Genomic DNA, 57,671 nt, shown 5'->3' with positions numbered 1-57,671 from the left:
CGACGCATAATTTGATGATTGATAATGATGCCATCAGTTTCTCTGCACGCTTTGGTGGCGTCTCACAAGAGCTGTGGATACCGATGCAGGCGGTGATGGGTATTTATGCCAAAGAAGACCCTGAGCATGGGGCATTTTTTGACCCAGCAGAATATGACGGCTATCAAGCCGAGCAAGCAGATAGTGCATCTGATGACGATACCGACAACAAGCCATCAAGCAAAGGTACAACCTTACGCATTTTGGATTAGATTATTCTTATTGTCTGTATTGAAATTTTATTTAAGTGGTGAGAGTTATGCGGCTTTATGCACAATTTATCGGCGTCCTAATTGGCATTGCAAGCCTATCGACAACAGCGTACAGTTATAGCTTTGAGCAGGCTGAATCCGACCTGCTCACACAGTCAAATCGTGTACAAGCATCGGCATTGCTTAGCCAAGCTAGCGAACAAGAAGTCAAAGCCGTGCAGGGTTTGGGCAGGCCGACGGTATCGCTTAATATGCGAGCGCTTAGCTATCATCAGACCGCTGATATCTCAACGCAAGCACTCAAAAATCAGCTTGCTCAAGATGTTGGTCAACAGCTTGATCACCAAAGTGCCAATCTTGGCAATCTGGGTCTGGACGCCATTAGCGCAGAAATTGTCAATACCACAACACATACCCTACTAAATCGCGCTATCTCTCGCCTACCAAACGAAGTACATCTTGATGCAAAAGACAGCTCATTTAAACCAAGCATCGCTGTGACCATGCCAATCTATGCAGGTGGTGCGATTCGTAGCAGTCAGCAAATTGCCAAACTTGGTGCGCAGCGTCAATCATTGTCTGAACTTGAGCAGATTTCTCTTGAGCGACTCAATCTGATTCGTTTATATTTTGGTGCAAAATTACAACAAGCATTACAGCACAGCGCAAAAGCACAATATGATGCGATGCAACTTCATGTCAATAATGCACATCAACTTGAGCGAGTGGGCTTTATCAGTCGTGGTCAGCGGATGCAGTTTGAAGTGGCACGCAATCACGCTCAGCAGCTATATCAAAATAGCATGCTAACTTATGAACAAAGCCTGTTTCAATTACAAAGCTTATTAAACAGTCAGCACATCAGCACACTTACAACGCCATTATTTATCAATCACACCCTACAGCCAAATTGGGATAGCTTGGTAAATAAGCTCAACACCAATGCACCCACCAGTCAAAAACTTGCCAAAGATATCGAGCTTGCCAATGAGCGTGTCGGTTTGGCAAAATCCGCCAAAAAACCCAAAGTATTCGCCCTAGGTGAATACACACCTGATGACGGTGACTGGTTCGTCGGTATTGCTGCCAATTATACGCTATACTCTGGACTTGATCGTGATGCCAAAATTCAAGCAGCCAACCTGCAAGCACAAGCCGCTGCCTTAAGCGCCACACAAGCAACAACCGACTTAACAAGTGCCATGCATCTATCTTATCTAGAGCTACAACATGCGCAGCGCACACAGTCGCTACTTGCACAAAATAAAGCAGCAGCCATCGAAAATCTACGCATCCAAAGACTTGCTTTTAAAGAAGGATTTGGTACTGTCGCTGATGTCGTCGATGCCGAGACTCGATTACAACAAGTTGAAAGCGAGATGGCGACGAATGCTTATCGCTATGTGATGGCATTAGCAAATTTACTTCATCACACAGGCGAGCTTGATCAGTTTAGCCGCTATCTACATCAGGCCGATGTCATCACCTTATAATTATCATACACTATATAATTATCATACACTATCGCCATGACCAAAACACTCAAACCTTCAAAGCAGACAGACGAAACCCAAATCACCGAGCATAGCGAACCGCAAGCAGCTGATGCCACTTATAAAAAACGAAACAAAAAACCCATCGTGATTTTATTGGTGGCAGTCTTGATCGCATCGCTACTACTGCTCATCGCTTATGGACTGCTAAAAAGCTATGAAGATACTAGCACTGCACCACGCCCAGCCAATGAATCTAATGGGTTTATCGCCAAAACCAAAAACAAACTCGTGGGTGATGACATCATCACCTTGCAAGGGGAAGTTGATGGTGAAACCGTAAACCTAAGCACCAAACTACCAAGTCGCATCGATACCATCTATGTCAAAGAAGGACAAATGGTGAAAAAAGGCGAAATACTAGCCAAGCTCATTAGTCCAGAAATCGAAGCCAAAAAACAACAGGCTGATGCCGCCTTGCAATCTGCACTCGCAGCACAGCAAGCAACCATGCGTGGCACTCGCCAAGAAAATACCGATAGTTTATATGCCAATTGGCAAAGTCTGCAAGCCCAAGCCAAGCTCGCTCACGAAACTGCCAATCGGGGAGAATATCTATATCAAGAAGGTGTCATCAGTCGTCAGCGTCGTGACGAGATGATGGCAGCCAAAACATCATCGGCTGAGATGAGTGAAGCTGCACACCAGCAGTATCTCAAGGCAAAACATGGTCGTAGCGATGAAGCCAAATCCAGCGCTGATGCTCAAGTGCAAATCGCCAAGGCCGCCGTCGCCGAAGCACAAGCGCTCGATGCAGAGACAACGCTCATCGCCCCAATTGATGGTACGATCAATAAAATCTACGCCAAACCAAGCGAGCTTGTCGCCATCGCCGTCCCTGTGATTAGCATGATTCACCCAAGCGAACATGTGCTGCTAAGCGTGCGTGAAGACTACCTACCAAGCATCCGTAGTGCAGACACTCTGACGGGATATATCCCTGCGCTGGATAAAAAAGTCGATTTTCGCATCAGTCATATCGGCGCTGAAGGAGAGTTTGCCACCATCAAAAGCAACAAACAAACCGGCGGTTATGACATCAGAAGTTTTGAAGTGACACTCACACCAACCACGCCAATCGATGGACTGATCACAGGCATGAGCGTCATTTTTGATATTCGACTAAATCGTTAGAATCAAGTACATCAACATCATGGTCGCCATTTAGCTTTTTTTATGAGATACTCACCCAAGCCATCCGCATTTTCTCGATTTATGACAGGATTTTGTGACAGCTTTTTTCGTGAAGTGCGCAAAGTCTCTGATAGCCGTTGGGATTTGTTTGCGCTATTTGGCATACCACTATTGGTGATTGTGCTGTTTGGAAGTATGTTCATCCATACCAAAGCCGAACATCTACCCATCATGGTCGTCGATCGAGATCAAAGTGAGCTAAGCCATCATATCATCCGCCATATCAGCCATCATCAATCGCTGGATGCCGTCGCAGTCAGCCAAAATCCACAAGATGCCGAGCGTGCCATCAACACACTTGACATCGGCGGCTATCTATATATCCCAAAAAATGCCGAAACTCGTTTGGTCAATGCCGAAGATCCTGGACTGCTTTTGGTGTACAATCAAGCCTTATACAGCATGGGCAGTGGTAGCGCATCAGCGATGTCATCCGCAGCATTATCAGGTGTAGAGTCGTTTTTAAGTGAGTCGTATTTGGTAAACACCCTACCATCGTTGCACTTAGCATTACCTACTATCAAGGTGACAATTTTATTCAACCCCACGCTAAGTTATGAGCTATTTTTATCGCCGTTTGTGGTGGCAGCAGTATTGCATCTACTCTTAAGCTGTTTGGTGGCGTATGCCATAGGCACTGAATTTGCCGATGGCACAGCTAGCGATTGGCTCAAGGATTCACCCATTGCCGCTTTGCTTGGTAAAGTAAGTCTTTACACGCTAGTGATAATCCTGTGGGCGGCAATTTGGCTTACTTGGATGATTTGGGTGCGCCAATATGCCATCGCAGGTAGCGCACTGTGGTTGATGATGGCGCAGGTGCTATTTTATGGTGCTTATGCACTGTTTGGTGCTATGGTTGCTCTAGTTGTTCGTGATGCGAACAAAAGCTTTGGGCTGCTCGCGGTCTATGGCGGCTCATCGATGAGCTTTGCCGGTGTGTCATTACCGCTCAATAATGCGCCGACATTTACGCAGTTTTGGTCAAATATCATTCCATTTACTAGCTTTGCCAAGCTCCAAACCCAAAGTTGGATTATCGGTAGTCCTTGGCAGTCTATGTTGCCAAATTTACTCATCTTACTGCTATTTGTCATTCTCTTTGGCAGTATCTGCTTGATGTTGGTGCGCAAAATTGCCCACAATCTAGTCACCGATACAGGTGCATCATCATGAAGCAAGCATTTTTGACACTATTTCAAGACTGTATTGCAACTTTTCTTGCAATACTAAAAAATCGCTCTATTTTATTGACGATGGTGCTTTCAATCGGCTTTTATGGCATTTTTTATCCCACCGCTTATCATGCTCAGCATGCACAGGCACTCCCCCTAATCATCGTCGATGAAGAACAAAGCGCACTGAGCCACACCATCATCCGCACCACATCACACAGCCCAAATGTTGAAGTCATTGACATCACAAACAGCTTGCCCCAAGCGCTAAAACAAGTACGAAGTATGCAAGCAGAAGGGATACTATACCTGCCAAAGACACTCAGCCAAAGCATTCATCATGGCGAAACTGGTGGTATCGGACTGTATCTGAGTGGGGCTTATTTACTTAGAACACAGACGGTGAGCACAGGTCTGATCAGCTCGCTTGAACAGGTGCTTATTGATGAAATGGCTAAATTTACTCAAATCAGCCATCTACAACTACCGACACTTATACACAAACAGCCACTATTTAATACCACAAGCGGGTATGGCAGTTATGTTTTTCCCGCCATAGCTCCTTTGATTGTCCATCAGACGCTGCTACTTGGTGTCGGTATGCTTATTTGCGGTTTTCAACAAACACATCGAAGGCTACGCATCAGCCAACTCATCTCTGTATATCTCGTTGCGGGGTTGATTGGCACTTTATCAAGCTGGTATCTGTATGGCTTTGTGTTTTGGCAGCAGGACTATCCCCGTGGTGGCAATTTTTGGGGTATGGTGCTTGCGACACCGATTTTTGTCGGTGCTGTCATTGCCATCGCATCAGCACTGTCATCATTTTTTGATCGCTCTGAGCGAGTTGGGCAGTTGTTGATTTTTTCATCTGTGCCACTGTTTTTGTTATCAGGGCTTGCCTATCCTTTTGTTGGCATGCCAAAGTGGCTTGTCAATTTTGCCGAGCTTCTGCCAAGCACACAAGGTATTCAGATGTTTGTACAGCTTAATCAAATGGGCGTCCCTACCCAGCTCATCGCACCCAAGCTGTTTTATTTATTTGCCGTCATGCTCATCATGAGCCTGCTTGCTCTATGGCGACTGTGTCTTAAACCAAATGATTAACAACCAACCATACCAACGAATTTTAGATGATTTTTCTACCGATTTACGGTATGATAGACAGATTTTCATTCGAATAATTTTTGGGGTAAATTCATGAGCGCCAATCGCAAAATTCTTGTTACCAGTGCCTTGCCTTATGCCAATGGCCCGATTCACTTAGGGCATTTGGTGGAATACATCCAAACCGACATTTGGGTGCGAGCCATGAAAGCCATGGGTCATACCGTCACCTATGTCTGCGCAGATGATGCGCACGGCACTGCTATCATGTTAAAAGCTGAAGCCAACGGCATCACCCCCGAAGAACAAATCGCCACTGTCAAAGCATCGCACGAAAAGGACTTTGCAGGCTTTTATATCGGTTTTGATAATTATTACTCGACACACAGCCCAGAAAATGAGCAATTTTCCCAAGAGATTTACACCAAGCTTGAGCAAGGCGGCTATATCTTTACCAAAGATGTTGAGCAATTATTCGACACCGAAAAAGGCCTATTCCTAGCCGACCGCTTTGTCAAAGGCGAATGTCCTGAATGCGGCGCCAAAGACCAATACGGCGATAACTGCGAAGTCTGCTCAAGCACCTATAACGCCACCGAGCTGAAGAACCCGTATTCGACATTGAGCAATTCAACGCCTGTGGTCAAATCATCCAAGCACTATTTCTTTGATTTGCCAAAGTTTGAAGACTTTTTAAAATCATGGACAAAAGGCGACAACCGCTTGCAATCAGCGATTTATAATAAGCTGTCTGAATGGTTTGATGCAGGTCTTGCACCATGGGACATCAGCCGTGATGCGCCGTATTTCGGCTTTAAGATTCCAAATACGCCAGCTGGCGAGCCTGATAAATATTTTTATGTGTGGCTAGATGCGCCTGTGGGCTATATGGCAAGCTTTAAGAATCTGTGCGAGCGTACAGGGCTTGATTTTGATGAATATTGGAAAAAAGACAGCACCACCGAGCTATATCATTTCATCGGCAAAGACATCGTCTATTTCCATGCGCTGTTTTGGCCGGCGATGCTTGAAGGTGCTGGCCTGCGTACACCGACAGTGGTGAATGCGCACGGCTTTTTGACCGTCAATGGCGAGAAAATGAGTAAATCTCGTGGCACTTTCATTAAAGCCGAAACCTATCTGAATCATCTAAATCCCGAATATCTGCGCTATTATTTTGCCAGCAAACTGTCCGCCAGCGTCGAAGACATTAACCTTGACCTTGAAGACTTTATGCAAAAAGTCAATTCGGACTTGGTTGGTAAAGTCGTCAATATCGCCTCTCGCTGTGCAGGCTTTATTCATAAGAATAATGATGGCAAATTGGCGGATACTTTGGCAGAACCTGCCCTAGTCCAAGAAATCATCGATGCAGGCAGCGATATCGCCACCGCCTATGAAGCCCGTGAATTTGGCCGTGCCACTCGTCTAATCATGGCGTGCGCAGATAAGGCAAATGAATACATCGACACGCACAAGCCATGGGCATTAAATAAAGAAGGTAAAACCGAAGAAGTGCAAGCTGTCTGCACCGTTGCGCTGAACATTTTCCATAAGCTTGTGATTTATCTTGCGCCGATTTTACCGGTATTGTCTGACAATGCTCGTACCTTCTTGAATGTCGAGACGCTAGACTTTGACAGCCGTCAGCAGCATTTGCTTGGTCATAGCATCAATGCCTTTAGCCCGCTGATGAGCCGTGTCGAAAAAGACAAAGTCGATGCAATGGTGAATGATTCTAAAGAAAATCTAGAATCCAAACCTGCCCAAAAAGCAGATGGTAAATCAGATCACAAAGCCAAGAGCGCTGACAAAGCTGCTCAAGCAGGTAGCGAGTTCATCGGTATTGATGACTTTGCCAAAGTGACCATGAAAGTTGCTCATGTCATTGAGTGTAACAGTGTCGAAGGGGCAGATAAGCTACTTCAGTTCACCCTAGATGTCGGCGAAGAGCATACCCGCAATGTGTTTAGCGGTATTGCCAAGTTCTATAAGCCTGAAGAGCTGACCGGCAAAAAAGTCGTCTGCGTAACGAACCTTGCGCCACGCAAGATGAAGTTTGGCATCTCTGAAGGTATGATTTTATCCGCCGAAAAAGACGGTCAATTAACCGTCATCACCTTGCCTGACACCATGCCAGTTGGTGCGACTTTGGCATAACTGGTCAAATTTTCCCTAGCCTGCCCTGTCGTTGATGGGGCACTTTTTGAGTGTTATTTATGAAAAAAATCGCAATTGCTACTGCACTACTTGTCGCAAGCACAGCACACGCTGACACCCTGTACGGTCTATATGCCGATGCCAACTACTGGCACACCTCTGCTGATGTTACCAACAATGGCGTAAAACAAAACTATGACGACCAAGGCAACTATATGCTATCTGCAAGCCTTGAGCACGGTGTCCCGCTAATCCCAAATGTGCGTGTGCGTCATGCAGACATCAACCACAGCCAAAGCACCGCCATCGCCAAAGACGAAGTGGCATTCACCAGCACCGATGCCATTGCGTATTACGAAATCCTAGACAATGTCGTGAGTGTTGATTTGGGCTTGGGTGCTAAGCGCATCTCTGGCGATGTCAAATACACAGGCGGCAAAACGCTGGATTTGAACAAAACCCTACCAATGGCATACGCATCTGTCGGCGCAAAACTGCCATTCACCGGCCTATCAGCCAAAGCTGAGCTTGGTGTGGGTGTCGGCACAAATGTCAAAGCCACAGATGCACAAGCAGAGCTAAAATACGACTTCGTCAAGACCGCTGCTGTCGATTTGGGCATCAAAGGCGGTTATCGCATCCTATCGCTGGATTATGACGAGATGAATGTCAAGTATCTAGGCACTGTCTTTGGTAAGCAAACACCGTATAAGGCTGATTTTAAAGGCCCTTATGTCGGTTTAGAAGTGCACTTCTAATCGCAGAATACCGCCAAAAGCGTATCACCATCGTGATGCGCTTTTTGTTTATGCACAGGTACGGTATAATAAGCCATGCGTAAAATCATTCACATCGACATGGATGCTTTCTTTGCCAGTGTCGAACAGCGAGATAACCCCGCCTTGCGTGGCAAACCGCTCATCGTCGGTGGCGACCCCAATGGGCGTGGTGTCGTCTCCACCGCAAGCTATGAAGCTCGTCAATATGGCATTCGCTCGGCGATGAGCTGTTATGAAGCCAAAAAACGCTGTCCGCACGCCATCTTTGTCCGCCCACGCTTTGATGCGTATCGTACTGTGAGCGCACAAGTACAGGCAATCATGCGTACGCTGACGCCGATTGTTGAGCCATTATCGCTGGATGAAGCCTATCTTGATGTCACTGACACCCATCTATATCAAGGCTCGGCAACACTGATGGCAAATCACCTACGCCAAGCGATTTTTGATACCACAAGGCTGACCGCATCCGCTGGCGTATCGTACAATAAAATGCTTGCCAAAATCGCATCCGACATCAACAAACCCAATGGCATCACCGTCATCGTGCCCGAGTACGCCCAAGCACTGATTGATAGCCTGCCGATTGAGCGATTTCACGGGATTGGCAAATCCAGCAGTGCCAAACTGCACGATTTAGGCATTCATACTGGCTTACAACTGCGTAAAACCGAACTTAGCACGCTCGTGAATCTCTTTGGGCAAAAACGGGGTCAATATTATCACGATATCGCCCACGGCATCGACCATCGCCCTGTGCAGGCTGAGCGTATTCGCAAATCCATCGGCACTGAGATTACCTTTGGTGAGAATATCAGCCAAGATGAGATTATCCTAGCCAAAATCCATGAACAGACACTCGATGCCTATGATGCGCTAAAAGCACGTTCGCTGACTGCACACACCATCACACTAAAGGTCAAATATGCCGACTTTAGCCAAATCACTCGCAGTCATACACATAAGCTGCCTTTTGAAAGTGCCGAACAAGCCTATCAATGGGCGGTGCAATTATTCCAGCAAATCGATCGTACGCTTGCTATTCGCTTAGTTGGTGTGACTTTTTCGAATTTTGGGACGGGTGATGATTTGTCACAGCCATCATTATTTTAAACAGCCACCCGCCACAATGACAATTTCTGAAACACCTGAACTCCCCCACTTTTTCCCACATTTTTTTATTAATTTGTGTTTACAAAATGAACAAATCATGTAGAATGATATATCATTACTTTAGCATAAAGGATGGATGTATGCTATGCTCTGTAAGCATTCGCTTGCAGGCATTTTTTGCAGGCGAATTTTACACGCAATAAGGAGATCTGTGTATGTCGCAAACGATCAATGTCAATGATGTCATTGACAATGCAAAGTTCCAAAAATTCCATTGGCAGGTGCTGTTTTGGTGCTTATTGGTCATCATTTTTGATGGTTATGATTTGGTCATCTATGGCGTTGCCCTGCCACTTCTAATGGAGCAATGGTCACTGACTTCTGTTGAAGCAGGGATGCTGGCTAGTTCCGCACTCGTTGGTATGATGTTTGGCGCGATGATTTTTGGCTCTTTGGCCGATAAATTTGGTCGCAAAAAAATCATCATGACCTGTACAGCCTTCTTTAGCGGCTTTACATTTTTGGGTGCATTCGCTCCGTCACCGACAGAATTTGCCATTTTACGATTTTTGGCAGGCTTGGGCATTGGCGGCGTGATGCCAAATCTAGTCGCTCTCACTTCAGAATACGCACCCAAAAAATCTCGTGCAACGATGGTATCCATCATGTTTAGTGGTTATGCCGTCGGCGGAATTATTTCTGCGCTACTTGGATCATTTTTGGTCAAGGATTACGGTTGGGAAATCATGTTTTATTTGGCAGGCATCCCCCTTGCAGGCTTTCCGATGATTTGGAAATTCCTACCAGAATCATTAACTTATCTAGTCAAAGACAATAAACAAAGTCTAGCTCGACACATCATCAAAAAAGTTGAACCAAGCCTAACCATCAATGAAAACACGCAACTTGTGCTAGCAGAAGTCGCAGCGCCGCCAAGCAGCCAATGCAAGCTTGCATTCAGACAGCTATTTACCGAAGGTCGTGCTTTTGGGACATTGATGTTTTGGACGGCATTTTTTATGTGTCTATTGATGACTTATACGCTATCTAGCTGGCTACCAAAATTGATGCTATCGGCCGGCTATTCATTGGGTGCTAGTATTTTATTCCTACTTGCGCTCAATGTCGGTGCGATGGTTGGTGCGATCTTGGGCGGTATCTTAGCTGATAAATTCCACCTTAAGCCTGTAATCGTGACTATGTGCGCACTTGCTGCCGTTTCGATTTCAGCACTAGCATTCAACTCACCACCAATCATTCTGTATAGCTTGGTCGCTGTCGCAGGCGCAACCACCATCGGCACATCAATTTTATTATACAGCTATTTGGCGCAGTTTTATCCACTACATATCCGTACAACGGGTATCGGTAGTGCTTCAGCGGTCAGTCGCATCGGTGCAATTGTCGGTCCAATCATCACAAGTTTCTTGTTATCATTAAATCTACCCCATGCTTGGAACTTCTGGTCAATCGCCATCCCTGCACTCATCGCCACTGTTGCTATGGCAGTGCTTCGCCGAGCATGATTTGAATAATAATCAATGCACAGCCAAATGGTTGTGCATTTTATTGCCATTCACCAATCAATCTCATGCTTAATCCATTAACAATCTTTTAATAATCTTTGGTAATTTCATTACAAACTCCTTGGTGTAAATTTGGGGGAATTTGAATAAAAGTTAAAAACTTAACCGTCCATTCATACCCCAAGCTAAATCCCAAAAAAACAAAACCCCCAAAGCTATACACTTTAGGGGCTTGTCTTAAATAATCTTAATGATTATTCTTCGTCTGCATCAGCTTGTGGTGCGTCTTCTGACAGAATTGTCACAAGGATGTCAGCTGAGATGTCGTGATGTAGTTGGATGGTAACTTTGTACTCACCCACTTGACGGAATGCGCCTTCAGGCATCTTCACTTCAGCACGATCTACTTCTAGACCAGACTTAGTCAAGGCATCAGCGATGTCACGAGTACCGATAGAACCAAATAGTTTGCCTTCGTCACCAGCTTTAGCACGCATGATAACATTAACATCAGCCAATGCAGCAGCGCGTTGGTTAGCAACTTCTAGTTCTTTTGCTTCGATAGCTTCTAGCTCAGCACGACGAGCTTCAAACTTAGCGATGTTCGCTTCAGTTGCAGGTAGTGCTTTGCCTTGTGGGATTAGGTAGTTACGACCGTAACCAGCTTTTACATCAACCGTTTCACCAAGTTTACCAAGATTAACGACACGCTGTAATAGAATAACTTGCATGATTTATCTCCGTTAATTACTTGTGGTTGTCAGTGTATGGCAATAGAGCCAAATAGCGAGCTTGCTTAATCGCAACTGCTAGCTGACGCTGATACTTGTTAGAAGTACCAGTGATACGGCTAGGAACGATTTTGCCATTTTCGCTGATGTATTGCTTTAGAAGTTCTACATCTTTGTAATCGATGTGTGAGATGCCTTCAGCGGTAAAGCGGCAGAACTTACGACGACGATAAAAACGTGCCATGATAATATCTCCTTAATTAGTTATCGCTGTCAGCGTCGCTCTCACCTTGTTCGGTGCGAACGTCGTTACGACGGTTAGCTTTGCGAGTGCGCTTATCTTCTGCTTCTTTCGCTAGTGGCGATTGTTCAGTGATAGCAGCGTCACGGCGGATAACTAGGCTACGGATGATGGCATCGTTGTACTTGAATAGTTCTTCTAGCTGAGCTAGAGTCTCATCGTTACATTCGATGTTTAGTAGCACATAGTGCGCTTTGTGGATTTTGTTGATTGGGTAAGCCAATTGACGACGGCCCCAGTCTTCTAGACGATGGTTTGCACCGCCATTTTCTTCAACAATAGTACGGTACTTAGTTACCATGTCGGCAACTTGGTTGCTTTGGTCTGGATGAACCAATAGCACCACTTCATAATGTCTCATAAGGACTCCCTACGGATTAAAACAGCCACCATCAGACCACATCTGACAGTAGCAAGGAGATTGAAAAGTAGGTTTGATAAGCCAAACCCATTTAACAAAGCGCATATTATACGCTGATTTATCTGCAATAGCAAGGTTTATTTGCTATTGCATAAAGTTATTTCGAATACAAACTTATCTCAAACACTGTTAAGACTGCGGATTTTGGGTATTCATCTGCGCCATTTGGCGTTTTTGTTCTTGGATACGAGCGGTTTCGGCTTGTTTTTCGGCATCGCCGGCAATCACACTACGCAGCATCTGCCAGATTGCACCCACCACAAGCAGAGCAGCAAACACCGCCAAAATCGGTAAAAAAGCCACCACAGCACCGGCAAAATCTTTCATCAAAATTGAATGAAACACACCAAGCATCGCAGGTGCAACTTCACCCGTACCGCCTGCCGCTTGACCCGGTGCAAACAAAATCGATGCCACCGCCACCCAGCTAATCCCCTTAAACGGTCTAGGAATCAGGCGCATCACAAGCAGCCAAAGCAATAGCACAAGCACACAGCCAATCACATAGACGGTCAATGGCAATTGCGCAGCAGGAATACCTTCAGTGATTTGAGCCCACCAAACAAAAAATTGAGCCAAGCTTTCACTGATTTTTTCAAGCGGTAAGTCTTTTAACCAATTCATCGTAACAACCAACAATAAAATTATCGCTATTTTAACACGCTTTTTACCAAAAACTGTTAAAAATTCGTAAAACTTAAAATCTTACAATAAATCAGTCAGTTATCAATCATATTTTTTGTCTTGGGCGTCTTTTGCTTTGGCAAGTGCTTGTGCTGCCAAAATATCAGCAGGTGGCGCTTGGACATAATAGCCCTGCTCGGCAAGCTTGGCACGCACATCATCGATATTGGCTCGCGCCAATTTATCTCGGCTTGACAAATCTAGGTGCATCACAAACTGACCCATACCAAGCTTGGCTCGTAGTGCCGTTGGCAACACGCCCAGCCAATCGGTCAAAGTCTCGGTGTCATTTGGGTAATTTGGGCGTGCGATATATACATACCAGTCTTCGTTTTTTGGGAATTTATAAACATCACAATGCATAGCTAGTCCTACTCTCATTTTTATCAAATAATTCAACGGGTTATATGAATAATCATCCGCATATTCATCAATTATTTGATATAAATTATTGATTAAAATTTGTAAAAAGCACTTGTCAAGACAAATATTTTACAAAAGTTCATAATTTTACTTGTAAATTGTAGCATTATTTTTCATAATAAGGGTGTTTGATTTTCAGGAGAGTGTGTTTTTTGCTTTTTTTGACAGGAAGGATAAAACAGCAAAGCCATGTCAATACATGGTAAAAACACCACCGAAGGCGTAAACTGTGCTCGCACAATCCCCATAATCGCTCAGGTAAACGGACTGAAAATCTCGATAAATCAACAGCTTAGATTTATCAACACAATCTGGAGAGCGGTATTGCCAATTACCCGATTTTGCTTGGCATTATCCACCGAAGGGAAGAAAACCATTTTTGGTTGAAAATCTCAGGTCAAAGGACAGATGGGGTGCTTATTTTTATTGAGCTTTTGCCCGATAGGTTGTCATATCTGTGTGATATGATGAACCAGTGAATTTTTGCACCAACATCTTTAAAAAGGATACGACCATGACCGCACCACAACGCACCCCCCTATATGATTCTCATGTCGCTTTCAATGGCAAATTGATTGACTTTGGCGGTTGGGAATTACCTGTCAATTATGGCTCACAAATCGTCGAACACGAAGCCGTGCGTACCGATGCAGGGATGTTTGATGTCTCACATATGCTAGTCACTGATGTGACTGGCGACAATGCCAAAGCATTTTTCCGTAAGCTTATCGCCAATGATGTCAATAAACTTGGCTTTGTCGGTAAAGCACTGTATTCAGCCATGCTAAACGACAATGGCGGCGTGATTGATGATCTAATCGTTTATCGTACTAGCGAAGATGAAACCACTTATCGCATCGTCTCAAACGGCGCAACTCGTGAAAAAGACTCAGCGCAATTTGCCAAAGTCGGTAGCGAATTTGGCGTGACACTAAATCCACGCTACGATGTGGCAATGCTTGCTATTCAAGGTCCAAAAGCGATTGAAAAACTACTCACCGTCAAGCCTGAATGGGCGGAAAAAGTCAACGCACTTAAGCCATTTGTTGGTGTCGATCTGGGTGATGATTGGTTCGTTGCTCGCACAGGCTACACTGGCGAAGATGGCGTCGAAGTGATCCTACCTGCCGATAAAGCAGGAGAATTTTTTAAAGCGCTAGCAGATGCAGGCGTACAGCCATGCGGTCTGGGCGCTCGTGACACCCTGCGTATGGAAGCAGGCATGAACCTATACGGCAACGATATGGACGATGATGTCAGCCCACTAGAAGCAGGCATGGCATGGACAGTGGATCTAAAAGATGAAAGCCGTGATTTTGTCGGTAAAGACAAACTTGTCGCCCTAAAAGCCGATGGTGTCAAAGTCAAGCAAGTCGGTCTATTATTGACCGGTAAAGGTGGCGTACTGCGTGACCATATGGAAGTCGTGACCGATGCAGGTAATGGCATCACCACAAGCGGTGTCTTTAGCCCAAGCCTAAAACAATCTATCGCCATCGCTCGTGTGCCAAGTGACTTTACAGGTGATACCGCCAAAGTTATCATGCGTGGCAAAGAAGTCGATGTGCGTGTGCTTAAGCTACCTTTTGTCAGAAATGGTCAAAAGCAGTTTGATTGATACCTAATTTGATATTGGCGTACCTTAGTTTGTAATTAATTAATCGTACTTAGGTACGCCCAAGTTATAAATCGCATTAAACACATTTAAGTTTAATTCACTCAAAGGAGAAAACCCATGAGCAATATCCCAGCTGATCTAAAATATGTCGCAAGCCACGAATGGCTACGCCTAGAAGCAGACGGCACCATCACTGTCGGCATCACTGACCACGCCCAAGATGCACTTGGCGATGTGGTATTCGTTGAGCTGCCAGAAGTTGGCACCACTGTCGAAGCCGACCAAGAAATCGCTGTCGTTGAGTCTGTTAAAGCTGCATCTGATGTCTATGCACCAATCAGCGGTGAAATCGTTGAGATCAACGAAGAATTGGTAGATAACCCAGAACTTGCTAACGAAGACCCATACGGCAAAGCATGGTTCTTTAAGGTTAAGCCTGCCAATCCTGCAGACTATGACAGCTTGATGTCTGCTGAAGAGTACGAAAGTAGTCTGTAATAAAAATGGCGTAAGTTCAATTTGGACTTACGCCATTTTTGGTATTTTTTTAGAGATACTTATGAAAAAACAGTTTTTATCAAGCACTTTCTTATTTATGTTTTTAGTTTTCATTGCTACCCTTTCAATCACAGAAGCACAAGCTAAAGGAAATTTATGACTTGCTACTTATCAAGGTCATATTCAAATGTATGAAAAACAAAGGGACATATTAAGTGTATACATTACTGACGCTAAGTTGGCACAATGTGGAAAATATGTCTCACAGGAGGCAACAACTTGGTCTACAAAAGCAGTACCCACAAAACCCAATAAAGCAGAAGCTAATGTCGTAGGCTTTAATAAATGGGAGCAAAAAATGCAAACAGAACTTATAGATTACGATGATTTTGTTAAAATTTACTATCGCAATACAGACGATGTAACCTGCCGTATTTTGGTTTTGGACAAAGACAACAACATCATTCAAGATGAGTTATCCGAATACAATTCAGACGGAAAGCACATTGCTGATGTTGTATTTGCACCAGACCATCTTACCATTATTGGTATGCGTCAATATACAGAAAATGGCTTTAAAGATTTTCGTAGAATTGATAACAAACTAACCTTAACACAAACCCAAACAAATGAATGGCTTGAACCAGAGCAAAAAGCAAAGGTTAGTTTCTACAACGCAAATGGTGATTTAGTTTTTTATGATATTTTTGAAAAAGATGATGATTGTGGTATGGTGATTATGGGATCTTTTGATAAAAATAGCATACAATTTTTTTGGGACAATTCTCCCAATGAAGTAAAATTGTTACAAAGTTATTCTGATTACTAATTTTTTTAGTTCTTTTCAAATAAGGATAGATTATGTCATTTAACACCTTTTCCGACTTATTTTATGAAAATGCTTTTGTCCATCGCCATCTAGGCAAGGACGCAAGCGAACAACAAGCCCTGCTAAAAGCTGTGGGCTTTGATGATATGGACAGCTTCATCGACGCTGTCGTCCCAAAAGCCGTCCGCTTGGGTAAAGAGCTCGATCTGCCAGTGGCAATGAGCGAACACAACGCCCTAGCCAAGCTGCGTAAAATGGCGGATAAAATCACCGTCTCAAAAAGCTACATCGGTCAAGGCTATGCACCAACTCGCCTGCCTGCAGTCATTCAGCGTAATGTGCTAGAAAATCCAGGCTGGTACACCGCTTACACGCCATACCAAGCCGAAATCGCTCAAGGTCGCCTTGAAGCTTTGCTAAACTTCCAACAAGTCTGTATCGATTTGACCGGTATGGATTTGGCAGGTGCAAGCCTACTAGACGAAGCAACCGCTGCCGCTGAAGCGATGGCGATGGCAAATCGTGTCAGTAAATCAAAATCAACACAGTTCTTCGTTGATGAACGCACTTATCCACAAACCCTAGATGTTATCCGCACTCGTGCCAAGTACTTTGGTTGGGATGTGGTTGTGGGCGACTTTGACACCGCCAAAAATGGCGATTTCTTTGGCGCATATTTCCAATATGTCGGTAAAGAAGGTGATGTGGTTGATTTGACCGACATCATTTCAGCAGTCAAAGAAAAAGGCGCTTATGCCATCGTGGCAGCCGACATCCTAAGCCTAGTACTGCTTAAATCACCTGCCGAGATGGGCGCTGATATTGCACTAGGTAGCACACAGCGCTTCGGTATCCCGATGGGCTTTGGTGGTCCACACGCTGCGTATTTTGCATTCAAAGACAAAGACAAACGCTCTGCCCCTGGTCGTATCATCGGTGTATCGGTGGACGCTCAAGGCAACACCGCCCTACGCATGGCACTACAAACTCGTGAACAGCACATCCGCCGCGAAAAAGCCAACTCAAACATCTGTACTTCTCAAGTACTGCTTGCCAACCTAGCAGGTATGTACGCTGTGTATCACGGCCCTGTCGGTCTAAAACGCATTACCACTCGCATTCATGCATTGGCTGTGGCATTCAGCGACGCTGTTAAAGCCAAATTTACTGTCGTACATGACACTTTCTTTGATACCGTGCTAGTAGATGTGGCGGACAAAGCAGCTGCCGATAGCATCATGCAAGCTGCCAAAGAAGCAGGCTATAGCCTATGGCGTGATAGCGACACTCGCATTTCGGTGGCGTTTAACGAATTGACCGATGAAGAAGAATTTAACGCCCTTTGTGGTTTCTTTGGTGTCACTGGCACGCTAGGCGAAGTCAAATCAGTGCTTGGCTCACAAGTACGCACCGATGACATCTTGACCCATCCAGTGTTCAACAGCCACCACACCGAGCATCAAATGCTGCGTTATCTAAAATCGCTAGAAGACAAAGATTTGGCGATGAACCGCTCAATGATTTCGCTTGGCTCATGCACCATGAAGCTAAACGCCACGAGCGAAATGCTACCAATCACTTGGAATGAGTTTGCTAATGTGCATCCATTTGCTCCCCGTGATGAAGTGGTCGGCTACATTGAGATGATTAACAGCCTACAAGATCAACTCAAAGCCATCACAGGCTTTGATGAAATCAGTATGCAGCCAAACTCAGGTGCATCTGGTGAATATGCAGGCTTATTGGCAATCCGTCGCTATCACGAGAGCCTAGGTCAAACTGACCGTAATGTCTGCCTAATCCCACGCTCAGCACACGGTACTAACCCTGCGACCGCTCAGATGATGGGCATGAAAGTCGTCGTCGTAGCGACCGATGAGCAAGGCAATGTGGATTTAGACGACCTAAAAGCCAAGTGCGAAGAACACAGTGCCAACCTAGGCGCCTTGATGATTACTTATCCATCAACGCATGGTGTGTTTGAAGAAGGTATTCGTGATATCTGTGATCTAATCCACGCTCATGGCGGCCAAGTCTATATGGACGGCGCGAACATGAACGCCCAAGTCGCCATCATGCAACCTGCTGATGTTGGCGCAGATGTGCTACACATGAACCTGCACAAGACCTTCTGTATCCCACACGGCGGTGGCGGCCCTGGCATGGGTCCGATTGGACTTAAAAAACACCTTGCGCCATTCATCGCAAGCCACAGCGTCACCCCTGTGCATAACGCTGTCGCAGGTCAATCTGCTGTATCAGCCGCCCCATATGGCTCAGCAAGCATCCTACCAATCTCATGGATGTACATCACCATGATGGGTCGTGATGGGCTATTGGCAGCGACCAAACAAGCCCTGCTAAACGCCAACTATGTGGCAAGCCAACTATCAGCCGACTACCCAGTGCTATACACTGGCAAAAATGGCCGTGTGGCGCACGAGTGTATCATTGACATTCGCCCACTAAAAGCAGAAACTGGCATCACCGAGACTGATATCGCTAAGCGTCTGATGGACTATGGTTTCCATGCGCCGACCATGTCATTCCCTGTGGCGGGTACTTTGATGATTGAGCCGACCGAGTCTGAAAGCAAAGCTGAACTTGACCGCTTTATCTCAGCACTTAAGCAAATCAAACAAGAAGCGCTAAAAGTACAAGCAGGTACTGATGGCTGGACAGCGGACAACAACCCATTGGTCAATGCTCCGCACACCCAAGCTGTCGTGACTGGCGAATGGGATCGTCCATACAGCCGTACTGAAGCAGCCTTCCCGCTAGACTACATCAAAGCCCACAAATTCTGGCCATCGGTCGGTCGTGTGGACGATGTCTATGGCGACAAGAATTTGATCTGCTCTTGCCCAAGTATCGATAATTACGAGTAACTCATGATGTGATACTGTGATACAAATTGCCCGCCATGATGGTGGGCAATTTTTTTCGCTTGCAATAAAAAAAGCAAACAGCTAAAACTGTTTGCTTTTTGAGTTTCATATTTGCTTAGTAGCGATTGCCGATATAGGTAAATTCAAGCACATCGGTGGTATAGCGACCCGTTGGGCGACAGCCTGCTGCATAGCTTTTACGAGTACCACGCAAGACAACCTTACGCTCGGTCACGACCGTGCCAGTTACGCGATATTCGATTGGTACTGCACAATATTTGGAAAACACACGAGCTGTCCCGTAGTACTTATTGCCCTGACGCACGCCATCGAACAATACCGTGCCACTATCCACACCTGCGCCTGCCATGCGATTGGTGGGTACTTCGTAGCTGAACACTCGGTTATTACCATACGCTTGCAGGCGCATGATTGAGCCATTATGATTCCAAAATGTATCCGCCAAAGCAGGTAATGATGCACTCATTAACGCACAGCAGGTCAGTAACTTTTTCATGGCAATCTCCAATTTTTTAATTAATCAATTTTATTATTTTAGCATAATTTTCAAAAATATAAATGATTCTGCTGTGCAATCAGACATATCAGGACAACAAACCCCCGATACGAGTGCATCGGGGGTTTGGTTATTGTGGTGAATTTGAGTTATTCATCATTCGCTGATGTGATGCGTTTGACATCTTTATTGACAGGTTTGGCATCACCATCGACCGTCGTACCGCCAAATGGACTTTTGCCAAATGGGCTACCGCCAAACGGATTGCCTTGACCGAATGGATTTTGACCATTCATATTGCCAAATGGGTTTTGACCGCCCATCGCCCCAAAGCCCTTGCCACCCATTTGATTTGCCATCATCTGCATGAGCTTGTCTTGGTTTTTCATGGCGTAATTTTTGGCTTTGGTTGTTAGCATCTTTTGGACAAATGGCAACAGTAGTAGCACCGCCACCACATCGCTAATCAGACCTGGTAGCAAGAACAGCACGCCTGCGATACCAGATGCGACAGCCTTAGCAACCAGTCCTTCTGATGGCTGATTGGCAGGATTAGGGATGACGCCACTTTGCATGGCTTTGACCTGCTGAGCCATTGGATTTAGCGTGCCGGCAGCCTTGCGGATGAAATTTAGACCAATAAACACTGCCGCCACGAACCAAAAGAACACATACCAGCCACTCATACCCGGTAATTGGGCGACCAAATACCACACCAGCATCTCAATGATGAACCAAACTAAGGCAATACCAACCAAAGCACCCATGAATATATCCTTCAAAAACAAATTAAAAAGCAAAAATCGCTAAAAATACGCTATACTATCAAACTATTTGGGCGATTGGCAAATTTTCAAGCCCATCAGCACTTTTGATGACAAATTTACTATGACTCTAATCATCGGCATCGACCCCGGTTCACGCATGACAGGCTATGGCATCGTCAGCACCGAAGGCGACAAAATCACCTTTTTGGACGCAGGCACTATCCGCACCAATAGCACCGAGATGAGCGAACGCATCGCCCAAATTTTCTCAGGCATCACCCGCATCGTCACCCATTACCAAAAATACAGCGACAAGCCCATGCACGCCGCTGTCGAGCAGGTGTTTATGGCGTCAAATCCCGACTCAGCACTCAAGCTCGGTCAGGCTCGTGGTGCAGCAATTGCCGCCTTGACCGCACTTGATTTATCCGTCTCTGAATACACCGCCCGCCAAATCAAACAAGCCGTCTGTGGTTATGGCGCAGCGGACAAAGAGCAAGTCAGTGCGATGGTCTGTCGTATCCTATCACTTGAAGTCATCCCACAGCAGGACGCCGCCGATGGCTTGGCGTGCGCCATCTGTCATGCACATTCAAGCCACTCAATGCATAAGCTACTGGGCAATACCGCCCTACTTGGACGCAGCAGCACCAAGAAAAAGGGGCGCTGGCGACTGGCTGATGATGATTTATTACGCCTAAAAAATCGCTGAAACTGCTAAATAATGTTAAAAAGCTAAAAAATAAAAATAAGAGCGTATCACGAACACTTAGTTACTTTTGCACAATCCTATCAATAAAAAAATCCACTTTTTGAGTAAAGTGGATTTGTGTCTTTTAACCGGCTGAAACAACTTAAATAGCTTAAACAGCTTATTTGACAATCTCGCTCATCACTGTCATATCATAGACATAGTATGGATTTGGTTCGCCATTTGGGTTGTTGTAGGCGTGTAGTCGGATGATTTGGCGTAACTCAGGATTGTGCTCAAAGCCTTCGATATTGCCATAAAAAGTACGCCATGCGCCCGAACCTACCTTGATACCACGATCATCATAGTTGATGTTGCGTACTCGTAGGCAGAGCTGATCCTTGCCTGATTTATCCACGCAGTCAGTCTTGGTCGGATCAACTTCCCAAAATAGTGTCACAGGCTCGCCAAAACGCACTTCAGGCTTCATCATGCCTTGCCAGCGCATTACTTGTGCGCCGTGAGTCTGAATTAGCGTCGCCGTATGGCTGGCATTGTCTTTTTGTAGAGCAAGGGTGCTATGATTTAATTCTTTAAAAAATTTCGTCTCAAGCTCATCAAGCCCAGCACATGCCTTGCGTGTACTCATCATATTTTCATCAAGTGAAAGCACACCATTAGTTAGGCTAAATGCACCGCTGTGAAAATTACAGCCAAGCGTATAAGAGATACTCTGATCAGCGGTGAAATTCAGCTTACTTTGATTGGATTTGATGATATCTTGATACGGTTGTCGCACCGCCCCTTGGACGGTGGCATCCACCAAGGTCCAATTGTATTGAGCCAACAGATCTGCCGTCGGTGTGATGGTCGAGTTTGACTGCATTTGGACAGTAGTCGGTTTTTTTCCAATATCTTTGGCTGCACTATTGACCACATCACCTACTTGATAGCACGCACTAAATAGTGTAGCTGCTACAAGAGATGAAGCAAGTACAGGTAAGATAGAAACAAACGACTGCTTAAATACTGACAATTTCATGAACATCACTTTTCGGGTTTTTAGCATGAGCTATTTCATACTGGTGAGTTTACTTGATTTGATGGTTGCTATTGTAGCATGTCTTTGATATCTCAACACCTTAGTTTTGTAGTGATTCGGCTTGGCTTTGATGTAGTTTTGTTAATACTTGTATACTTTTGAAAGAAAATCATTCTTAAATGATATATGATAGCGAAAATTGATAGGAATTTAGGCATTGATTTGTTACAATAGCTGAAATTTCAATTGGTTATTCCCATGAGCACGATACAGACAGATACCACCTTGCCAGTAGCACCATTAGCTATCAGTCCACTGAGTGAGCATTCATTGATTGAGCTTGGACTTTTGGGCAATAGTTTGGTCGCCTGTGTCAGCTATCACGAGACCAAGCTTGCACGGCGTGGGTTGGATGCGCTGCTTGCCAAGCTACCAATCATGCCAAAAGGTAGTATTGCTTTAGACATCGATTTAAGCTGTCTGATGTACGATCATCAGCATCAGCTTGTTGATTGCGTTTGGTATGGTCAATTAAGAAATACCAACGAATCCATCCGTCATGGTGGTGATGCACTAAACGGTGCGATAAATTTTGAAGAAAGTTTAATCAATCAAGAAGAAATTCGCCTACGCCCAGATGAGATTGATGCATCTGTTTCGCATTTGGTTTTTGTGATGACAAGCTATCATCATCAGCCGCTACGACTTGCTCAAAAGGCGGTGGCAAGCTTTATGGATAATGAGCAAAATATCGCACATCAGTTCAAGCTTGACACCTTGCCAAAAGACTGTACAGCACTCATTACTTGGCATCTACATCGCTCTGGCGATGATTGGTTGATCCAGTCACCATTGATGCCGATCACACCTGCTCGTCAAAGTGAGCAACACATCAACACACTTGATACCGCCATCAAAGAATATCTTGGTAAAACCATCCGCTTCTAGACAGTCGTGACTATAGCACTCAAAAAAACCAGATTAATTAGCGCTCATAACATCACACCTTATCCTTCAAGGATTTGCATACTCTTCATCTTCGGTAGGCATTGCTAGCAGTCGCACCATCTTGGCACTGTGTTTAACCAAACGATCAAGCCAACGATGTGCAACAATCAAATCAAGCGCTTGTGCTACATGAGTCTGACTCAGTGCCGACTGCTCAATGATAGCAAAACGAGCATCGGTTTTTTGGGCTTTCATTGAATCACCAAAATGCACAAAACCTTGTGCAAACTGCTCAGGTAGCCACCTTGGCATATCAGCCAAATAAGCTGTCAGCATCTCAAATTGATCGATCACCTGTTGCATCTGAGCAGGATCCATATGGTCGCGTAGTACATCAATGAATGCTGCATGGGTCAAATCTTCACGCAGGACACGGATATAGACGATTAGCTGAAGCAGGCGCATGAGATTTTCTTGGTCGGATTGCGCTTGGGGTACGGGCATTTTTTTGAGATAATTATCCACTTTTTGTAAACAATCATCCAGTGGTGCGCCATCCACTTGACTGCCCGAAATCTCGGCACGATATGCTCGGATGACTTGGTTTAGCACGCTTGCTGTCGTCTGACACAGCGCCTGCTTGGCAGCACCAATAGCGACCGCAGGCATCGAAAATAAGCTTTCATCCAGATAATGCGTGTTCGACGCATCGATGCGCTCAGGAATCATCCACTCAAGCAAGCGCTGCAACTGATGAGTAAACGGCATAAACAGCATCGCCCCCATCACACTAAATGCTGTGTGAAACAGCGCAATAATCAGCACATTCTCCCAACCGACAAGCACACCATCACGCACCTGCCACAGCACCGCAGGCATCAGCACAAAGAACGCCACCACCGCCGTCACCACATTGAACACCACATGCACCGCCGCCGTACGCTGCGCGCTCACCGTCGCCCCGATGGCTGCCAGTACCGCTGTGGCGACCGTGCCGATATTTTGACCGATGACGAGTGCCAATGCCTGTGGCAAATCAATCGCCCCGCCTGCCAGTGCTGCCAAAGTTGCTGTAATCGCTGCGCTTGATGACTGCAAAAGAATGGTCATCACAATGCCAATCAGCACCAAAATCAGCCGTGTCATCAAGTCATCATTCGACCATCTGGATAAATCCACCTGTTCGGCAAAGCCCGCCATCGCTGATTGTAGAAAGTCAATCCCGATAAACAACAGCCCAAAACCCGCCAAAGCAAGTCCGAGTAATGCTGTGGTATTTTTGCCAAGCAGTTTCATCATTGCACCGACGCCCACCATCGGCAGGGCAATCATCGATACCGAGAACTTGAGCCCCAAGAGCGCCACCATCCAGCCTGTGCTCGTCGTACCGATATTCGCACCGATAATCACGCCGATGGCTTGGGTGAAGCTAAGCACCCCTGCACTCACAAAGCCAATAGTCGCAAGCGTGGTCGCCGTCGATGACTGCACCACCAGCGTAAAGCCAATGCCCGACATCATCGCCTTGGTCGGCGAGCCTGTAAATCGCCCAAGCCACTGACGCAGACTCTCGCCTGCCATCGCCTTGAGACTGTCGGTCATCAGACTCATACCAAGCAAAAATAGACCGATACCGCCTGATAGCTGAATAATGATTTGTTGCACAATACTCCTTGTTTACTGATGGTTTTATTAAAAATCCAATTAAACAGATGATAAAATAAATGTCGCCCCTGCCATCGCATGAATCTGCGCTGTATCGAACACCGGCACAGGCACATCCGCTTCATTAATCAGCAGTCCAATCTCGGTACAGCCAAGCACTACCGCTTGTGCGCCTTTTTTTAATAACGCTTGGATAATTGTCAAATACGCACGCTTTGACTCATCACGCACCACGCCAAGCGTCAGCTCATCAAAGATAATCTGATGAATCACTGCCTGCTCTGATGGCGTCGGCACAATACACTCAATGCCAAACTCTGCCAGCTTATCCCGATAAAATGTCTCACTCATGGTAAATGCCGTGCCTAGCAGTGCCACCCGAGTGATGCCTTGCTGACTGATAGTCCCTGCGGTGGCATCGACGATATGGATAAATGGCACATCAATCACCGCCTGAATATCGTCCGCCACCTTGTGCATGGTATTGGTCGCAAGTAAAATCCCATCAGCACCCATCTCGCACAATCGCTTGGCGCTATTTGCCAATATCCGCCCCATCGCCTGCCAGTCGCCTTGTCGTTGTAGATTGGCAATCACTTCAAAATTCAGACTATCAATCAACAAAGGCGCAGATGTATTCGCCCCGCACGCTTGATTGACAAGCTGATTGATACTTTGATAATACAGCACCGTCGATGCAGGCGACATACCGCCAATAATACCAAGCGTTTTCATGAGTTTGTAGTCCTTATTTTCCAGCCCTTTGATAACCTCATCAATCAGCCGATGAATCAGGGCAAGTTGTCATTTAATTGCGTGCTAAGGAATCAACCAAGGTACAAGCACAGGTGCTAAAAATGCTGTCAGCACCCCATTTAAAATCAACCCCAAAGTCGCATACGCCACATAGCGAGAGCCAAGCTGCATGGCTCGCACCGTGCCAAGTGCGTGTGATGCACTGCCAAGCGACAGCCCCATACCCATCGGCAGCCTAAGCCCACAACGATGTAGCACCCATACGCCGACGATTTGCCCCACGACGCCTGCTATCAGCACTGTCGCTGCCGTGATACCGATGACGCCACCTAGCACCGTCGTCACTTCGATGGCAATCGGCATGGTGACGGATTTGGCAGCGGTGGCTATCATACTATCGGCACTACCGCCTAAGACTCGCACCAAGCCAACACCGGTAACAATCCCCACCACACTGCCAATCAGCTGTGAGACGATAATCGGTAGCCACTGCGCGCGGATTTTTTGCCACTGAATATACAAAGGCACTGCCAAACACACCACCACAGGCTGTAGCCAAAAAGTGATATAACTGCTCGCCTCTTCAAAGCTTTGCCAAGAAATATCGGCAAATTTTAGCACCGCAATCACAATTACAGTCGTGACTAGCGACGGATTTAAAATTGCTAAACCCGTGCGAGCTCTTAGCCATACGGCAAATTCAAACACCCCAATCAGCAGTATCAGCAACAAAAACGGGCTAGTCAATAATTCCTGCCCCATTATCAGCCATCGCTCAAACATCATCCACCCCTGATTGGTGCGCCTGATAGCGAGATTTTTGTAGTTTGCGTAGCCAAGTGTATGAGCCTGCGGTGCTAATCAGCACAAGCACGGTACTCACCCCCACGCCCACGAGTAGCACCCACAAATCATCACGGATGATGTCCAGATACTGCATGATAGAGATACACGCAGGGATGACCAGTAGCACCAAATAATCCATCAGCACTTTGGCAAGTTTTTCGACGGTGGCAAGCTTGACAAGCCCTGATTGCAATGCCAAAAACAGCACCACAAGCCCAATCACGCTCGGCGGTAATGGTAAATCAGTCAAAGCAATGATGACTTGCCCGATGAACAAACAGCCAAATACCACCAATATTGCCTTTAAAATCATGGCAAACTCTTTTTAATAATCATTTATTTGTCAGTATAGGTCGGATTAAGATTTTAGACCCATTGCATAAGTCGCTACCAAAGGCTTAATCCCTGGGATTTTATCAAAGCATACCAAGCCAAGATTGCGAGCAAATTTCATCACAGGATTGGGGTGAGTGAAACTGCCCACCACCGTATCGCAGAATTTAATCACTCGTTTTTGGTCAGCTAGGCGGGATTTTTCGTATTCTGCCAAGCGGTCATATTGCCCAAAATCTGCCTTATCGCCATCATCTTGCACCGCTTTGGCAAGCAAATTAGCAAGGGCATAGGCATCTCGTAGACACAGATTAAAGCCTTGTCCTGCCACAGGGTGCAAGGTGTGCGCCGCATTACCCATGATGACAAATCGCCCTGCCACCTGTCGATGCGCTAGCACCTTAGTCAGTGGATATGCGCCACGCTTGCCCGTCGCCACAAATCGCCCCGCATCAGCACCAAATACCGTCTGTAGTGTCGATAGGTATTTTTCGTCATCATTAAGATATTGCTGCTCTTCACCTTTTGGACAAATAAACACCACCGAACGCCGATAACCTGCCGTCTGCTCTGTACCGCCATCGCCCACACCATCGGTCAGTGGTAGCACTGCCAAAGGCCCTGCACTGCTAAATCGTTCAATCGCTTCATGACGATGTGGCTTATCGGTCTGTACCACGCCCACGATACCCACCTGCTGATAGTCATGCGTATCGACATCGATGTGTAGTAGCTGTCTGACCTTTGAATGCTGACCATCGCACGCAACCACCAATGGCGCTGATAGCATCTGCACGCCGTCATCGCTCTGTACGGTGATGCTTGCCGTATGCTCATCTTGGGCAATGTTCGTCACGGTCGCACCATCGATAAGTGTGATAAGCTTACTTTGCTGAACGGCGAGTAGTAGCTGTCTGCCCAGATACGCATTTTCCATCACTTGCCCAAAGCTCTCCACGCCTTCTGCCTTTTTATCCAAAGTCGCCCGCCCAAAGCTACCCAGCTCGCTAATGAGCACCTTATCAATGCGACAGGCATGACTTTGCAAACGCTCCCACAGCCCAATCTCTTGATAAATCTGCACCGTACGGCGTGACAAGGCGGTATTGCGAGCATCCAGATAGTGCTTGCGTTCGGTGTCTGCTTCAGGTGCGATGACAGGATAGCGGATATGCTCAACAAGCGTGCTTTTGATGCCGTGATGCGCCAGTAGCAGTGCAAACGACAGCCCAACATGACCACCGCCGACGATTAGGACAGACTGAGTATGTGTATTCATATTATTGTGCCAAACTTGATAAAAATTGTCTGCTATTCTACACCTTTACACCATATATGACTAGTTTACACAGCGACAAATTCGCCAATCTGCCCTGCGCTGTGTCAGTTTTATATGATTTTGCTAAAATTTATAAATCTTGTGATAGTTTTTGGCTATGGTTATGATAATGACAAGCAATTTCCCCCCTTTATCGTTGGCATGATACAATGTATCTCATTCTCAAATTGGCACAGCCATCAGCCAAGATTTTACTCATTATTCTACTCATAATTAAAAGTCAGCACCTATGACCCATCACGCACCAAGTTTATCCGAAAAATTCACCATCGCCATGATTGGTTTTTTTGCTTTTTTACAAGTTTATTCTGTGCAGGCGATTTTGCCCGTGCTTATCCATGATTTGAATGCCAATGAAATCGAAGCCGGCATGGCGGTCGGTGCAACGGTGCTTGCCATTGCCGTGATTTCACCTTTTATCGGGATGCTGTCGGATGGCTTGGGGCGTAAGCCATTTATCATCGGTGGGCTGTTTTTGCTTGCCGTGCCCACAGGCTTGATTGGGCTAAGTAGCAGTATGAGTGAGATTACCGTGTGGCGGTTCTTACAGGGGATTAGCGTGCCCGGCATTACGGTGGTACTGATTGCGTATATCAGCGAAGAATACTCGGAACATATCGCTACGATGATGGCGCTGTATGTGTCTGGGACGGTGCTTGGCGGGTTTAGCGGGCGGTTTTTTGCAGGGCATTTGGAGCATTTTATCGGCTGGCGGTATGGCTATGGCGTGATGGCGATTTGTACGCTGATTGGTGCTTTGTGGGTGCTAAAGACTCTGCCCAAGTCCAAAAACTTCGTCGTCAGTGAGTCTTTTAAAGATGCCTTTGATACGCTGATTGCACACACCAAAAACCCCCATGTCATCAGCAGTAGTATTCTTGGGGCGTGCGTGCTGTTTACTTTGGTCGGCTGTTTTACTTTTGTCAATCTGCATTTGGCAGATGCGCCGTATCAGCTATCCACCGCTGACCTTGCTAATATTTTTAGTATTTATCTCATCGGCATGGTCATCACGCCCTTATCCGCCAAAATCACCACCCGATTTGGCACAACCACCACCATCATACTTGCGGTGCTGACATCTGCTGTCGGCATTGGTATGACTTTATTGACGCCACTGTGGGCGGTGATTGTCGGGCTGACCTTGATGTCATCGGGCGTGTTTGTGACCCAATCGGCAACCATCAGCTATTTGACCAGTCATGTCAAGCACGGTCGTTCATTGGCATCAGGGCTATATTATATGGCGTATTATGGTGGTGGTTTTATTGGTGCGTGGATTTGTGCGCTTGCTTATGCGCAAGGTCAGTGGCTATGGACGGTTGGGCTGATTTTAATTTTGCAAGTGATTGCACTGGGTATCGTGGTGGGCTTTATGCGTGGGCGTGAGTGAGATATTAAGTTTGAAGGTACGCTTCGCTTGGTAGCACCAAAGGCGGATGAGCTGATAAATCCACTAATACAATTTGGTCATCGCCAAGCATATAGTGTAATACATATTCGCTAGTCATATCCCCTGCATCACCCACATAACATGGAATGCCAATATGATAGTGCCAAAGGTTGTATTTTTTGGCATACATAACCCTTTCAAGCCAATTGGGATGATTGGTTGGTACTTGGTCTGAAGATTTATTGCGACCAACCAAGCCTATCAAACCATGTTGCTCAACATGATTGACAAATGCCAAGATTTTAAGCAAATCAGCTTTTGGAAAATTTTTTAGGTGCTGGCGAAATTTTTCGCCGTACAATACCTTCATGAATGCACCCAAGCCAAAAATGCTTCTTCATTCTCAAAATTAGGCATTGGCTTAAATTCAGTATCCATCATCGCTTTCATGCGATTCAAGTCATAATCAAACTCGCCATTAGCATAACTTGGCGTTGGATTTAGCGTTGCAATCACCTTGCCATTTTGGGTGATAGCCAAAGGTGCTTGCAAATTGGCAATTTGCTCTTGTACCGCCATTGGCAATGTTGCAATATCAATCATAAATTTACCCCTAGTTGGTGGCTGTACTTATTTTAGCATCAAACTTATCAAAGCCCAACCACCAAAACCATCTCAAACAAACCTAGCCCCGCTTTTTCGCCGCCAACATCGCTTGGATATTGGCAAGATAATCTTGCGCTACTTGCTTAGGATCTTGTTTGATTGCGCCTTTTTTGGCAGGATAATCAATATGCTCAAGTGGCAATTCATCCAAGAATCGTGATGGCGTGGTATCTTTGAGATCCTTACCGGCACGGCGTTTTTTGGCAAGTAGTAGCGTCAACTCTTGGCGAGCACGAGTGATGCCGACATACATCAGGCGTCGCTCTTCTTCGATGCTATCTGTGATGATCGAATTGCGATGTGGCAAAATCTCTTCTTCACAGCCGATAATATACACAAAATCAAACTCAAGCCCCTTAGCAGCGTGTAAGGTCATTAAGTTTACCTTATTGGTATTTTCTTCTTCTTGCTGTTGCTCAAGCATATCAAGCAACACAAGCTTACGAATCACCGCATCAATGGTCTGCTCATCTTCATCTTCGGCACGGTTAATCAGTGCGGTGATGCTTGAGTACAGCGACTCAATATTATCAAGGCGTACCTTTTCTTGTTGTGGCGTCTTGGCATCTGATTTGACATAGTCAATGTAGCCTGTCTCAACAATCATCTGACGCACGAGCGGCATCGGATCAGGATTATCATACAAATCGCGAGTATATCGCTCAATAAATTCCCCAAAATCCGCCAAAGTATTGCTTGCCTTATTGCCGACAGCGGATTTTAGCCCCGCATGACTACACGCCGCCAATAGCGAGATGCCATATTCTTGGGCAAGCAGTCCAAGTTTTTCAAGCGTCGCCGAGCCTAGACCACGCTTAGGCGTATTGATAATCCGCAAAAACGCCGCATCATCATCAGGGTTGATGATAATTCGTAAATAGCTCATCACATCCTTAATCTCAGTACGAGCAAAGAACGATGTGCCGCCCGATAGCTTATAAGGAATATCCAGCTGTCTTAGCTCAGTTTCCAAAATCCGTGCCTGAAAATTACTCCGGTACAAGACCGCATACTGCTCCCAAGTGTTGCCATGACGCAAGCGATGGGTGAGAATCTCTTTGGCGACACGCTCCACTTCATCCAAATCACTCGGGCAAGTAATTACACGAATCAGCTCGCCATGCCCCTTATCCGACCACAGCGATTTTTCAAAAATGTGCTCATTGTTGGTGATGACCGAGTTGGCGGCGTTTAGGATACGATTGGTTGAGCGATAATTTTGCTCAAGCTTCACCACCGTCAATGACGGGAAATCTTCTTTGAGCAGTGCCATATTCTCAGGCTTAGCACCACGCCACGCATAGATCGACTGGTCATCATCACCAACGACCGTAAAGCGAGCCGTCACACCGACAAGTAGCTTAATCAGCTCATACTGCGCCGTGTTGGTATCTTGATATTCATCGACCAGCAAGTAACGCACACGATTTTGCCATTTGTCACGCACATCTTTATTCTCGGTCAAAATCCGCACCGGCATCACAATCAAATCATCAAAATCCACCGCATTATACGCACGCAGATTACGCTCATACAATCCATACAGATGCGCAAACATCATATCTTCAGGGTCTTCGATGGTCTCGGCTGCCTGCTCAGGGCTGACCAAATCATTTTTCCAGTCCGAAATCATCTTGATGGCTTTTGCCACCAGCTCACGACTCTCAGCGCCGCTCATATTGTCACGGGTCATCAGCTCCATCAACAGACGCTTGGAATCATCGCTATCCATGATCGAAAAGTTGGATTTAAGCGGTGTATTTTTTAGCTCAAAGCGTAAGAATTGTAAGCCAAAATGGTGAAATGTCGATACCGTAAGGCCTCGAGTTTTCTCGCTTGGTAGTAGCTTTTGGACACGAGCTTTCATCTCCCTTGCCGCCTTATTGGTAAAGGTCATCGCCGTGATGCGATCGGCGGGGATGTTGCAGTTTTGGATGAGATGGGCGATTTTGCGTGTAATCACCGATGTCTTGCCCGACCCTGCACCTGCCAGCACCAAAAGTGGCCCTGAAACATGGATCATCGCTTCGTGTTGTCGTGGATTTAACTGACTCATGACTGCTCTTTGTTATCGCTAAAACTGGTTATTATAAAAGATTTTTTAGGGAAATGGGGAAAATTTGCCAATCATCGCACTCATCACTGCCTATCAAACAATTGACCAAATGCACCGATGGCATACAAAGGCACATTCATCATCCACTCTTGCTCACGAAAATCCGCCATCGAAAACCGCAATGCCCATGCTGGTTGATAGTCATCCACATACACCTTTAGGCTTTTTGATTTTAGATTTTCTTCAGCTTTTACTTCAATTGGTACAACGGATTGGGCATATTGCACCACAAAATCCACTTCCGCCGTGCCTTTTTCTTTTGCCCAATAATGCACCCGGTAAGGCTGCACCACCATCAATTGCTGTAGCACATATTGCTCGGTCAAAGCCCCCTTAAACTCCGAAAATAATCGATTGGCTTCAAGTAGCACCGTAAAATCAAGCTCGCTCATAGCGCCAAGCAGTCCCACATCCAGCATAAACAGCTTAAATGCACCATCAGCATAAGCTGAAATTGGTAAATGTGGTTTTTTGATTCGATCAACTTTATGCACCAATCCACTATCAATCAACCATTGTAGTGCAATTTCATAATCTTTACTTCTTGCACCTTTTTTCAGTTCAGAATAGATGAATTTCTTATTTTCTTTTGCTAATTGGATTGGAATGCTCTGCCACATCGCACGCACCCGCTGTAGTGTCTGCGTATCGCTGATGTGCTTAGAAAAATCCTGCTCATAAGCCATCAACAATGCCCGCTGCACACTTCTGACGGCATCCAAATTCTGGGTATCAATAAAGGTCTGCACAGCTTCGGGTATACCACCCACTGCATAATACAGTCTTAATAAATCAATCAATTGAGATTTCATAATCTGCATCATTGACCAGTCCCTATGCTGAATCAATGATAACAACCGCTCCTGATTCATCGCCTGCAAAAACTCTTCAAAATCCATCGGGTACAAAGCCAAAAAATCCACCTTACCCACAGGAAATGATGCCTGATGATGAATGGATACGCCAAGCAATGACCCTGCGGCAATAATCGCATAATCAGGCGCATTTTCATAAAAATATTTTAAAGAACTGATGGCTTTTGGCACTGCTTGAATTTCATCAAAAATCAGCAAAGTATCAATCGGATCAATATCGACGCCCGACTCAATTTGCAAACCCAAAATCAAGCGATCAATATTAAAATCTTGCTCAAACAATGCCTGCATTCTAGGGTTGTGATCAAAATTGATATAAGCCACCTTGTCAAAATGCTGTCGCCCAAACTCTTTCATCGCCCAAGTTTTACCTACCTGCCTTGCACCTTGGATAATTAATGGCTTACGTTTTGGATGAGTTTTCCAAAGTTCGAGTTTTTTTAGTATGTGGCGTTTCATGATTTGTCTCACAAAGTATCTTGCGCTTAAAATATCTTGTGTTTATTGTAGCTGTTTTTTGGGTAAAAATCAGCAAATATACACTTTTTCCTTTGAAAAAATGTCACACAATCACACTTTTTCGTACGAAAAAATGTATCAATACCACACTTTTTCCTTTGAAAAAATGCAGAACCCATCCATCAAGCAAAAAAAATCCGCCCATTAGGACGGATAAATAAGCAATCATCTTACTTAGCGTGCTTGCGGAAATATTCCCACTCTTCGACGACTTGACCATTTGGCAGATGGCACAGTGCATATTCACCGCCGTTGCTATCGGTGCGACGCTCCGATTTACCGCCTTGATTGAGACAAAATACCGTTGCAGGGTTAGCAAGACCTACCATCGGCTCGCTCGCCTTTGGCGTTTCGGTTTTGGTAGCACAGGCGGTTAGTAGTACACTTATCGCCACAGTCGTTAGCAGAATTTTTTTCATATCTTTACTCAATTTTAATTGATTTATAAGATAGCTTATACCAAACGACTGCTTGCCAATTGGGTCAGCTGATACAGTCCATCACGATAGCGGTTATTTGGCAGGCTTGATAGCGCATCTTGGGCAAGCTTGGTTTCTTCGAGTGCTCGTGCTTTGCAATAATCGAGCGCACCCGAACTTTGTACCAATGCAATCAGCTCGCCTGCATCGTCCACTTTGCCCGTCTGCACGGCGATACGCAGTTTGTCATAATCAATGCTGTTGTTATTTTTTAGGATTTCTAATGTTTTGATGATTGGTAAAGTTGGCTTACCTTCCGCCAAATCATCGCCCAAATTCTTACCCATCACCGCCGCATCACCGCTAAAATCCAGCACATCATCAATCATCTGAAAGGCATTACCAAAATGATAAGCAAACGCCCCAAGCGCATCCAGATGCTCATCACGACCTTGTAAAATCGCAGCGCCCTTTGTTGCCATCATAAATAGGCGTGATGTCTTGCCATCGATGATTTGTAGATAATCATCTTCGACCGTCTCAGGATTGTGCTGATGCTGTAGCTGTAGCACTTCACCTTCGGCAATATCACAAGTGCCATCACTAAATAGCTTAAGTAGTGGCAGATTATTAAAACCTACTAATAAATTAAACGAGCGAGCAATCAGATAATCCCCAACAAGCACCGCTGTGGCATTATCCCAAGTGGCGTTCGCTGTCGGGCGACCACGACGCAAACCCGACGCATCGATGACATCATCATGCACAAGCGTGGCGGTATGCAGCATCTCGGTAATCGCCGCCAGTTGCATCGCCTGCTCACTTTGGACATCGGCAAGCATTCGCGCGGTCAGTAGTGTAATCAAGGGGCGCATACGCTTACCGCCTGCGTCGATGACGTGCTTGGAGACACTCATCACCAGTTGCACTTTTGAATTAAGACTACCAAAAACCTGCTTATCCATAATCGCAAAGTCGTCAGCGACGATGGCTTGAATGTCGGCATAAGTGGGAATAGAAGCTGTCATATAGGCACGCCAAAAATCTAACAAAAATTTACCGTATCATACCATATCACGCCGTGTTACTCAAAAATCTTGCACGATGTTTTTGTGAAATTCGCTAAATTTGTTTAAAAATTAGCCAGTTGGTTTGCTTAGAACAATTTTTCATAACTAATTGTTATATTTTCATACACAATTTAGCCAGCTAACACTTGTAATACAAGTCAAGTACAGGCATAATGTTGTCTTTGAATAAATTGTGGTATCTTAGCCAATATTGACGGAAAGCCAAGTTATGAGCCAAACAAGCACCCAAAACACAGAAATCGACGACGTGAACATCGAAAAAATCATTCCACTGATTACCCCAAGCAGCCTAAAAGCCGAATTACCGCTATCTGACACCGCCTATCAAACCGTATTAAACGGTCGTAAAGTCGTGCAAAACATCCTAGATGGCATCGATAAGCGCATCTTGGTCGTCGTCGGTCCTTGCTCTATCCATGACACCGTAGCCGCTCATGAATATGCCGATAAATTAAAGGTGCTTGCAGATGAGCTAAAAGATGAGCTGTTCATCGTAATGCGTGTATATTTCGAAAAACCACGCACCACCACAGGCTGGAAAGGTCTTATCAATGACCCTGATATGAACGACAGCTTTGATATCGAAAAAGGTTTGCATATCGCTCGCAAGCTACTGCTTGAGCTGAACGAAAAAGGTCTGCCTTGTGCCACCGAAGCGCTTGACCCGAACACCCCACAATATATGCAAGACCTAATCAGCTGGTCAGCCATCGGCGCACGCACCACCGAGAGCCAAACGCACCGTGAGATGAGCTCAGGTCTATCTTGCCCAGTTGGCTTTAAAAACGGTACAGATGGCAGTATGACCGTCGCTGTCAATGCCATGCAAGCGGTGCAATCAGGTCATAGTTTCTTAGGCTTATCAAGCGATGGTCAAGTCGCTATCATCAAATCAAAAGGCAATAAATACGCCCATGTGGTGTTGCGTGGTGGTAATGATAAACCAAACTATGACGAAACCGCTGTCGCCGCTGCCGAAAATGAACTTGCCAAAGGCAAAACCAATGGCAAAATCATGATTGACGCCAGCCACGCCAACAGTGGCAAAGACCCATACCTACAGCCGATGGTCATCAGCAATGTTGCAGGTCAAATCGCCAAAGGCAACAAATCCATCATGGGTCTGATGATTGAAAGCCATCTAAAAGGTGGTCGCCAAAACATCCCTGCCGACCTATCACAGCTAGAATACGGCAAATCAGTCACTGACGGCTGCCTAGATTGGGAAGCGACTGTTGAGACATTGCGTAGCTTTGCTAAAGAAGTTAAAGAACATCTGCCAAATCGCTGATTGGGCAACTTTGCACTACTTTTAGAAGTATTTGTGATAAAGCAAAACCGTCATTCGTGGCGGTTTTTGCGTTATGGCGTTATAATAGCCGAACAATCGCTTGATTCACCCAATTTTGATTAACCAATTCACATTACCAATTTATCAACTTAAACAACGAGCACCCCATGAGCAATCCTAGTTTTAAAGATTTATTATCCAAAGAATTTCGTGATAATCTTAAAAATCTCGCCAAACCATCAACCAAGCCCGAGAGCGATACAGGCAAGCCTACCGACCCTGTTCATCTTATGAACGCCAAACAAGTCGCTGGCGAAGTCAAACGCTTTAACCACGATGCCATCGACGAAGACAAAGTGCTGTTTATGCAGGCGATGAGCGGTGTCGCCCCACTCAAAACTGATGCCGTCGTCAGTCACCGCCCTGCCAAAGCTGATGAGAATGCCCTGCGTCGCCGTGCTGCTGCCGAAGGTGGCGAAGAGCTACTTGGTGCTAATTTATCCGATATGCAAGCCCTGCTTAACCCTGTGGCAGGCGAAGCGTATTTGTCGTACAAAAATCCAACCTTGCAGAACAAGATTTTTGAGCAATTAAAACAAGGCAAACTGCGCTGGTATGATGCGGTGGATTTGCACGGCTCAAGCATCGAAGACGCCCGCAATGCGGTACAAACCATCATCGCCAATGCCCTATCAAATGGCGAAACTGTGGTCAAAATCGTGCATGGCAAAGGCAAAGACGCCATCATCAAAACCTGCGTCAATGGCTGGCTACGCCAAATCAGCGATGTCATGGCATTCGTCTCCGCACCCGCCAATGACGGTGGCAACGGTGCAGTGCTTGTACTGCTGAAGAAAAAGAAACTGGATAAATAAGTAAAAAAATCACCCCAAAAGCACTGAACTTTTGGGGTGATTTGCTATGGATAATGGCTAAGTTTAGCCACCAAACATGGCAAATTTAAATACCCACAATGCGGCGATAATCCACACCATATACGGTACGCTCTTTGCCTTGCCTGTCAATAGTTTAATCAATGCATAACTGATAAAGCCCATCGCAATGCCATCAGCAATCGAATAAGTCAACGGCATAAATACAATGGTCAAAAATGCCGGCGCGGCTTCGGTGATATCCGTCCAGTCAATATCAAGAATCCCTTGAATCATCAAAATAGCGATGAACAGCAGCGCAGGTGCAACTGCAAAGCCCGGAATCGACTGTGCCAATGGTGCTAAGAATAGACAGCCCAAGAACAGCAGTGCCACCACCACAGTGGTCAAGCCTGTGCGACCACCTGCCGCCACACCTGATGCTGATTCGATGTATGGCGTGGTTGATGATGTGCCAAGTGCTGCACCTGCGACAATCGCCGCCGAGTCGGCAAATAAGGCACGCTTGAGTCGTGGTAATTTACCATCAACAAGCAGCCCTGCACGATATGACACGCCCACCAAAGTCCCTGTCGAGTCGAACAAATCCACCAAGAAAAACACAAAAATCACGCCAATCAGACTTGCGGTAAACAGTCCATCAAAATCCATCTGCATAAAGGTCGGCGCAAGTGATGGCACTTCACCTACGATGCCTTGAAATTCATTATGCCCTGTCAAGGTTGATAACGCAGTCACCACCAAAATACTGATGATAATCGCCCCTGTCACACGAAAATGATGCAGCACAATCATCATCAAAAAGCCCAAAAAGGCATACAGCACCTGCGGGGATTTCATATCGCCAAGCTGTACCAAAGTGAACTGATTGGCGACGACGATGCCTGATTTTTGAAAGGCGATAAACGCCAAAAATAGCCCGATACCGCCACCGATGGCAAGCTTTAATGACATCGGAATCGCATTGACAATCTGCTCACGGATGCTTAATACACTGATAATAAAAAACACCACGCCCGAGACAAACACCGCTGCGAGTGCCGTCTGCCACGGCACTGCCATCGCCCCAAGACACACGGATGCAAAATAAGCATTGAGCCCCATACCTGGTGCTAAAGCAATCGGATAATTTGCCAATAGCCCCATGACCAGACAGCCAATCGCCGCCGCCAAACAGGTCGCCACAAAAATCGCCCCATGATCCATCCCTGTCTCTGATAGGATGATTGGGTTGATGATCATGATGTAGCACATGGTCAAAAATGTGGTCAAGCCAGCAATGGCTTCGGTTTTGACGGTCGTGCCATTGGCTGATAAGTGAAATAATTTTTCAAAGAAACTTGAAGAATGTGAACTTGACATAAGCCAACCTTAAAATTAAAAAGAGCCATCATCAAGCAAATGCTCAATTTAGCTCCCCAATGCAGTCATTTGAACGTTAATCAGTTGATAAGTTACAATCAAGCAATATGATAGCACACTTTGATTAACAATACATCTTGTTATCATATTTAAGACTATCCATCAATACAAACACCATTTAAGCATCTGCCTAAATGGTGTTGGTTTGGGTTAATTGCGATTAATCCGCAATTTTTTCGCCATGGATAGCTAGGTCAAGACCTTGATATTCATCTTCGGCATCGACACGCAGACCGATGGTATATTTGATTGCAAGTCCGATGATGGCAGTCATCACAGCACTATATGCGATGGTAGCTAGTACGCCTTCGATTTGTAGCCATAGCTGAGATGCCATGCTGACATTTGCTGCATCAGGATAAATCTCAGTGCTGACGAACACCCCAGTCAATACCGCACCAACGATACCACCCACACCATGCAGACCGAACGCATCTAGGCTATCATCAATGCCCAAGCGACGCTTACCATATTGAATCATCAAGAAACACGCTACCGCAGTCAAGACACCGATAGCCAGCGCACCTGAAACATCCACAAAACCTGCCGCAGGGGTGATACCTACCAAGCCTGCAATCGCACCTGATGCACCGCCCAACGCTGACGCCTTGCCACGAGCGAAGTATTCGCACACCATCCAAGCGATTGCACCGATTGCCGCTGCCACTTGTGAGACGACGAGCGCCATCGCTGCACTGCCATTAGCACCCAGTGCCGAGCCGCCATTAAAGCCAAACCAGCCAACCCACACAAGACCCGCACCAATCAAAGTCAATGACAAGTTTGCCGGTGCAAGATTGCCTTTGCCATAGTCTTTACGCTTGCCAAGCAGTGCCGCTAGCACAAGACCTGCCACACCAGCATTGATATGCACCACAGTACCACCTGCAAAGTCAAGCGCATCGCCAGTCAACCAGCCACCACCCCATACCCAATGGCAAATCGGCGCATATACAAGCAACACCCAAGCTGCCGAGAACCACATAAAAGCACCGAATTTGATACGCTCAGCCAATGACCCTGCCAAAATCGCCACCGTAATCACCGCAAAGGTCAATTGGAAAATCACGAACAAAATCACAGGAATCGTACCGCTGACATCATCGAGCCCAACGCCTGCCAGCATGGTATTGGCAAAACCACCGACAAAGGCATTCATGCTACCTTCAGAAAACGCCAGCGAATATCCAAGTACCACCCACAGCACCGACACCACCGCCGTCGCCCCATAGCTATGCATCATGGTTGATAGAATGTTTTTCTTACGCACCATCCCTGCATAAAACAGCGCAAGCCCCGGCAAAGTCATCATCAGCACCAACGCTGTCGAGACCAGCACCCACGCTGTATCACCGGTATCTAGCACATCTTCGGCAAATGCCACATTCGACATCCCCAAAAGCCCAAGTCCCAATAAGGCTGATTGCCACTTTCTTAACGCTTTCATTTGCTACCCCTTTTGCATTTGATTTGTCTGAGTTTATAAAGCTGCTTCATCCATCTCACCGGTGCGAATGCGAATGACTCGCTCAAGTGGTGTCACAAAAATCTTACCATCGCCGATGCGACCAGTATTCGTTGATTGCATAATTACTTCGATGACTTGATCAACCATCTCATCGGTGGTGGCGATTTCAATCTTCACTTTTGGCAAAAAATCCACCACATATTCAGCGCCACGATACATCTCGGTATGACCTTGCTGACGACCAAAACCCTTGACTTCGGTGGCAGTGATGCCTTGCACACCAATCTCAGATAAGCCTTCACGGACTTCATCGAGCTTGAAAGGCTTGATGATTGCACTGATTAGCTTCATAACTTTCTCCTATTGCTTCTTGGTAACTTTGTGTATCTTGTTTGTTGTTACATAGTATGCAAAATTTCCATGCAAATGAAAAACGGTTTATTTTTATAAAACTCGCTTTATTTATCATTTTTTCTTATGTTTTAATAATTATAAGTGTTCAATATTATTTCTTATGTTTTTATATGTTTTATTAATATATAAATTTTGGCAATGTTGCGTGGATAATTTGGGATAAAAATTGCATAAAATGGGCAATCTGCTACAATAACAGCCAGTCTTTTTAAAGGTCTTTTTATGACAAGCACCACTCTTCCCGTCAAGCCACTCACCATCGGTATCGTCGCAGGCGAAGTCTCAGGCGATGCACTTGGTGCGGATTTTATGCAAAAAATGAACGCCATCCATCCGCACATCCGCTGGGTGGGTGTCGGTGGCGCACAGATGATGGCACAAGGACTTGACTCGGTGATACAGATGTCTCGCCTATCAGTGATGGGCTTGGTAGAAGTCATCAAGCATCTACCAGATTTACTTCGTGCAAAAAAAGAGATTTTGACAGCATTTGATGATACCAAGATTGATGTGTTTGTTGGGATTGATGCGCCTGATTTTAATCTGCGACTGGGCAAAGTGCTTAAGCCAAAAGATGTGTATTGCGTACAATATGTCAGCCCATCGGTGTGGGCATGGCGTGAAAATCGCATTCGCGGCATCAAGGCAGCGACTGATTTGGTGCTGTGTCTATTCCCCTTTGAGCTTGGTGTCTATGCCAAGCACAAGCACCCCGCCGTCTGCGTCGGTCATCCACTACTTGCCAAGCTATCTGCCGACACCCGAGCACAGGCTGATAAGCGTGCCGAGCTGATTAATGCATTGCCAAAGTTTCCTGATTTGGCAAAGCTTAACAACGCCAAACAAGTGATTTGTCTGATGGCCGGCTCTCGCACATCAGAGATTAATGCCATCTTGCCACTACTGATTGACAGTGCCAAATTATTGGCAAATCAGCAGGCGGATTGTCAGTTTATCCTACCTGTGGTTAGTCAAGCACACGCCGAATTGGTGCAAGCCTATTGCCAAACACACGCTGGTGAATTGGCAGATAGTATTCATATTGTGCATAATGATGGTCAATTTTTATACACATCAAATCTGGGACTGAGCCAAGCTTGTATGAATATCAGTGATGTCGTGCTACTTGCATCAGGCACAGCAACGCTTGAGTGTCTACTGCTTGAGCGTCCGATGGTGGTGGTGTATAAAGTGAGCGCCATGACCTATGCCATCGCCAAACGACTGGTCAAAATCCCCTATGTTAGCCTGCCAAATATCCTATCGCATCAGCAAATCGGTCAAGCTATCGTGCCTGAACTCATCCAAGCCGATGCCACAGCGATGGCAGTGAGTCAGCAGGCGCAGATGATTTTGGCAGATACAACCAAACAAACCACCAAGCTACAGCAAACAGCCAAGACACTGCGAGCTGATAGCCATGCCAATCCTGCACAGGCGGTGCTTGATGGGTTTTATAAAAATAAGGCGGCCTTATGATGACTTACCCTCTTGAGCAGCTTTGCACCATCACCACCAAAGCTGATGCCAAGCCCATCACAGGCGCACAGCTTGTTATCGGTGTTGATGAAGTAGGTCGTGGGGCGTTATTTGCTAATATGACCGTGTGTGCGGTGATTTTGCCCGATGAGCTGACGGGTCTGTTTGGTGAGATTGATTTGAGCGATACACCGCTTAAATTACTCAACGACAGCAAAAAACTCACCGAAAAACGCCGTGAAAGCTTGTTTGAGCCGATTAAGGCACTAGCTCTGGATTATGCCATCGTCGATGTACCACGAGCTGTGATTGACACGATTAATATCTCAAAGGCAACGATGCTTGGGATGCGCCTTGCGATGACTAGCCTGATTGCCAAGCATGGACTGTCTAATGACACTACTCTTTTGGTGGATGGTAATGAATTTCCGTTATTTGATGATGATTGGGCACGGTTTTGCCATCGGCAGACGATGATCAAGGGCGATGCCACGCACACCACCATCGCCTGCGCCAGTATCCTTGCCAAAGTACATCGAGATCGACAGATGATTGCTTATGGTGCAAAGTATCCAGAATATCGCATCGACAGTCACAAAGGCTATCTGACTGCCGTGCACAAGGCTGCCATCATGACACACGGGATCTTGCCCGAGCATCGACGCAGTTATATGCCGATTACACAGCTGTATCGAGATGGCTTTGTGAATAATGCTTATTGGGTGGATGGCGACGCTACTACATCCAGCTACATCTCGGTAGAAAAGTTATTGTAACGAATATTTTGTCACCATACACCGCTGTTGGGTTTTTGTAAATATGGCTTTGTAGGCTTTTTAAATTAATACAAAAACAGCTATAATGCGACATCTATTTCATAATCATTTAAAAGGTTTGTTATGTCCAGACTGCTTAATTTCAAGCATTATACACTTGGTGCAGTTGCCGCTATCACTGCCGCTATGGTGGCTTTTTCTTCTACCGCCCATGCCCAAAACCGTGTTTCTGTCGGTGATAGCATTGCTGAAGGCTTTCCAAAAGCCTCAAAAACCATGCCAAATGGCGTGACTCATCGCTTTGCCAAGCACAGCAAAACACCGCCAGTGATTCTTAATGAATATATCCCAGCCGCCAAGCGCAGTGGCGCATTACAAGGTGCATCAGTATTCTTATCAACTGGGCTATCGAATTTTTCGTACGCATTTTATGGCGGTGATGCTAAGCGTACACAACTTGAAGAAACCATCTTTAATCAAATCAAAGAACTAAATGATGGTGGTGCAGCCATGGTGATGGTACTTGGCGTTGCTGAAGACTTTGATTCTAAAAAAGGTACTTCAACCAAAATCATGAAAAAAACAAATTCACATCAGCCAACTGATGAAGGTGCTGAGATGAATGCATGGTTGGCTAATATTGTTGCCAAGGCTGTTAATCAAGGTTTGAAAGCGCAATTTCTAGGCGCAATCCCTGCATCAGAAACTTATGATGATGTCCATGCCAAAAGCTCGTGGTATGGCACAGTCGAATGGAATTTTGGTGAAAAGAACAGTAATTCATACACAGCGCCTATGATCGAAGAATCAAAAATTCCCGCTGCTTTGAATATTAATGTCACCAAAAGCATCGTTTCATCAGTAAAATAATCTTAACAATACACAATCTGCTTAATAAAAAAAATAACGACAACTTATAAGTAAGCTGTCGTTATTTTTATGCCTGATCATCAGCGTTTTTTCTCAGCACGCTTAAACTTTTGAATGCGTTTTTTCTCACGCATGAGCTTCGCTTTGTTTTTGACCACAGGATTTTTCTTGCCTTCGTATGGGTTGGCATTTTGCTTAAATTCCACATGAAGTGGCGTACCTTCAAGCTTAAACACATTACGATAGACATTCTCAAGATAACGCTGATAGCTCTTTGGCAGTGCTTGGGTTTGGTTACCATGAATGACAATCACCGGTGGATTATGCCCGCCAAGATGCGCATAACGAAGCTTGATACGACGACCCGAGACCATCGGCGGTGGATGGTTGGCGACAGCATCTTCTAGGATACGGGTTAGCTGATTGGTCGATACCTTAAACATCGACGCATCGTATGCCTTATGAATCGATGGATACAGATTACCCACACCATTACCATACAGCGCTGAAATCAGATGAATCTTCACCCACGGCACAAAGTTAAATCGACGATCAATCTCGATCTTGACAATGTCTTTTTGCTCTTGGGTTAGACCATCCCATTTATTGATCGCAACAACAATCGCACGACCGGCATCGAGCGCATAGCCAAGCATATGCAAGTCTTGATCGACAATGCCTTCTTTGGCATCGATGACTACAACAACCACATTGGCATCCTTGATAGCTTGTAGAGTTTTGACCACCGAGAATTTTTCGACTTTTTCATCGATACGACCACGACGGCGCACGCCTGCGGTATCGATGAGCACATAATTTCGCCCTTCACGCTCAAACGGAATATAGATACTATCCCGAGTCGTTCCTGGCATATCAAAAACCACGACACGCTCTTCGCCAAGTAGGCGATTGACCAGCGTGGATTTGCCGACATTGGGGCGACCGATGATGGCAAGCTTGAGCGCCTTATCATCCAGCTCATCGACTTCTTCATCTTCTGGCATATCTGCTGTCAAGGCTTCAAGTAGGTTATTGACCCCTTTGCCATGACTTGCTGCCATCGGGAATGGCTCGCCAAAGCCAAGTGCAAAAAACTCTGCCGATGACGCTTCATGCACGCCATCCATCTTGTTCGCTACCAAAAATACCGGCTTGCCAAGACTATGCAAAAAGCGAGCGATTTCGCTATCCGCACCAATCATCCCCACACGAGCATCAACGACGAACACCACGATATCGGCTTCATGGATAGCAGTATAAGACTGCGTCGCCATGTAGTCATCGATATTACCCGAGCCATCGTCCATCTCGCCGATACCGCCCGTATCGACGACGATGAAAGATTTATTCTCATAATGTGCATCGCCGTATTGACGGTCACGGGTCAAGCCTGCCAAATCCGCCACCAAGGCTTGACGGCTTTTGGTTAGCTGATTGAATAAGGTGGATTTGCCAACATTGGGGCGACCAATCAAGGCAACGACAGGTTTGATGCTCATAATTTACTCTTTATTAAGTCTAATAATAAAACTGATAATTGGTTAAAATAGCAAAACCTTTGCCGTCTTTTGACGACAAAGGATAGTTAATTGCTGTTGATAAAATTAAAACTGCCAAACGCTCACAACGCCATTGGCGCTTTGGGCATATAGGCGATTGCCAACCGCTTGTAGGCTTGTCAGTTCATTTTTGGCATCGACACGGCTGATGATTTTGCCCGTATTATCCAAAATATGCACCACGCCATCTTTATCGCCGACTGCGATGTGCTGACCGATTGCCACAGGATTGGTTAGACCACGGAATTTCAGCTCACTGTTTTTCCAAAGTTCTTCACCGCTTAGGCGATTGAACGCCACGATTTCACCATCGACATTCGTACCAATCAATGCCGAGCCAAGCACGGTCAAGGTGTTGGTGCTGGCAAGCTCACTGACAAACATCGTGCGACCTGTAGCCATATCATAGCCTACTACTTGTCCGCTATAGGCTGCGGCATACAGATGATTACCTGCGACGATTGGCGCACCATCGACATCACGCAGTTTGGCGATATCGCCTGAGCCTGTCGCTAGACCGACACGGCGTACCCAAGCAGGTGAACCTGTGGCAATATCAATGGCATGGATACGGCCATCAGACGCACCAACCAGCGCAGTCTTGGCATCGACCAAAATCGGCTTTGCCATACCACGAATGCTGACAGTCGGCGCTTGGGTGGTGTACTGCCAATCAATCGCACCTGTGGCAAGGTTTAGTCCATAGATGACGCTGCTGTTGGTTGATACGACCACCTTGCCACCGCTAATCAGCGCAGGGGCTAGGCTTGCTGATGGTAATTGTGCCGTCCAGCGTGTTTGACCGCTCGCCACATCTAGGGCGATGATTTTGCCTTGGCGTGTGCCAACGACAACGGTATCATTGGAAACTGCGACACCACTAGTAATGGCATCATTGACATTAGCACTCCAAGCGGTCTGACCATGACTGATGGCTGATACCACACCGCCACGACTTGCAGCGATGAAACCTTCAGCAGTTGGCGCAACTTGCAAATCCACCACATCTTTGGCTTTGGCTTTATTGCGCTTAAAGGTTGAAGTGCCTTGCTCAAGCTTGGTGCTCGACACTGGACTAAGGACTACAACTGGCGCTTCTAATTTAACAAGCTTAGCAGGCTTGCGTGGGTCTTTTTCGATAATTTTGCCACCACAACCAACCATCACTACTGCCATCGTGGCAACTAAAGCTGTTTTTACAAAACCTTGATACATATCATATCCTTGTTAATCACATAAAATGCATACAATAAAATACATCTTATTATAAAGCGATGTTACTAAGCACTAATTGCCCGTTTGTGTAGTTTGTGTTTCAGCAGTCGCCGCTTGTTCGGTTGCTGGTTGTTCAGCAGTTTTTTCAGCCGTTTGCTCATCTGCTTTTGCTGTCGCAGCCGGTGTTGCCACGATTGCAGGTGTTTCAATTGGCTCAACCGTTACGCCAAGTGACTGTAGTTTTAGGCTAAGCACGGCACGGTTTTCTTGGCGTTCACGCAGCGCATCCCAAGCTGTTTGATAAGCTTTTTTGGCGTTTTCGGTATCATTTTTGGCAAGATAAATATCACCGAGCAGCTCTTGGCGTGATGCTTCAAAGGCTTTTGGCATGGTTTCATTTGCCACCGCAAGCGCACCGTCCACATCATTATTAGCAAGCATCGCACGAGCGTAGCGTAGCTTGGTCATGGTCAATAAGCCTTCATCATCAAGCTTGATTGTGGTTGCTTGATTGAGCGTCGTTACTGCGCCTGCCAAATCGTCATTATCCGTCTGATGGCGTGCCTTAATCATCAATGCCTGCCACGCATAAGCGGTGTCGCCATGCGTCGCTACCAATGCATCAATATCAGCAAATAGCTTAGCTTCGTCATCGGCAAGCTGTTTTTTGGCAGCGTCGTCCAGCGATGGATTGATGGCGGTTTGAACCAGCTGTTCATCACGAGCTGCAATGTCTGTGTACATATCAGCTGCGACGGTATCAACTTTGGCATAATGCTTTTGGTAATATTGCCAACCAAAAAAGATGATCAATACCGCAATCACCGCATAGACGATTTTTTCGCCATGCATCTTAAGCGCCATCAGCGATGATTTATCCGCAAATTGTTTGTTGTCGTTCGAACTGTCTGTCATTGTTATACTCTAAAGTGAATTTCAAGCCATTATAGCATATCGCATTATCGCTGTCGCCAATTATGCAAAATAATAGGTCATGGGCAATCGTTGCTGCTCGCCCGTTGCCATCGTCTTGACGGTGATTTCACCTGTGCCCACTTCATCTTCGGCGATGATGACGGTATGCGTCGCACCGGATTTGTCTGCTTTTTTCATCTGCGCTTTTAGGCTTGTGGCGCTTGCCATTTTGACACGCAAGGCAGGCTGTGCTGCTCGTAGTGCATTGGCATACTGCACACCGTGGATAAAGTAATCAGGATGGGCAATGACAAAGACATCGCAGTCGCTTTGTGGTGCAAACGGATTCACCGCTTCGATGAGTAATAGCAGTCGCTCAAGCCCCATCGCAAAGCCCACCGCAGGCTCAGACTGCTCAGGCTTACCCTTAATCACGCCAATCAAACCATCATAACGACCACCGCCACAGACAGTTGCTTGTGAGCCAAGCTTATCCGTCACCCATTCAAAGACAGTCTTGTTATAATAATCCAAACCACGCACCAGTTTCTCATTAATCTCAAAGCCAATACCAAGTGCCGTCAGATATGCCTGCACCTGTGCAAAATGCGACTTGGTCGCTTCACCCAAAAATTCACCGAGCTTTGGTGCATTTTGCAAAATTGCTTGGGTTTTATCATCTTTTGAATCTAGGATACGCAAAGGATTGGTGCTTAGGCGACGCTGTGAATCTTCATCCAGACTGTCTTTGTGCGCTGTCAGGTACTCAACCAATGCCGCCTTATACGCCATACGCTCATCAGCTTCGCCCAAGGTATTTAGTTGCAAAGTCACTTCATGGTCGATGCCTAGCACCTGCCACATACGATGCGTCATCGCAATCAACTCAGCATCAGCATCAGGCAGCTCACTGCCAAAGCACTCCACACCCAGCTGATGAAACTGACGATAGCGTCCTTTTTGTGGACGTTCGTAGCGGAACATTGGGCCGATGTACCACAGCTTTGGCGTATCGCCACGAGTCAGATTATGCTCAACGACCGCACGCACTGCGCCCGCTGTCCCTTCGGGGCGTAATGTCAATGGGGTTGGCGGTTCGCTTTTATCAAAAAAGCTGTACATTTCTTTTTCGACAATGTCGGTCGCTTCGCCCACACCACGGGCAAATAGCTGCGTTTCTTCGACAATCGGCAAGCGGATTTGGCTAAAGCCGTAGCTGTCTAACACACTGATTAATTTGGCTTCTAGGCGACGCCAATTTGGGCTGTCGCTTGGTAGCACATCATTAAAGCCTTTGATGGCGGTAATTTTACTCATCAGGTTTCCTTAATTATTTTAAATATCATTATTTTAACTATCAATCAGCCTTGCACACGCAAAATCTCATTGGCGCGAGCTTCTTGGATTTCTTTGACTTGCGCACGCACCATCGTTTCAATCTCATCAACAAGCTTGGTTGTGTCAATCAAATGGCTTTTTTGACCATTACGGTACACTAGGCTATTTGGGCTTGCACCGACGACACCGATGGTCGCTTCTTTGGCTTCACCCGGCCCATTGACTTTACAGCCAATCACCGACAAATCAATCGGTTCACGCACATCTTCTAGGCGTGCTTCAAGCTCATTCATCACTCGGATGACATCGAACTCTTGGCGGCTACAGCTTGGACAAGCGATAAAATTCACGCCATTTGAGCGAATGCCAAGCGATTTTAGGATATCAAAGCCAATCTTAATTTCTTCTTCGGGCTCGGCAGCAAGCGAGATACGCATGGTATCGCCAATGCCATCAAGCAGCAGTCCGCCAAGTGCAATCGCCGATTTGACCGTGCCAGTACGATACACACCTGCTTCGGTCACGCCCAAATGTAGCGGATTATCAATCTGCGCCGAAATCAAACGATAAGCGTCTAGCGTCAAAAAGACATTGGACGCTTTGACCGAGATTTTATAATTTTGAAAATCCAATTTTTCCAAAATATCAATATGACGCAGTGCCGACTCAAGCATGGCTTCACCCGTTGGCTCGCCGTATTTTTTTTGCAAGTCTTTTTCGAGTGAGCCTGCATTCACCCCGATGCGAATCGGCACATTATGATGGCGAGCCGCCGCCACCACTTCACGCACTTTGGCATCATTGCCAATATTACCCGGGTTGATGCGTAAGCAGTCTGCGCCAGCATCCGCCACCGCCAAAGCAATCTTATAATCAAAATGAATATCAGCAATGAGTGGCACGCTGACTTGTTTTTTGATTTCAGCAAAGGCTGCCACACTCTCCATCGTCGGCGTGGACACGCGCATCAAATCAGCCCCTGCATCGACACAGCGCTGAATCTGTGCGACCGTCGCCGCCACATCGCAGGTGTCGGTATTGGTCATACTCTGCACGCTGATGGGTGCATCACCACCGATGGCGACATTGCCCACATAGATTTTTTTGGTTGGGCGGCGTTTGATTGGATTATGTGCTGACATAGTTACCACACTTTTTATTGTTTAGTTGGATGATATAGATGATGTCACAGAAAGTGGTTGCCATTGGTCATTCTAACAATCTTTGATGGCTTTGGCAATTTGGTGATATCCATCTGACTCATCTGAATCTCATTGGGTTTGTTGGCGTTTTTCGATACTTTCTTGCCATTTTTTGGCTCGGCGTGTACGGTCCGCCACTTGTCCGACCAACTGCCCACACGCTGCATCAATATCATCGCCACGAGTCTGACGAATGGTACACACAAAGCCTGCATTATTTAGAATATTGCTAAAGGCATGAATGCGGTTGTTACTTGAGCGGTCATATGGTGCGTGTGGAAATGGATTAAACGGAATTAAGTTAATCTTACTTGGCAAGTCCTTAAGCAGTGCCACCAGCTGTCTTGCGTGCTCATCGCTGTCATTAACCCCTGATAGCATCACATATTCGATGGTCACATGTTTCTTATGACGGGGATTTTCGTCATAGACATAGGCTTTGGCAGCGGCGATGAGCTCTGATAGCGGATATTTTTTGTTAATTGGCACAAGCTCATTACGCAGCTCATCATTGGGTGCGTGCAGACTGATAGCTAGAGCCACATCGATGTCTTTGGCTAAATCGTACATCTTTGGCACGACACCTGATGTCGAGAGCGTCACACGGCGTTTGGATAAGCCAAAGGCATGGTCATCAAGCATCAGTGACATCGACGCCACCACAGGCTCATAGTTGAGCAGCGGCTCGCCCATACCCATCATCACCACATTGGTGACACGGTTCTCACGCTCGGTCGGGGCGACATCTTCCATATAGGACTGATTGGCGACCCACAGCTGTCCGATAATCTCACTCGGTGTCAAATCTCGCTCAAACCCTTGCTTACCTGTACTACAAAATGAGCAATCCAACGCGCAGCCAACTTGACTTGAGATACACAAAGTCTTACGCCCAAACTGCTTATTGTCATCGGCAGGAATCAGCACCGTCTCAACCAGCGACCCACCTGCCACTTCAAAGACCCATTTACGCGTACCGTCTTGACTAAATTCCTTGTATTTCACCGTCGGCGGTGTCACGCAGGCGGTGTCATGTAGGCATTGTTGCAGTTTTTTTGAGATATTAGTCATCTCAAAAAAATCGGTCACGCCAAATTGATAAATCCACTTCATCACCTGCGTTGCTCGAAACGGCTTTTCGCCAATCGACACAAAAAAAGCCGCAAGCTCATCTTTTGACATACCCAAAAGATTGATTTTATTGGTCGTAGCGCTTGTGGTATCAGGCGTATGAATGACAGGAATTTTGTTCACAGATGGACTCATCAAGTATTGGATTAAAAATCAGAATATTATACTAAAGTTTTGCAGCAAAGTCATAATAAATACACAAAAAAGCAACCACCGATTGGCAGTTGCTTTTTGAATTGGTCAATCGACCAAATTAGCGAGTGCGTGGGAAAATCTCGTCTGCGCCAAAGAAGTAAGCGATTTCACGCTCAGCAGAAGCTACAGAGTCAGAACCGTGTGCCGCGTTCTCGTCGATGCTTACCGCAAAATCTGCACGGATAGTACCAGCAGCTGCTTCTTGTGGGTTGGTCGCACCTAGGATGTCACGGTGTGCAAGTACTGCGTTTTCGCCTTCTAGCACAGATACCACGACTGGGCCTGAAGTCATGAATGCCACTAGGTCACCAAAGAAACCACGCTCTTTGTGCTCAGCATAGAAGCCTTCTGCTTCTTTTTGAGTTAGGTGCTTGTATTTCATTGCAACAGGCTTAAGACCAGCTTTTTCAAAACGAGCAACGATGTCGCCGATGTGGTTTTTGCCAACTGCGTCTGGCTTGATGATAGATAAAGTACGTTCGATAGCCATGGGAATATCCTTGATTGCTAATAGTTAAGGGAAAAATAAGTTGTGATGATTATACCAATTTTTTGGGCAATTTACAGCCTTTTACCAAAAAATATTTCTCTGATGCTTCACCATTAATCATTTATTAACAGTCAAAATGTTATATTATACAATTATTCTTAGAAATAAAAACTCTATATGTCATCTTTGCATGAAATAATTTTGTACAAATTTATGTTTTGTCTAGACAAAATAAGTGTAGCAATGTTCACTAGATTATGCTAGTATTGCTGCGTTATTAACATACTTGTTGTATTTGCTTGATGATTAATATCGATGAGTGCCTAGCGGTTCAGTCGTTCATCACCCTGCCCTATCCATGATAAGATATTGATTTATTTGATGTAATTTACTTCTTAAGTGTAGGCAGTACCGATATGTTTAATAATAAGCGATAATGATTATCTCTTTTTTTAGTTATAACCTATGGCAAATTAATTGCCAATGGATTTCATGGAGAAAGGTTATGGATGAGGTTCAAGTCAAGAGAATTCTTGAAAACCCAAAATTTAAAACACTGGTAGCCAAAAAACGCAATTTAAGCTGGAGCTTAACGGCGTTAATGTTATTTATTTACATTGGCTTTACATTATTAGTGGCATACAACCCTGAATTTCTGCGCACTTCTATCTCAGGCGGCGTCATTACTTGGGGTATTCCTTTGGGGATTGGCGTGATTGTCATGTCATTTGTACTATGTGGCGTCTATTCTTTTGTCGCTAACAACTCATTTGACAAACTCAATCAAGAAGCCATGGATGAGGTTGAAGCAATCACCCACAGCAAAGGAGATGCCTAATGAAATTTTCTCACATCAAAGCATGGTCTGCAGTAGCATTGACCACGCTTATGACCAGCCCAGCATTCGCTGCAGCACTAGAAGGTGAAGCAGAAAAACAAGCCACCAACTGGACCGCCATCATCATGTTCGGTATCTTTGTTGGCTTTACTCTATTCATCACCAAATGGGCTGCCAAGCAAACCACCTCTGCCAAAGATTTCTATACCGCAGGTGGTGGTATCTCTGGTTTCCAAAACGGCCTAGCGATTGCTGGTGACTATATGTCAGCGGCATCATTCCTAGGCATCTCGGCGATGGTCTTTGCATCAGGTTATGACGGTCTTTTGTACTCACTAGGCTTTATGGTGGGTTGGCCAATCGTTCTATTCTTGATTGCTGAGCGTCTGCGTAACCTAGGTAAATACAACCTATCTGACGTAGTCTCATTCCGCCTAGACGAAAAACCAGTGCGTACGATGGCTGCCTACAGCTCGTTAGTAGTTGTGGCATTCTATCTCATCGCTCAGATGGTGGGTGCAGGTCAGCTTATCAAGCTACTATTTGGTTTGGATTATAACATCGCTGTAATCATCGTTGGTCTATTGATGATGGCATATGTTATCTTCGGTGGTATGCTTGCGACCACTTGGGTACAAATCATCAAAGCGGTTATGCTACTATCAGGCGCATCTTTCATGGCATTTATGGTGATGAACCATGTCGGCTTTAGCTTCTCTGAGATGTTCTCAAAATCAATTGATGTCTTTTCACAAGTACACAACAAAGCACCTGAAGAAGCTGCCAAAATCATGGGCCCAACCAGCCTTGTTAAGACCCCAATCGATGCTATCTCATTAGGTCTGGCATTGATGTTCGGTACTGCAGGTCTGCCACACATCTTGATGCGTTTCTTCACTGTATCTGACGCTAAAGAAGCTCGTAAATCAGTGGTTGTTGCTACAGGTTTTATTGGCTACTTCTACCTATTGACCTTCATCATCGGTTTTGGTGCGATTCTACTTGTTTCACAAAACCCAGCTTATATCGATGCAGCGAAAATGGCAGTCAGTGGCAAGCTTGAACTGCTTGGCGGTAACAACATGGCAGCGATTCACCTAAGTCATGCTGTCGGTGGTGACTTGTTCTTAGGCTTTATCTCAGCTGTGGCATTTGCAACCATCTTGGCGGTTGTTGCTGGTCTAACACTATCTGGCGCATCAGCCATCTCGCATGACCTATATGCCAATGTCTATCGCAAAGGCAAAACCACTCCAGAATCTGAGCTAAAAATGTCAAAAATCGCCACTCTTGGCTTGGCAATCCTAGCGATGGTATTGGGTATCTTGTTCGAGAAACAAAACGTGGCATTCATGGTTGGTCTAGCATTCGCTGTTGCTGCTTCTGCTAACTTCCCAGTACTAGTACTATCTATGTTCTGGAAAGGCTTGACTACTCGTGGTGCGGTAATTGGTGGCTTTGCTGGTCTAATCAGTGCAGTTATCCTAATCGGTCTAACCAAAGCAGTTTGGGTAGATACACTAGGTCTAGGCACTGAGCCTATCATCAACATGAGCAACCCTGCAATCTTCTCAATGGCATTGTCATTCATCTGCGCATGGTTCTTCTCAGTGACTGACAAATCAGCTCGTGCTGCAGCTGAGAAAAAAGCATTTGACCAACAGTTCGTTCGCTCTATGACGGGTATCGGTATCTCTGGTGCATCTGACCACTAATTGATAACCAGCCAAATATCAAAAGCTCTCGATGATTCGAGGGCTTTTGTTTTGTGCCTTTTTCATGGCTATCTGATGCATTTCACGCTATAATGGGTGTTTTTTGCCCACTTCCTGCCATGCATTTACCCAAGTCACTCACCCACCACCCTGCTGTCGCCAATTTTAACCAAACTGTTTGGGCGATGCTCTCAGGCAGTTTTGTGGTGCGTATCAGCTACTTTATGTCGTGGCCATTTTTGATTATCGTGCTCAATAATAACCCCAGCGTGTCTGCGATGGGCGTGGGGATTATTTTGGGATTTTCGGCAGGTGTTGCGGCATTATCGGCGGTCTATGTTGGCTATTTGGCGGATAAATTTGGCGAAAAGCCCTTATTGATGACAGGCTGTCTCGTTGGCATGGTGTGCTATGTGCTATTGCCTTTTGCCAGTAGTTTTTGGCAGTATTTTGCCATCATGGCACTACTTGGGCTTGTGCGTCCACTCGTCGAAGTCGTCGGCAAGACCATCATGTGCAATCAGCTTGCCAAGCCATCAGATCGTGAAACCGCACTGTATATCCGCTATTTTTTGATCAATGTTGCCGGTGCTATCGGGCCGCTGCTTGGGCTGTGGGTGGGACTTCGCCATGCCGATAGCTTATTTACGCTCACAGGCATTGCTTATTTTTGCTTTTGTATTTGGATTTATCGGCTGATTACTAGCACGCGCCATGTGCGCACAGAAGCCTTGCCAAGCTTTAAAAGCACGCTCAATGTCATCCGCCAAGATTTGCTGTTTTTGACCTTGCTTATCGCCATCTTTTTGATTCTGATTGTCTATTCACAGGCGAGCGCTACCGTGCCACAGCTGATCACTGCATTGATAGGCGAAGATGCAGCACAGCTGATTGTACTATTGACCGTGGTGAACTGCGTGACGGTCGTTGTGCTACAATTTCCATTATTAAAATTATTCAGACGATTGCACATCAGTGCTCGCACGCAGATTGGGCTTGTGTGCTTATTGTCTGCACAAGTCTTATTCCTACTGATGGATCAGCAGTCGATATTGGCATGGGCGGTGGCGTTTTTTGTGTTTAGCCTTGCCGAAGTCATCGTCATCCCCACCATCAGCGTGCATATTGATAGCTTTGCAAAACCCGGTTTGCGTGGCAGTTATTTTGGGGCGGCGGCATTTAGCGAGCTTGGCAATGCTTTAGGCCCGATGTTCGGCGCTTTTATGATTAGCCAATTTTCAGATACGCATTATTTTGTGGCGACGACGACAATCTGCGTGATTTTGATGATGATTTATGGCGTGATTTGGTATAAGCAAACAAAATATTAGCAAGCATTTATCGGTCGGATTTGGTATAATAGATAGATTATATTTTTGACCTTTTTAACTTATTAACCATCACAAAGAGAGTATCATGGGCTTTAACTGTGGCATCGTCGGCCTGCCAAATGTCGGCAAATCAACCCTTTTTAACGCACTGACCAAAGCAGGTATCGCAGCGGAAAACTTCCCATTTTGTACCAAAGACCCAAACACAGGCATCGTCCCTGTGCCTGACCCACGCCTAAAGGCATTGGCAAAAATCGTCAATCCTGAACGCACCATCCCGACCAGTATGGAGTTTGTGGACATCGCAGGCTTGGTCGCAGGCGCATCAAAGGGCGAAGGCATGGGTAACCAATTCCTTGCCAATATCCGTGAGACCGACGCCATCGCTCATGTGGTGCGCTGTTTTGATGATGATAATGTTATCCACGTCGATGGCCGTGTCAATCCCCTATCAGACATCGAGACCATCAACACCGAGCTTGCCCTAGCTGACCTAGACGCCGTCACTCGTGCCATCACTAACCTAAACAAAAAAGCCAAAGGCGGTGATAAAGACGCACAAGCTGCCCTAGCTGTATTCCAAAAAATCGAGCCATTCTTGGCAGATGGTAAGCCTGCCCGCCTAGCAGGTCTGGATGACGATGAGAAAAAACTCATCAAAAGCTATGGTCTAATCACCCTAAAACCTGTGATGTACATCGCCAATGTGTCAGAAGACGGCTTTGAAAATAACCCATATCTAGACCAAGTGCGTGAATTTGCCGCCAGTGAAGATGCCATCGTCGTGCCACTATGCAACCAAATCGAAGCTGAAATCGCCCTACTTGATGAAGCGGACAAAGCGGAGTTCCTTGAGAGTCTTGGCATGGAAGAAGCAGGACTTGATCGTGTAATTCGTGCAGGTTATGAGTTATTAAACCTACAAACCTACTTTACCGCCGGCGTCAAAGAAGTGCGTGCTTGGACGGTGAAAGTTGGCGCAACTGCCCCTGAAGCGGCTGGCGTGATTCATACCGACTTTGAGCGTGGCTTTATCCGTGCTGAAGTAATTGCTTATGATGACTTTATCGAGCATGGTGGCGAAAAAGGCGCTGCTGCCGCTGGTAAATCTCGTTTGGAAGGCAAAACTTATATCGTCCAAGATGGCGATGTGATGCACTTTAGATTTAATGTCTAATAATCACAAACTCAATCAGCCAATGCTTATGTATTGGCTGATTTTTTAATTGAAAATCATTTCGATTTTGGGTTATACTATTTCAGTTATCCCCATCAAGGAGCTGTATCATGAAACAAAAACTACTCATCGCAAGTATCATTGCCACACTTGGACTAAGCGCCTGTTCACAACCAAGCGAACAACCAGCCACCGAAACCAAGACTGAAACCGCCCAAAGCACAAGCACTGACACCAAGACAACCGACACCGTTCAAGCACCAGCCAAAGAAGGTGAAACAGCACAAGCTGACCATGCAGAACACAACCACGAAGGTGATGACCACAAGGGGCATGATCACGAAGGTCATGATCATAGCGACCACGCAGGACACGACCATATGCACGCCGAAGGTGATGCATATCAATGTGGCGACAAGACTGTGCATATCGTCGTCCATGACCACGAAGGTGAAATCGAAGCACACCTAACTGATGACAGCATCGTCTATGATCTCAACCAAGATCCAAACAACAAAAACAACTACACCACCAATGATGGCATTCAAGGTGAAAACAAAGGCATGACACTCACCATCGATGGCGACAAAGCCAAAGTGGTTGGTAGCGACAATGCCGTGCTACTTGATTGCACCAAAAAGAGCTAATCCGTGATTATTTATCAGCTGAATTTACAATCCAAGTGCAACAAAAAAAGAAGTACTCATCAACTAGAATA

54 protein-coding genes, 1 pseudogene and 2 riboswitches (1 of these 57 running past the window's edge) are annotated in these 57,671 nt (G+C 45.8%); of the genes and pseudogenes, 26 read left to right on the top strand and 29 right to left on the bottom strand.

Translation table 11 applies throughout. The annotated features are described in order from the left end of the window. The 9 genes from Q0N89_RS03840 to Q0N89_RS03800 form a co-directional block, all read left to right on the top strand. Window positions 1-251, top strand: partial view of a ClpXP protease specificity-enhancing factor gene (locus Q0N89_RS03840; protein ID WP_294033552.1) — the 3' portion only. 163 nt of this gene lie to the left of the window's left edge; the window shows 251 of its 414 coding nt (coding positions 164-414); its start codon lies beyond the left edge, outside the window; its stop codon occupies window positions 249-251. 47 nt (window positions 252-298) lie between these two features. Further along, on the top strand, window positions 299-1,744 hold the full coding sequence (locus Q0N89_RS03835; RefSeq protein ID WP_294033550.1) for a TolC family protein: 1,446 nt from the start codon (window positions 299-301) through the stop codon (window positions 1,742-1,744). A 36-nt stretch (window positions 1,745-1,780) separates the two neighbouring features. Then, entirely contained in the window at window positions 1,781-2,938 is a 1,158-nt protein-coding gene (locus Q0N89_RS03830; RefSeq protein WP_294033548.1) for an HlyD family secretion protein, read from the top strand. 42 nt (window positions 2,939-2,980) lie between these two features. Beyond that, a complete protein-coding gene (locus Q0N89_RS03825) occupies window positions 2,981-4,174 on the top strand; it encodes an ABC transporter permease (protein WP_294033546.1) in 1,194 nt (397 codons plus the stop codon). Continuing rightward, window positions 4,171-5,280 (top strand): ABC transporter permease, encoded by a 1,110-nt coding sequence (locus Q0N89_RS03820; RefSeq protein WP_294033544.1) that lies wholly within the window; start codon window positions 4,171-4,173, stop codon window positions 5,278-5,280. Before Q0N89_RS03825 ends, Q0N89_RS03820 begins: the two co-directional genes overlap by 4 nt. A 93-nt stretch (window positions 5,281-5,373) precedes the next feature. Beyond that, window positions 5,374-7,440, top strand: coding sequence for a methionine--tRNA ligase (gene metG, locus Q0N89_RS03815; protein ID WP_294033541.1), 2,067 nt, complete (start codon window positions 5,374-5,376; stop codon window positions 7,438-7,440). A gap of 59 nt (window positions 7,441-7,499) precedes the next feature. Further along, on the top strand, window positions 7,500-8,198 hold the full coding sequence (locus tag Q0N89_RS03810) for a TIGR04219 family outer membrane beta-barrel protein (protein ID WP_294033539.1): 699 nt from the start codon (window positions 7,500-7,502) through the stop codon (window positions 8,196-8,198). Window positions 8,199-8,273: 75 nt separating this feature from the next. Then, on the top strand, window positions 8,274-9,332 hold the full coding sequence (dinB, locus tag Q0N89_RS03805) for a DNA polymerase IV (protein ID WP_294033537.1): 1,059 nt from the start codon (window positions 8,274-8,276) through the stop codon (window positions 9,330-9,332). 215 nt (window positions 9,333-9,547) lie between these two features. Then, complete coding sequence (locus tag Q0N89_RS03800) at window positions 9,548-10,858, top strand: aromatic acid/H+ symport family MFS transporter (RefSeq protein WP_294033535.1); 1,311 nt, start codon at window positions 9,548-9,550, stop codon at window positions 10,856-10,858. 254 nt (window positions 10,859-11,112) lie between these two features. Here the strand turns inward: Q0N89_RS03800 and rplI are convergent, their stop codons facing one another. From rplI to Q0N89_RS03775, 5 genes are all read right to left on the bottom strand, one after another. Beyond that, on the bottom strand, window positions 11,113-11,589 hold the full coding sequence (gene rplI, locus Q0N89_RS03795) for a 50S ribosomal protein L9 (protein ID WP_078254227.1): 477 nt from the start codon (window positions 11,587-11,589) through the stop codon (window positions 11,113-11,115). Between the two features lie 16 nt (window positions 11,590-11,605). Next, window positions 11,606-11,833 (bottom strand): 30S ribosomal protein S18, encoded by a 228-nt coding sequence (gene rpsR / locus Q0N89_RS03790; RefSeq protein ID WP_076556033.1) that lies wholly within the window; start codon window positions 11,831-11,833, stop codon window positions 11,606-11,608. 16 nt (window positions 11,834-11,849) lie between these two features. Then, window positions 11,850-12,251, bottom strand: coding sequence for a 30S ribosomal protein S6 (rpsF, locus tag Q0N89_RS03785; RefSeq protein ID WP_078254228.1), 402 nt, complete (start codon window positions 12,249-12,251; stop codon window positions 11,850-11,852). A 189-nt stretch (window positions 12,252-12,440) separates the two neighbouring features. Beyond that, window positions 12,441-12,935, bottom strand: coding sequence for a hypothetical protein (locus tag Q0N89_RS03780; RefSeq protein WP_294033526.1), 495 nt, complete (start codon window positions 12,933-12,935; stop codon window positions 12,441-12,443). A gap of 102 nt (window positions 12,936-13,037) precedes the next feature. Beyond that, window positions 13,038-13,358, bottom strand: coding sequence for a YcgL domain-containing protein (locus Q0N89_RS03775; RefSeq protein WP_294033524.1), 321 nt, complete (start codon window positions 13,356-13,358; stop codon window positions 13,038-13,040). 186 nt (window positions 13,359-13,544) lie between these two features. Further along, window positions 13,545-13,698, top strand: a riboswitch (glycine riboswitch). Window positions 13,699-13,719: 21 nt separating this feature from the next. Continuing rightward, a riboswitch (glycine riboswitch) is annotated at window positions 13,720-13,836 on the top strand. Between the two features lie 96 nt (window positions 13,837-13,932). On the opposite strand from Q0N89_RS03775, the gene gcvT reads away from it, so the two are divergent. The 4 genes from gcvT (at window position 13,933) to gcvP (ending at window position 19,251) form a co-directional block, all read left to right on the top strand. Continuing rightward, a complete protein-coding gene (gcvT, locus tag Q0N89_RS03770; RefSeq protein WP_294033522.1) occupies window positions 13,933-15,036 on the top strand; it encodes a glycine cleavage system aminomethyltransferase GcvT in 1,104 nt (367 codons plus the stop codon). A 117-nt stretch (window positions 15,037-15,153) separates the two neighbouring features. Beyond that, window positions 15,154-15,534 (top strand): glycine cleavage system protein GcvH, encoded by a 381-nt coding sequence (gcvH, locus tag Q0N89_RS03765; RefSeq protein WP_294033520.1) that lies wholly within the window; start codon window positions 15,154-15,156, stop codon window positions 15,532-15,534. Window positions 15,535-15,721: 187 nt separating this feature from the next. Then, window positions 15,722-16,363: a hypothetical protein gene (locus Q0N89_RS03760; protein WP_294033518.1), complete on the top strand. Its 642-nt coding sequence runs from the start codon at window positions 15,722-15,724 to the stop codon at window positions 16,361-16,363. Between the two features lie 32 nt (window positions 16,364-16,395). After that, window positions 16,396-19,251 (top strand): aminomethyl-transferring glycine dehydrogenase, encoded by a 2,856-nt coding sequence (gene gcvP, locus Q0N89_RS03755; protein ID WP_294033516.1) that lies wholly within the window; start codon window positions 16,396-16,398, stop codon window positions 19,249-19,251. A 115-nt stretch (window positions 19,252-19,366) separates the two neighbouring features. On the opposite strand, the gene Q0N89_RS03750 is transcribed toward gcvP, so the two are convergent. Together Q0N89_RS03750 and Q0N89_RS03745 are read right to left on the bottom strand one after the other, a co-directional pair. Continuing rightward, entirely contained in the window at window positions 19,367-19,768 is a 402-nt protein-coding gene (locus tag Q0N89_RS03750; protein ID WP_294033514.1) for a hypothetical protein, read from the bottom strand. Between the two features lie 149 nt (window positions 19,769-19,917). Continuing rightward, window positions 19,918-20,535, bottom strand: coding sequence for an FxsA family protein (locus Q0N89_RS03745; RefSeq protein ID WP_294033512.1), 618 nt, complete (start codon window positions 20,533-20,535; stop codon window positions 19,918-19,920). 121 nt (window positions 20,536-20,656) lie between these two features. Between Q0N89_RS03745 and ruvC the strand changes: the two genes are divergently transcribed. Continuing rightward, window positions 20,657-21,247, top strand: a complete 591-nt coding sequence (ruvC, locus tag Q0N89_RS03740) for a crossover junction endodeoxyribonuclease RuvC (protein WP_294033510.1) — start codon at window positions 20,657-20,659, stop codon at window positions 21,245-21,247. Between the two features lie 160 nt (window positions 21,248-21,407). On the opposite strand, the gene Q0N89_RS03735 is transcribed toward ruvC, so the two are convergent. Next, on the bottom strand, window positions 21,408-22,268 hold the full coding sequence (locus Q0N89_RS03735) for an META and DUF4377 domain-containing protein (protein ID WP_294033508.1): 861 nt from the start codon (window positions 22,266-22,268) through the stop codon (window positions 21,408-21,410). A 258-nt stretch (window positions 22,269-22,526) separates the two neighbouring features. On the opposite strand from Q0N89_RS03735, the gene Q0N89_RS03730 reads away from it, so the two are divergent. Further along, window positions 22,527-23,216, top strand: coding sequence for a TerD family protein (locus Q0N89_RS03730; protein ID WP_294033506.1), 690 nt, complete (start codon window positions 22,527-22,529; stop codon window positions 23,214-23,216). Between the two features lie 66 nt (window positions 23,217-23,282). Here the strand turns inward: Q0N89_RS03730 and Q0N89_RS03725 are convergent, their stop codons facing one another. The 5 genes from Q0N89_RS03725 to Q0N89_RS03705 form a co-directional block, all read right to left on the bottom strand. After that, window positions 23,283-24,881, bottom strand: a complete 1,599-nt coding sequence (locus tag Q0N89_RS03725; protein ID WP_294033504.1) for a Na/Pi symporter — start codon at window positions 24,879-24,881, stop codon at window positions 23,283-23,285. 39 nt (window positions 24,882-24,920) lie between these two features. Further along, complete coding sequence (locus Q0N89_RS03720) at window positions 24,921-25,616, bottom strand: aspartate/glutamate racemase family protein (RefSeq protein ID WP_294033502.1); 696 nt, start codon at window positions 25,614-25,616, stop codon at window positions 24,921-24,923. Between the two features lie 84 nt (window positions 25,617-25,700). Then, entirely contained in the window at window positions 25,701-26,399 is a 699-nt protein-coding gene (locus Q0N89_RS03715; RefSeq protein ID WP_294033500.1) for an LrgB family protein, read from the bottom strand. A 13-nt stretch (window positions 26,400-26,412) separates the two neighbouring features. Further along, window positions 26,413-26,796 carry a CidA/LrgA family protein gene (locus Q0N89_RS03710; RefSeq protein ID WP_294033498.1) on the bottom strand — a complete coding sequence of 128 codons (384 nt, stop codon included), beginning with the start codon at window positions 26,794-26,796 and terminating at the stop codon, window positions 26,413-26,415. Between the two features lie 45 nt (window positions 26,797-26,841). Then, window positions 26,842-28,095, bottom strand: a complete 1,254-nt coding sequence (locus tag Q0N89_RS03705; RefSeq protein ID WP_294033495.1) for an FAD-dependent monooxygenase — start codon at window positions 28,093-28,095, stop codon at window positions 26,842-26,844. A gap of 289 nt (window positions 28,096-28,384) precedes the next feature. Here Q0N89_RS03705 and Q0N89_RS03700 point away from each other — a divergent pair, with 289 nt between their 5' ends. Continuing rightward, window positions 28,385-29,548: an MFS transporter gene (locus tag Q0N89_RS03700; RefSeq protein ID WP_294033493.1), complete on the top strand. Its 1,164-nt coding sequence runs from the start codon at window positions 28,385-28,387 to the stop codon at window positions 29,546-29,548. Between the two features lie 4 nt (window positions 29,549-29,552). Here Q0N89_RS03700 and Q0N89_RS03695 read toward each other — a convergent pair whose 3' ends face one another. From Q0N89_RS03695 to Q0N89_RS03670, 6 genes are all read right to left on the bottom strand, one after another. Further along, on the bottom strand, window positions 29,553-29,918 hold the full coding sequence (locus Q0N89_RS03695) for a hypothetical protein (protein ID WP_294033491.1): 366 nt from the start codon (window positions 29,916-29,918) through the stop codon (window positions 29,553-29,555). Continuing rightward, entirely contained in the window at window positions 29,915-30,151 is a 237-nt protein-coding gene (locus Q0N89_RS03690) for a hypothetical protein (RefSeq protein WP_294033489.1), read from the bottom strand. The genes Q0N89_RS03695 and Q0N89_RS03690 overlap by 4 nt, the downstream gene beginning before the upstream one ends. An 82-nt stretch (window positions 30,152-30,233) precedes the next feature. Further along, complete coding sequence (locus Q0N89_RS03685) at window positions 30,234-32,270, bottom strand: UvrD-helicase domain-containing protein (RefSeq protein ID WP_294033487.1); 2,037 nt, start codon at window positions 32,268-32,270, stop codon at window positions 30,234-30,236. An 83-nt stretch (window positions 32,271-32,353) separates the two neighbouring features. Further along, a complete protein-coding gene (locus Q0N89_RS03680; RefSeq protein ID WP_294033485.1) occupies window positions 32,354-33,664 on the bottom strand; it encodes an ATP-binding protein in 1,311 nt (436 codons plus the stop codon). A 230-nt stretch (window positions 33,665-33,894) separates the two neighbouring features. Beyond that, window positions 33,895-34,143: a DUF333 domain-containing protein gene (locus tag Q0N89_RS03675; RefSeq protein ID WP_294033484.1), complete on the bottom strand. Its 249-nt coding sequence runs from the start codon at window positions 34,141-34,143 to the stop codon at window positions 33,895-33,897. Between the two features lie 35 nt (window positions 34,144-34,178). Beyond that, entirely contained in the window at window positions 34,179-35,171 is a 993-nt protein-coding gene (locus Q0N89_RS03670) for a polyprenyl synthetase family protein (RefSeq protein WP_294033483.1), read from the bottom strand. Between the two features lie 271 nt (window positions 35,172-35,442). Here Q0N89_RS03670 and Q0N89_RS03665 point away from each other — a divergent pair, with 271 nt between their 5' ends. Together Q0N89_RS03665 and Q0N89_RS03660 are read left to right on the top strand one after the other, a co-directional pair. Then, a complete protein-coding gene (locus Q0N89_RS03665) occupies window positions 35,443-36,525 on the top strand; it encodes a 3-deoxy-7-phosphoheptulonate synthase (RefSeq protein WP_078254250.1) in 1,083 nt (360 codons plus the stop codon). 167 nt (window positions 36,526-36,692) lie between these two features. After that, window positions 36,693-37,400: a Smr/MutS family protein gene (locus Q0N89_RS03660; protein WP_294033480.1), complete on the top strand. Its 708-nt coding sequence runs from the start codon at window positions 36,693-36,695 to the stop codon at window positions 37,398-37,400. A 63-nt stretch (window positions 37,401-37,463) separates the two neighbouring features. On the opposite strand, the gene Q0N89_RS03655 is transcribed toward Q0N89_RS03660, so the two are convergent. From Q0N89_RS03655 to glnK, 3 genes and pseudogenes are all read right to left on the bottom strand, one after another. Continuing rightward, on the bottom strand, window positions 37,464-38,780 hold the full coding sequence (locus Q0N89_RS03655) for an NCS2 family permease (RefSeq protein ID WP_294033478.1): 1,317 nt from the start codon (window positions 38,778-38,780) through the stop codon (window positions 37,464-37,466). Between the two features lie 220 nt (window positions 38,781-39,000). After that, a pseudogene (locus Q0N89_RS03650) lies at window positions 39,001-40,203 on the bottom strand (ammonium transporter); the annotation flags it as partial. 117 nt (window positions 40,204-40,320) lie between these two features. Beyond that, window positions 40,321-40,659 (bottom strand): P-II family nitrogen regulator, encoded by a 339-nt coding sequence (gene glnK / locus Q0N89_RS03645; RefSeq protein ID WP_078254254.1) that lies wholly within the window; start codon window positions 40,657-40,659, stop codon window positions 40,321-40,323. Window positions 40,660-40,944: 285 nt separating this feature from the next. On the opposite strand from glnK, the gene lpxB reads away from it, so the two are divergent. The 3 genes from lpxB to Q0N89_RS03630 all read left to right on the top strand — a co-directional run bounded on the left by lpxB (window position 40,945) and on the right by Q0N89_RS03630 (window position 43,847). After that, the gene (lpxB, locus tag Q0N89_RS03640) at window positions 40,945-42,201 is read left to right on the top strand and encodes a lipid-A-disaccharide synthase (protein WP_294033475.1); all 1,257 of its coding nucleotides are present in this window, start codon (window positions 40,945-40,947) and stop codon (window positions 42,199-42,201) included. Next, complete coding sequence (locus Q0N89_RS03635; protein ID WP_294033473.1) at window positions 42,198-42,977, top strand: ribonuclease HII; 780 nt, start codon at window positions 42,198-42,200, stop codon at window positions 42,975-42,977. The genes lpxB and Q0N89_RS03635 overlap by 4 nt, the downstream gene beginning before the upstream one ends. A gap of 123 nt (window positions 42,978-43,100) precedes the next feature. Continuing rightward, window positions 43,101-43,847 (top strand): hypothetical protein, encoded by a 747-nt coding sequence (locus tag Q0N89_RS03630; protein ID WP_294033471.1) that lies wholly within the window; start codon window positions 43,101-43,103, stop codon window positions 43,845-43,847. Between the two features lie 80 nt (window positions 43,848-43,927). On the opposite strand, the gene der is transcribed toward Q0N89_RS03630, so the two are convergent. The 7 genes from der to ndk all read right to left on the bottom strand — a co-directional run bounded on the left by der (window position 43,928) and on the right by ndk (window position 51,892). Further along, window positions 43,928-45,346, bottom strand: a complete 1,419-nt coding sequence (der, locus tag Q0N89_RS03625) for a ribosome biogenesis GTPase Der (protein ID WP_294033469.1) — start codon at window positions 45,344-45,346, stop codon at window positions 43,928-43,930. Between the two features lie 105 nt (window positions 45,347-45,451). Further along, window positions 45,452-46,621 carry an outer membrane protein assembly factor BamB gene (gene bamB, locus Q0N89_RS03620; RefSeq protein WP_294033467.1) on the bottom strand — a complete coding sequence of 390 codons (1,170 nt, stop codon included), beginning with the start codon at window positions 46,619-46,621 and terminating at the stop codon, window positions 45,452-45,454. A 72-nt stretch (window positions 46,622-46,693) separates the two neighbouring features. Next, a complete protein-coding gene (locus Q0N89_RS03615; RefSeq protein ID WP_294033465.1) occupies window positions 46,694-47,536 on the bottom strand; it encodes a tetratricopeptide repeat protein in 843 nt (280 codons plus the stop codon). Window positions 47,537-47,596: 60 nt separating this feature from the next. Continuing rightward, window positions 47,597-48,853, bottom strand: a complete 1,257-nt coding sequence (gene hisS, locus Q0N89_RS03610) for a histidine--tRNA ligase (RefSeq protein WP_294033463.1) — start codon at window positions 48,851-48,853, stop codon at window positions 47,597-47,599. A gap of 44 nt (window positions 48,854-48,897) precedes the next feature. Then, window positions 48,898-50,016 (bottom strand): flavodoxin-dependent (E)-4-hydroxy-3-methylbut-2-enyl-diphosphate synthase, encoded by a 1,119-nt coding sequence (gene ispG, locus Q0N89_RS03605; RefSeq protein ID WP_294033461.1) that lies wholly within the window; start codon window positions 50,014-50,016, stop codon window positions 48,898-48,900. A gap of 129 nt (window positions 50,017-50,145) precedes the next feature. After that, window positions 50,146-51,330, bottom strand: coding sequence for a 23S rRNA (adenine(2503)-C(2))-methyltransferase RlmN (gene rlmN / locus Q0N89_RS03600; RefSeq protein WP_294033459.1), 1,185 nt, complete (start codon window positions 51,328-51,330; stop codon window positions 50,146-50,148). Window positions 51,331-51,460: 130 nt separating this feature from the next. Further along, window positions 51,461-51,892 carry a nucleoside-diphosphate kinase gene (ndk, locus tag Q0N89_RS03595; RefSeq protein WP_294033457.1) on the bottom strand — a complete coding sequence of 144 codons (432 nt, stop codon included), beginning with the start codon at window positions 51,890-51,892 and terminating at the stop codon, window positions 51,461-51,463. A gap of 505 nt (window positions 51,893-52,397) precedes the next feature. On the opposite strand from ndk, the gene Q0N89_RS03590 reads away from it, so the two are divergent. The 5 genes from Q0N89_RS03590 (at window position 52,398) to Q0N89_RS03570 (ending at window position 57,600) form a co-directional block, all read left to right on the top strand. Next, the gene (locus Q0N89_RS03590; protein ID WP_294033455.1) at window positions 52,398-52,730 is read left to right on the top strand and encodes a DUF485 domain-containing protein; all 333 of its coding nucleotides are present in this window, start codon (window positions 52,398-52,400) and stop codon (window positions 52,728-52,730) included. Further along, window positions 52,730-54,445, top strand: coding sequence for a cation acetate symporter (locus Q0N89_RS03585; protein WP_294033453.1), 1,716 nt, complete (start codon window positions 52,730-52,732; stop codon window positions 54,443-54,445). Before Q0N89_RS03590 ends, Q0N89_RS03585 begins: the two co-directional genes overlap by 1 nt. A 119-nt stretch (window positions 54,446-54,564) precedes the next feature. Further along, a complete protein-coding gene (locus tag Q0N89_RS03580) occupies window positions 54,565-55,776 on the top strand; it encodes an MFS transporter (protein WP_294033451.1) in 1,212 nt (403 codons plus the stop codon). A gap of 85 nt (window positions 55,777-55,861) precedes the next feature. Further along, a complete protein-coding gene (gene ychF / locus Q0N89_RS03575; protein WP_078254267.1) occupies window positions 55,862-56,953 on the top strand; it encodes a redox-regulated ATPase YchF in 1,092 nt (363 codons plus the stop codon). A gap of 110 nt (window positions 56,954-57,063) precedes the next feature. Further along, the gene (locus Q0N89_RS03570) at window positions 57,064-57,600 is read left to right on the top strand and encodes a hypothetical protein (RefSeq protein WP_294033449.1); all 537 of its coding nucleotides are present in this window, start codon (window positions 57,064-57,066) and stop codon (window positions 57,598-57,600) included. Window positions 57,601-57,671 lie beyond the last annotated feature (71 nt).

It is taken from the genome of uncultured Moraxella sp. (assembly GCF_945873075.1).
In the GTDB taxonomy this organism is placed as follows: Bacteria; Pseudomonadota; Gammaproteobacteria; order Pseudomonadales; family Moraxellaceae; genus Moraxella.
The sequence above is the reverse complement of the archived record's forward strand: the minus strand, read 5'-3'. Positions and strand labels throughout refer to the sequence as shown.

What these genes read in the sequence shown, in the direction of transcription:
- Q0N89_RS03835 (WP_294033550.1), top strand. Translation starts at nt 299, where the DNA reads ATGCGGCTTTATGCACAATTTATCGGCGTCCTAATTGGCATTGCAAGC.
- Q0N89_RS03830 (WP_294033548.1), top strand. Translation starts at nt 1,781, where the DNA reads ATGACCAAAACACTCAAACCTTCAAAGCAGACAGACGAAACCCAAATC.
- Q0N89_RS03825 (WP_294033546.1), top strand. Translation starts at nt 2,981, where the DNA reads ATGAGATACTCACCCAAGCCATCCGCATTTTCTCGATTTATGACAGGA.
- Q0N89_RS03820 (WP_294033544.1), top strand. Translation starts at nt 4,171, where the DNA reads ATGAAGCAAGCATTTTTGACACTATTTCAAGACTGTATTGCAACTTTT.
- metG (WP_294033541.1), top strand. Translation starts at nt 5,374, where the DNA reads ATGAGCGCCAATCGCAAAATTCTTGTTACCAGTGCCTTGCCTTATGCC.
- Q0N89_RS03810 (WP_294033539.1), top strand. Translation starts at nt 7,500, where the DNA reads ATGAAAAAAATCGCAATTGCTACTGCACTACTTGTCGCAAGCACAGCA.
- dinB (WP_294033537.1), top strand. Translation starts at nt 8,274, where the DNA reads ATGCGTAAAATCATTCACATCGACATGGATGCTTTCTTTGCCAGTGTC.
- Q0N89_RS03800 (WP_294033535.1), top strand. Translation starts at nt 9,548, where the DNA reads ATGTCGCAAACGATCAATGTCAATGATGTCATTGACAATGCAAAGTTC.
- rplI (WP_078254227.1), bottom strand. Translation starts at nt 11,589, where the DNA reads ATGCAAGTTATTCTATTACAGCGTGTCGTTAATCTTGGTAAACTTGGT.
- rpsR (WP_076556033.1), bottom strand. Translation starts at nt 11,833, where the DNA reads ATGGCACGTTTTTATCGTCGTCGTAAGTTCTGCCGCTTTACCGCTGAA.
- rpsF (WP_078254228.1), bottom strand. Translation starts at nt 12,251, where the DNA reads ATGAGACATTATGAAGTGGTGCTATTGGTTCATCCAGACCAAAGCAAC.
- Q0N89_RS03780 (WP_294033526.1), bottom strand. Translation starts at nt 12,935, where the DNA reads ATGAATTGGTTAAAAGACTTACCGCTTGAAAAAATCAGTGAAAGCTTG.
- Q0N89_RS03775 (WP_294033524.1), bottom strand. Translation starts at nt 13,358, where the DNA reads ATGCATTGTGATGTTTATAAATTCCCAAAAAACGAAGACTGGTATGTA.
- gcvT (WP_294033522.1), top strand. Translation starts at nt 13,933, where the DNA reads ATGACCGCACCACAACGCACCCCCCTATATGATTCTCATGTCGCTTTC.
- gcvH (WP_294033520.1), top strand. Translation starts at nt 15,154, where the DNA reads ATGAGCAATATCCCAGCTGATCTAAAATATGTCGCAAGCCACGAATGG.
- Q0N89_RS03760 (WP_294033518.1), top strand. Translation starts at nt 15,722, where the DNA reads ATGTATGAAAAACAAAGGGACATATTAAGTGTATACATTACTGACGCT.
- gcvP (WP_294033516.1), top strand. Translation starts at nt 16,396, where the DNA reads ATGTCATTTAACACCTTTTCCGACTTATTTTATGAAAATGCTTTTGTC.
- Q0N89_RS03750 (WP_294033514.1), bottom strand. Translation starts at nt 19,768, where the DNA reads ATGAAAAAGTTACTGACCTGCTGTGCGTTAATGAGTGCATCATTACCT.
- Q0N89_RS03745 (WP_294033512.1), bottom strand. Translation starts at nt 20,535, where the DNA reads ATGGGTGCTTTGGTTGGTATTGCCTTAGTTTGGTTCATCATTGAGATG.
- ruvC (WP_294033510.1), top strand. Translation starts at nt 20,657, where the DNA reads ATGACTCTAATCATCGGCATCGACCCCGGTTCACGCATGACAGGCTAT.
- Q0N89_RS03735 (WP_294033508.1), bottom strand. Translation starts at nt 22,268, where the DNA reads ATGAAATTGTCAGTATTTAAGCAGTCGTTTGTTTCTATCTTACCTGTA.
- Q0N89_RS03730 (WP_294033506.1), top strand. Translation starts at nt 22,527, where the DNA reads ATGAGCACGATACAGACAGATACCACCTTGCCAGTAGCACCATTAGCT.
- Q0N89_RS03720 (WP_294033502.1), bottom strand. Translation starts at nt 25,616, where the DNA reads ATGAAAACGCTTGGTATTATTGGCGGTATGTCGCCTGCATCGACGGTG.
- Q0N89_RS03715 (WP_294033500.1), bottom strand. Translation starts at nt 26,399, where the DNA reads ATGGGGCAGGAATTATTGACTAGCCCGTTTTTGTTGCTGATACTGCTG.
- Q0N89_RS03710 (WP_294033498.1), bottom strand. Translation starts at nt 26,796, where the DNA reads ATGATTTTAAAGGCAATATTGGTGGTATTTGGCTGTTTGTTCATCGGG.
- Q0N89_RS03705 (WP_294033495.1), bottom strand. Translation starts at nt 28,095, where the DNA reads ATGAATACACATACTCAGTCTGTCCTAATCGTCGGCGGTGGTCATGTT.
- Q0N89_RS03700 (WP_294033493.1), top strand. Translation starts at nt 28,385, where the DNA reads ATGACCCATCACGCACCAAGTTTATCCGAAAAATTCACCATCGCCATG.
- Q0N89_RS03695 (WP_294033491.1), bottom strand. Translation starts at nt 29,918, where the DNA reads ATGAAGGTATTGTACGGCGAAAAATTTCGCCAGCACCTAAAAAATTTT.
- Q0N89_RS03690 (WP_294033489.1), bottom strand. Translation starts at nt 30,151, where the DNA reads ATGATTGATATTGCAACATTGCCAATGGCGGTACAAGAGCAAATTGCC.
- Q0N89_RS03685 (WP_294033487.1), bottom strand. Translation starts at nt 32,270, where the DNA reads ATGAGTCAGTTAAATCCACGACAACACGAAGCGATGATCCATGTTTCA.
- Q0N89_RS03680 (WP_294033485.1), bottom strand. Translation starts at nt 33,664, where the DNA reads ATGAAACGCCACATACTAAAAAAACTCGAACTTTGGAAAACTCATCCA.
- Q0N89_RS03675 (WP_294033484.1), bottom strand. Translation starts at nt 34,143, where the DNA reads ATGAAAAAAATTCTGCTAACGACTGTGGCGATAAGTGTACTACTAACC.
- Q0N89_RS03670 (WP_294033483.1), bottom strand. Translation starts at nt 35,171, where the DNA reads ATGACAGCTTCTATTCCCACTTATGCCGACATTCAAGCCATCGTCGCT.
- Q0N89_RS03665 (WP_078254250.1), top strand. Translation starts at nt 35,443, where the DNA reads ATGAGCCAAACAAGCACCCAAAACACAGAAATCGACGACGTGAACATC.
- Q0N89_RS03660 (WP_294033480.1), top strand. Translation starts at nt 36,693, where the DNA reads ATGAGCAATCCTAGTTTTAAAGATTTATTATCCAAAGAATTTCGTGAT.
- Q0N89_RS03655 (WP_294033478.1), bottom strand. Translation starts at nt 38,780, where the DNA reads ATGTCAAGTTCACATTCTTCAAGTTTCTTTGAAAAATTATTTCACTTA.
- glnK (WP_078254254.1), bottom strand. Translation starts at nt 40,659, where the DNA reads ATGAAGCTAATCAGTGCAATCATCAAGCCTTTCAAGCTCGATGAAGTC.
- lpxB (WP_294033475.1), top strand. Translation starts at nt 40,945, where the DNA reads ATGACAAGCACCACTCTTCCCGTCAAGCCACTCACCATCGGTATCGTC.
- Q0N89_RS03635 (WP_294033473.1), top strand. Translation starts at nt 42,198, where the DNA reads ATGATGACTTACCCTCTTGAGCAGCTTTGCACCATCACCACCAAAGCT.
- Q0N89_RS03630 (WP_294033471.1), top strand. Translation starts at nt 43,101, where the DNA reads ATGTCCAGACTGCTTAATTTCAAGCATTATACACTTGGTGCAGTTGCC.
- der (WP_294033469.1), bottom strand. Translation starts at nt 45,346, where the DNA reads ATGAGCATCAAACCTGTCGTTGCCTTGATTGGTCGCCCCAATGTTGGC.
- bamB (WP_294033467.1), bottom strand. Translation starts at nt 46,621, where the DNA reads ATGTATCAAGGTTTTGTAAAAACAGCTTTAGTTGCCACGATGGCAGTA.
- Q0N89_RS03615 (WP_294033465.1), bottom strand. Translation starts at nt 47,536, where the DNA reads ATGACAGACAGTTCGAACGACAACAAACAATTTGCGGATAAATCATCG.
- hisS (WP_294033463.1), bottom strand. Translation starts at nt 48,853, where the DNA reads ATGAGTAAAATTACCGCCATCAAAGGCTTTAATGATGTGCTACCAAGC.
- ispG (WP_294033461.1), bottom strand. Translation starts at nt 50,016, where the DNA reads ATGTCAGCACATAATCCAATCAAACGCCGCCCAACCAAAAAAATCTAT.
- ndk (WP_294033457.1), bottom strand. Translation starts at nt 51,892, where the DNA reads ATGGCTATCGAACGTACTTTATCTATCATCAAGCCAGACGCAGTTGGC.
- Q0N89_RS03590 (WP_294033455.1), top strand. Translation starts at nt 52,398, where the DNA reads ATGGATGAGGTTCAAGTCAAGAGAATTCTTGAAAACCCAAAATTTAAA.
- Q0N89_RS03585 (WP_294033453.1), top strand. Translation starts at nt 52,730, where the DNA reads ATGAAATTTTCTCACATCAAAGCATGGTCTGCAGTAGCATTGACCACG.
- Q0N89_RS03580 (WP_294033451.1), top strand. Translation starts at nt 54,565, where the DNA reads ATGCATTTACCCAAGTCACTCACCCACCACCCTGCTGTCGCCAATTTT.
- ychF (WP_078254267.1), top strand. Translation starts at nt 55,862, where the DNA reads ATGGGCTTTAACTGTGGCATCGTCGGCCTGCCAAATGTCGGCAAATCA.
- Q0N89_RS03570 (WP_294033449.1), top strand. Translation starts at nt 57,064, where the DNA reads ATGAAACAAAAACTACTCATCGCAAGTATCATTGCCACACTTGGACTA.